Here is a 57,671-nt window from a genome sequence, read left to right as displayed (position 1 = left end):
ATACGTGTTATTTTGCAATTGTTTTTGTTCCATTGTCACAAACATCACCTACTTTTCCATTTAACAGAAGCAACTCTGCGGGTCTAATCTTGAATTGTGCCATTTGTCACTTGAATTGTCTTGGCTTTCTTCAGCGTATCGTGCTCAATCCCTTCAACGCTCGTTGTTGTTACGAAAGTTTGCACCTTTCCCTGAATCGTGTTTAAGAGGTGAGATTGACGGTAATCATCCAACTCTGACAAGACATCGTCAAGCAGTAGAATCGGATACTCGTTCACTTCTGAATGAATTAATTCAATTTCGGCCAGTTTTAGGGAAAGTGCAGTTGTTCGTTGTTGTCCTTGCGAACCAAAGACTTGAACGTTTTTGTCATTAACGAAGAATTGCAAATCGTCACGATGAGGACCAATCAAGGTAGTGCCACGGAAGATTTCACGCTGCTTAATAGAATGAAAATTTTCATAGTATACTTCTTTTATTTTCGACAAATCTGTTGATTCTGATACATTTATGCTAGGTTGGTATATAATTCGCAAATCCTCTAGTCCTCTACTGATGCCACGGTGGATGGGGGCGGCCCAATCCTGCAGCAAACGCAGGAACTCAAATCGCTTTTTCAGAATCTTTGCTCCATGCTCGATTAACTGGAGAGTAAATACATCTAGCATTGCCTCGTTCTTGCTTCCCTCACGTTGCAAAATCTTTAACAGATGATTCCGTTGTGTCAGCACCTTTTGGTATTGACTTAACTCGTAAAGATAGACCGGTGCAATTTGTCCGAGTTCCATGTCTAGAAAGCGTCTCCGAACCTGAGGACTACCTTTTACCAAATGCAGGTCCTCTGGAGCAAACATCACAACATTCATCTCACCGATATACTGACTAAGCTTTTGTTGCTCTAGATGATTCAATTTTGCTTTCTTACCCTTTTTGGAAACCATCAATTCTAGAGAAAGTGTGTTATTTCTCTTTCGTAGTGTTCCTTTTATTTTACCATACTCTGTATCCCAACGGATAAGTTCACGATCATTTGAAGTACGGTGCGACTTGGCCATTGCAAGGACATAAATAGCTTCCATAAGGTTGGTTTTTCCCTGCGCATTTTCTCCAATAATAACATTTACTTTATCTTCAAAAGAAATGTCGAGCATTTCATAGTTCCGGTAATTTTTTAATGTTAACTCCTCAATATACAAAGGGTGTTCCCCCTTTTATCCCTTCACTTGAAATGAGCCGAAAGCAGGAATATTTACGACATCTCCTGAGAAGAGCTTTCTACCTCTCCGATTGTCTTCTTCGCCATTTACATGCACTTCGTACTCCTGAAGAAACCACTTTGCAGCTCCACCAGTGTCAATCAAGTCAGCTAACTTCAGAAATTGTCCTAAAGTGATGTATTCTGTCGAAATTGAGACGATTTTCATAAGGATCACTCACTTCCTAAAAGTGTTCATTCTTTCATTGTACTAAATAATTGAGTGTTAGCAAAGCGGAATGATAAAAATAAGAACAGCAGCAGGCATAATTCATTCTTTAATACTCGAATTATCTGCTGGGAATCTGTACGTTCTTAAAGTATAAAGAAAACTCGCTGACTGGTGAGCCTTGCTCTTGAGCGAAGATAGAGGCGTAGTTGCACTTACACTATATTCCTAAAACTTCCGACTACGTCAAATTCACTTCTAGCGGGAAATTTATACTTTCTTACAGTGCAAAAAAGGCGACCTGAAAGCAGAATACACTCTCCCTTTCAGATCACCCTCTACTACATTGAAATAAGCTGTAAGACTGCTGAATTCACCAGACCCCTTACTATAAGGGGCCCCCCATCTGACTCTCAATAGGTTCGAACAGGCAAAATAAGTTGGATAATTGAATCGTCGTTAGCAGTACGAATTAAAAATGGGCGCATCGCACCAGTAAAACTAATTTTAATCTCCGAGCTGTCTAATGCCTTTAAAGCATCCATCATATATTTTGCACTAAACGAGATTTTTAAATCTTCCCCCTCTATTTGCTCACACTGTACTTCTTCAACAACTTTTCCGATTTCTGGGGAATTAGAAGAAATCTCAATCATTCTTTGTTCCAAAGTAGAAAATCTCACAACATTGTTACGACCATCTCTAGCTAATAAAGATGCGCGGTCGATAGCTTGTAAAAATTCTTTCGTATTAACAAAAATATCGGTTTTGCTTTCTGTTGGAATAAGCCTTGAAGTATCAGGGTAACTCCCTTCTAATAGCCTAGAGAAGAAAAGCAGATGTTTTGTACGGAATAAAACTTGATAATCTGTGATTACAATATCTACTGCTTCTTCAGATTCATCTAAAATTTTGCTTAATTCGTTTAGGCTTTTTCCTGGAATAACAACGTTTGCCTTAAACTCCTCTGGAACGTTTCTTCCAGAAACCTTTGCCTTGCGCAAGGCAAGTCTATGACTATCTGTTGCAATGCAAACAAGTTCACTGTTATATACCTTCCAGTTTACACCTGTCAATATCGGTCGTGTTTCCGATGTTGACACAGCAAATACAGTTTGACGGATCATATGCTTCAGAAGATCTGTCGGAATTTGAAATACATGATGCTCCTCAATTTGAGGTAAAAGTGGATATTCCTCTGGGTCCAAGCCATTTAGGTTGAATTCAGATTTTCCAGATTTTATTTTTGTCATAAAATGACTTTCAACTTCAATTTCAACTGTTTCTCTCGGTAATTTTTTTACAATCTCACTGAAATATTTTGCTTGTAAAACAATGCTTCCTGCTTGATGAACTTCTACAATTTCTTTTCCATTCTCTTCAATGGGAATGAAGGACTCAATAGAAATATCAGAATCACTTCCTGTTAAGGAAACCCCTTCTTCATTTACCGAAATTTTAATTCCAGTGAGAATAGGGATTGTAGTTCGTAAAGATACAGCCTTCATAACTTCTTGTACACCTTTTACAAGATAATCCTTTTGAATAGAAAAACGCATGGGAAATCCCTCCTGTAATTCAGTATTAATTTTTATTTTATTTACTAAAGATAAAAAAATAGTAGTAATAGTAGTAGTACCTGTGGATATGTGGATAAGTATCCCCAACGAAGGAAAAACAGCCTATCAACATGTGGATAGACTGTGCGTAAAAACAAAAAAGTTATACACATTATTCCTAATGATTTTTTAAGATCTCTTGAATTTCCTCTAGCTGTCTCTGCAGTTGTGCATCTGTTTTTGATAGTTTAGATATTTTCTCATGTGCATGAATAACAGTAGTATGGTCACGTCCGCCAAATTCCTCACCAATTTTCGGTAGTGAAGAATCTGTGAGTTCCCTTGAAAGATACATTGCAATTTGGCGCGGGAAAGCAACAGATTTTGTACGCTTTTTTGCTTTAAAATCTTCTAATTTCACTTGAAATAATTGTCCTACTGCCTTTTGAATTTCATGGATGGAAATAATCCTTGGTTTTGCATTCGGGATAATATGTTTCAAAGCCTCTGCGGCTAAATCAGCATTCATATCTTTATTGATGAGCGATGAATAAGCGACAACCCGGATAAGTGCTCCCTCTAACTCCCTGATATTGGAGTCGATTTGATTAGCAATATATAGCATCACTTCATTTGGGATATCAAGTCCTTCTGCCTTTGCTTTTTTGCGTAAAATAGCGATTCTTGTTTCCAAATCAGGCGGTGTGATATCCGTAATAAGCCCCCATTCAAAACGTGAGCGTAAACGATCCTCAAGTGTCGGAATTTCTTTTGGAGGCCGGTCACTAGAGATCACAATCTGTTTGCTTTCTTCATGCAAAGCATTAAAAGTATGGAAAAATTCTTCCTGGGTTTGTTCTTTTCCAGCTAAGAATTGAATATCGTCTATGAGAAGAACATCGACATTTCTATATTTATTACGAAAGTCGACAGCTTTGTTATCACGAATGGAATTAATAAATTCATTTGTGAACTTTTCGGAAGAAAGGTATACAACCTTTGCATTTGGATTATGCTCAATAACATAATGACCGATTGCATGCATCAAGTGTGTTTTACCAAGCCCTACGCCTCCATATATAAAAAGAGGATTATAGGCCTTCGCAGGGGCTTCAGCCACAGCAAGGGATGCTGCATGGGCAAAGCGGTTTCCAGAACCAATGACAAATGTATCGAATGTATATTTTGGGTTTAGCATGCTTTGCGGAAAATGGTTTGGTTCATCCTGCAGCATCTTTGCTTTATGTGCGGGAGCATATTCAAATTCCTCTTCAGCTTGGCTTTGAGGAATAATAAAACGGATATCAAGCTCTTCCCCAGTTACATGATACACAGTTTCTGAAATCAAGTCAGAATAATGGGATTCCAACCAATCTCGTGCAAATTCATTTGGAGCAGTAATCGTGAATAAATGCTTTTTTAAGGAATAAGCCTTTGTGGATTTTAACCAAGTCTCAAAACTCGGCTTGCTTACCTTCTTCTCCAGCTCTTTTAAGGTCCGATTCCAAAGATCAGAGATGTTTTCCAATGTTGTCCCTCCTTTTGGACAGGGTAATTGCACAAAGATGTAGTTTGCACAACTTTTGTATAACACGAAAATACAAGAATGCATATTTATACAAAGCTATTTAAAAGCTTAGAGTGTGCGCGGAGATAAGACGGGCTGTTTTCTACAAAACAGAAGGATGTGGATAAAAAGTTATACACATGCTTAAAAGATGTCCACAAGTTATACACAGACTGTGGATATCATTAATAAAAAGAAAAGTTATTCTAATTGAAAACAAAAATATAATATCAAAAATAAGCAGCAATAGCAATGAATTTTATAAAGTTATCCACAAAATCAATACGTTGTGGAATAAATTTTTCCACAACACGATATACTGTGTAAAACTATAAAGATAGATTGTGGATAGAAAAAACGAACAAAAAAATTATCCACAATGCAATAGAAATAATGTGAAAAAACCTGTGAATTAGGGAAAATATGCATATAAGATGAAAATTTCAAGAAGCATTGACATTTCCACTAAGGATTAACTATAATTTATAGGACTGTCTGTAACAGTTATTCCTCAGGGAGGTGTTATAAAATGAAAAGAACGTTTCAACCAAATAAGCGTAAGCGCAGCAAAGTACATGGTTTCCGTGCGCGTATGAGCACTGCAAACGGCCGCAAAGTTCTAGCTGCTCGTCGTCGTAAAGGAAGAAAAGTATTATCTGCGTAGGCCACTGATCGTTCAGTGGTCTTTTTTCTAGCAGTGTAAAGGTTCCGCTTACGATATACAGGAGTGTTTAAGTAAATGAAAAAAATGAATCGTATAAAGAAGAATAAGGAATTTCAAACTGTTTTTCAGAAGGGGCAATCTAATGCGAACCGACAGTTTGTTTTATATCAGCTGGACAAGCCAGATCAGGAGTACTTTCGTATCGGTCTTTCTGTTAGCAAGAAGATTGGAAATGCGGTAGTACGAAATCGGATTAAGCGGATGATTCGTCAGGTGTTTACAGAATTAAAAGAGAAGATAGATTCTGGAAAAGATTTTGTTATAATAGCAAGGAAGCCCTGTGCAGAAATGACATATGAGGAGTTTAAGAAAAGTCTACTTCATGTTTTGAATCGTTCCGGCATTCGAATTCAGAACACCGAAACGAAAATTAAGTAACTATAGATGTACATACTAGAAGGAGGAAAAGGCTGTGAAAAAGAAAATATGGTTCTTGCTGATGGTAATCTTACTTATAGCGGTTATCAGTGGCTGTTCCCAAGTCAATGAGCCGATTACGAAGGAAAGCACAGGAATTTGGAACCAATACGTCGTATATCCGCTCTCTTGGTTAATTACCTATGTTGCTAATTTGGCTGGGGCGAATTATGGTGTAGCTATTATTGTTGTTACGCTTATCATTCGATCTGCGTTGTTGCCTCTTATGATTAAGCAAACAAGAAGCACAAAAGCGATGCAGGCGTTGCAGCCCGAGATGACAAAGTTACGCGAAAAACATAGCTCGAAGGATCAAGCAACGCAACAAAAGCTTCAACAAGAGATGATGCAGCTGTATCAAAAGCATGGTGTAAACCCGATTGGAGGCTGTTTGCCAATTTTTGTGCAAATGCCAATCTTGATCGGTTTTTATCATGCGATTATGCGAACTACTGAAATTAAGCAACATAGCTTTTTATGGTTTGACCTTGGGCATCCAGATCCAATTTATTTATTGCCGCTGCTTGCCGGTGTGACAACATTCATCCAGCAGAAAATTTCAATGGTAGGGATGCCGGCAAATCCACAGATGTCTATGATGCTTTGGTTAATGCCTATTATGATTATTGTCTTTGCTATTAATTTCCCAGCAGCACTTTCTCTTTACTGGGTAGTGGGAAATATCTTTAGTATTGCTCAAACATATTTTATTAAAGGACCTGAAATCAAGAAGGCGAAAACAGGAGGAGCAAGCAAGTGAACGGTATTACTGCTAAAGGACAAACAGTCGAAGAGGCAGTTCAATCAGCACTGGTGCAGCTAGGAGTTTCTCGTGATCAGGTGGAAATTCGTATTTTAGATAAGGGCAGAAAAGGATTCCTGGGATTTCTCGGTTCTAGGCCTGCTATAGTTGAAGTGACTGTAAACAAGGCTTTGGATCTTATTGAAGAAGCTGTAGCTGTGAAAAGTGATCCGATTGAAGAAGTTGTAAGCGCACAAAAGGATCCAATCGAAGAGGCCGTAAGCTATGTAAAAGGTATCATTCGAGAGATGAACCTTGACGTTACTGTGGAAAAGTCAGTGAAGGGGAGAGAAGTCAAACTTACACTTTCAGGAGAGCAGGTAGCACTTCTTATCGGAAAAAGAGGCAGTACATTAAATGCAATTCAGTATTTAACGCAGCTTGTAGTAAATAGAAGTACGAAACAATATATAAATATCATGATTGACGCTGAGAACTATCGGGAGAAGAGGAGAGGGACACTTGAATCTCTTGCGCAGCGCTTAGCAAAGCAAGTATTTAATACGAAGAAAAAGGTTATTTTAGAGCCAATGCCTTCTTTTGAAAGAAAAGTAATTCATCAGGCGCTCTCTCATCACCCTCATGTAATTACAACATCAGAAGGAGCAGAACCGCATCGGCATGTGGTGATTTCTCCTAAGTAGATAGGTATAAAGAAACCGGCAGCTCAATAGAGATTGCCGGTTTTCCTATTGTATTTTGCTATATACGCTAGCATGTATAGCAGGAATAAATTTTAACCAAAATATTCCTATCATAAGAAAAGTGGACCAGAGTCTGCCATTTTGGGCCTTGGGAGTTAGACATCGCCCCGAAAAGTTATATTTTCTTATCTTATAAAGAAAACTCGCCGATTGGCGAGCCACGCCCTTGGGCGAAGACAGAGGCGTAGTTGCACCTATACTGTGTACCTAAAATTTCCGGCCATGTCGAATTTACTTCCAGCTGGAAATTTATATTTTCTCACAGTGTAAAGAAAACTCGCCGATTGGCGAGCCATGCCCTTGGGCGAAGACAGGGGCGTAGTTGCACTTATACTGTGTACCTAAAATTTCCGGCCACGTCGAATTTACTTCCAGCTGGAAATTTATATTTTCTTCACAGTGTAAAGAAAACTCGCCAATTGGCGAGCCATTAGGTGAAGACAGAGGTGTAATTGTACCTATACTGTATTCCTAAAATTTCTGGCTCCGCAGAATTTGCTTCTAGCTGGAAATTTGCCCTTTCCTACAGTGTGAACAAGCTATATCTCTTTATAGAAAGAATAGACCGTCATTCTTTTTAAGCCCTATGTATTATGGTATGCTAAGAGTTTGATGAAGTAAAGTATCCTATGTTTAATATACAAATAAAAGATAAGTGAGGTGGATGGACATGGAATTTGATACAATCGCAGCTATCTCTACTGCGCTTGGAGAAGGAGCTATTGCGATTGTCCGGGTGAGCGGAGAAGATGCAGTGGAGAAGGTAAACCGGATTTTTAAAGGAAAAGATTTAACAAAAGTGCCGTCACATACAATCCATTATGGAAACATAATTGTCCCGGATACAAATCAGGTTATAGAGGAAGTAATGGTTTCTGTAATGAGAGCGCCGAGGACATTCACACGTGAGGACATTGTTGAAGTGAACTGTCATGGGGGTCTGGTGTCAGTTAATAAGGTGCTGCAGCTGATTTTAACACAAGGAGTGCGTTTAGCAGAGCCTGGTGAATTTACGAAGCGGGCCTTCTTAAATGGACGTATCGATTTATCCCAAGCAGAAGCAGTCATGGATCTAATCCGAGCAAAAACAGATCGTGCGATGAATGTTGCTATTGGTCAAATGGAGGGCCGGTTATCCAAGCTTATTAAGCGTTTGCGACAGGAATTGATTGAAACATTAGCTCATGTAGAGGTAAATATTGATTATCCAGAGTACGATGATGTAGAAGAAATGACACATTCTGTTCTTATAGAGAAGGCAGAACGAGTTAGGGATGAAATTCGTAAGCTTTTGCAAACCTCAAAGCAAGGGAAAATCCTGCGGGAAGGAATTGCGACTGTTATTATTGGACGTCCTAATGTTGGAAAGTCTTCCCTTCTAAATAGTCTTGTTCAAGAGAAGAAAGCAATTGTTACAGATATTGCAGGAACAACGAGGGATGTTATTGAAGAATATGTTAACGTGCGCGGTGTACCGCTTCGTCTTATCGATACCGCTGGTATTCGAGAAACAAAGGACGTTGTAGAGCAAATTGGTGTTGAGCGTTCAAAGGAAATGCTGCAGCGTGCTGATCTTGTTTTATTGGTATTAAATTATAATGAACGTCTAACAGCAGCAGATAAAGAACTATTTGAAGCAGTCCAAGAAAAGGATACAATCGTCATTGTAAATAAAACCGATTTACCGCAGAAAATCGATTTGGATGAAGTGAAGATTTTAGCGGGCAATGCAAAAATAATCACAACCTCTCTTATTGAAGAGCAAGGTGTGGATGAGTTAGAACGAGCAATTGCCGAGTTGTTTTTTGAAGGATCCCTCGAAGCGGGAGATATCACATATGTATCTAATGCTCGGCATATTGGGTTATTAGCACAGGCGGAGCGAACGATTGCAGATGCGATTGAAGCTGTTCATAATGGTATGCCCATTGATATGGTGCAAATTGATTTAACGAGAACCTGGGAGATACTTGGTGAAGTAACAGGAGAAACTATACATGAAAGCTTGCTCGATCAATTATTCTCTCAGTTTTGTCTTGGAAAGTAATGCAATGAAGGAGGAATGAAGTATGGGATACAAGGCCGGTTCTTATGATGTAATCGTAATCGGCGCAGGCCACGCAGGTTGTGAAGCTGGCTTAGCTGCTGCTCGTATGGGAGCAAAAACGTTGATGTTAACAATCAACTTAGATATGGTGGCATTTATGCCATGTAATCCTTCTGTCGGTGGCCCGGCAAAGGGGATTGTTGTACGTGAGCTAGATGCATTAGGCGGGGAAATGGGTCGGAATATTGATAAAACACATATTCAAATGCGTATGCTAAATACCGGAAAAGGACCCGCTGTCCGTGCCTTGCGTGCACAAGCGGATAAGTTCGCCTATCAACATGAGATGAAAAAAACGATGGAAAATACACCTAATCTTTCCTTGCAGCAGGGCATGGTTGAACGGCTAATCGTGGAGGAAGGTATATGCACAGGTGTTATTACAAAGACAGGTGCAGAGTATGAAGCAAAGACTGTTGTTATTACGACAGGAACATTTTTGCGCGGGGAGATTATTATCGGTAATTTGAAATACTCAAGCGGGCCGAATAATCAGCAGCCATCAGTCAAGCTTTCAGAGCATTTAGAGGAATTGGGCCTTGAGTTGGTACGCTTTAAAACGGGAACTCCGCCACGTGTACACAGCGAGACAATTGATTACAGCAAAACTGAAATTCAACCTGGAGACGAAACGCCTCGAGCGTTTTCCTTTGAGACAACAAAGTTTATTTTAGACCAAATTCCATGCTGGTTAACGTATACGAGCGAAGAAACACATCGCCTTATTGATGCGAACCTACATCGCTCAGCGATGTATTCAGGTATGATTAAAGGTACAGGGCCACGCTATTGCCCGTCCATTGAAGATAAGGTAGTACGCTTCCACGATAAGCCAAGGCATCAAATTTTCCTAGAGCCAGAAGGACGGCATACACAAGAGGTTTATGTACAAGGATTATCCACAAGTTTACCAGAGGATGTACAGCGTGAAATTTTGCGTACAATACCTGGACTTGAAAATGTAGAGATGATGCGGACTGGTTATGCTATTGAATATGATGCAATTGTACCAACTCAGCTTTGGCCGACATTAGAAACAAAAAATATTAAAAGTTTATATACAGCAGGACAGATTAACGGAACATCTGGCTATGAGGAAGCAGCAGGACAAGGATTGATGGCTGGAATTAATGCGGCTTGTAGAGCTTTGGGAAAACAAGAAGTTATACTAGATCGTTCAGAGGCTTACATTGGTGTATTAATTGATGATTTAGTAACAAAGGGAACGAATGAGCCATATCGCTTATTAACTTCACGTGCTGAATATCGTTTATTGCTCCGTCATGATAATGCTGATTTGCGCCTTACAGAAATTGGGTATAAAATTGGTCTTATTCCAGAGGAGCGTTATGCCCGTTTTCAAACGAAAAAAGAACAAATTGAGCGTGAAAAGGACCGCCTTGCAGGTTTAATCATTAAGCCGCGTGCTGAAGTACAGGAACTCATTCGCAATGCTGGGGGGAGTGAGCTAAAGGACGGTATTCGTGCAAGTGATCTGTTGAGAAGAACAGAGATGACATATGAGCATATCCGTACCATTTCTCCAAGTGAGGATTTCATCCCGGCTGAAGTAGCGGAACAGGTTGAAATTCAAATTAAATATGAGGGCTACATCGAAAAGTCCATTCAACAAGTAGAGAGAATGAAAAAAATGGAAAACAAGAAGATTCCGGTTGATATTGACTATGACGCAATTACGGGCTTGGCATCAGAAGCTCGTCAAAAGCTTAAGCAGGTGCGTCCGCTTTCTGTTGGGCAGGCCTCCCGTATTTCCGGCGTAAACCCTGCAGACGTTTCTATTTTACTTGTATATCTTGAGCAAGGAAAAATCGCAAGAGTATCGAACCAATAAAGAGTTAGGGGATATTACTGTATGAATGCGCAACAGTTTCAAAATATGCTTCAGGAGAAAGGGATTTCTCTCTCTCCTGAACAAATGCAACAATTCGAAAGATATTATGAGCTGCTCATAGAGTGGAATGAGAAAATGAATCTAACAGCTATTGTAGAAAAAGAGGAAGTATATTTAAAGCACTTTTTTGACTCTATTACAGCAGCCTTTTATCATGACTTTTCCAAGCCGCTTTCTCTTTGTGACGTCGGTGCTGGAGCTGGGTTTCCAAGTATTCCCTTGAAAATCTGCTTTCCGGAGCTGAAGGTTACAATTGTAGACTCTCTGCAAAAAAGAATTACTTTTTTAAATCAGTTAGCAACAGATTTAAACCTAAAGAATGTAGCTTTTTATCATGACCGTGCGGAGACATTTGGACGAAGAGAAGAGATTCGTGAATCATTTGATATTGTGACGGCACGTGCCGTTGCTCGGCTTTCCGTCTTGAGTGAGTTATGTCTTCCTTTAGTAAAGGTTGGCGGCGCCTTTATTGCTATGAAGGGAGCTGCTGCAAAAGAGGAGCTTGAGAGCGGAAAACATGCTGTGCAAGTGTTAGGTGGGGAAGTAAAGCAAATTTCGACCTTCCAACTACCAGTAGAAGAAAGTGAACGTAATATTCTCTATATTGAAAAGAAGAGAAAAACTCCAAAGAAGTATCCTCGTAAACCTGGGATGCCGAACAAAGTGCCTATTGAAAAATAAAATGTATTGTGAGTAACATGGGGATATGTACATACTCACAATGGTGTTTCACCTGAAACACTTTATATAGAGAAAGTATCCAATAGGAGTTAAGGGTGGTGGAGTACAATGAAGAATACGTTCTCCCGTCTATTTGGATTTGGAGAGAGGGACACAGAAATAACCCTGCATGAGGAAGCGCGCGAAGAGATAAAGCAAATTCCTATTGCAGATATTATTCCAAACCGCTATCAACCACGCACTGTTTTTGATGATAGAAGAATTGAGGAACTTGCTCTTACTATTCGAACACATGGTATCATTCAACCTATTGTCGTTCGTGCGTATGGTATGGGACAATATGAGATTATTGCCGGGGAAAGAAGATTTCGAGCCGTTACAAAGCTGGGATGGGAGACTATTCCGGCTGTTGTAAAAAATATGAGTGATACAGAAACCGCTTCGGTTGCTTTAATTGAAAACCTGCAGCGAGAAGAGTTAACAGCTATTGAAGAGGCCTTTGCTTATCAAAAATTATTAGAGCTGCATAATTTAACGCAGGAAGCTCTTGCGCAACGTCTTGGGAGAGGACAATCAACTGTTGCAAACAAGCTTCGGCTGTTAAAGCTCCCAGAGGAAGTAAAACAATCCCTATTAGAGAAAAGAATTACAGAACGTCATGCGCGTGCTATCATTCCACTAAAAAATGAAGAACAGCAGTTAAAGGTATTACAAGAAATCGAGGAAAAACAGCTAAATGTAAAGCAAACTGAGGAGCGGGTTGAAAGGCTTTTAGAAATGACTGCCCCTAAAGCTAAGGCGAAGCAGAAACGAAAGGCTTTTAGTCGTGATACGCGCATTGCAATGAACACAATTCGTCAATCATTAGAAATGGTGTCGAACAGTGGATTACAGGTAAATGCTGAAGAAAAGGAATTTGAGGAGTATTATCAGATTACAATTACAATTCCAAAGAAGTAATAGAATTAAGTAGCTAAAAGACTTTTCCTATCCAACGGAGAAGTCTTTTTTACACTGAAAATATAACCTTTTGAGGATCCCTGGCCGATCGGCAAGTTTTCTTTACACTGTAGGAAAGTATAAATTTCTAGCCAGAAGTGAACTTGACGTAGCGAGAAATTTTAAGAATACAGTATAAGTAGGGCTACGCCTCTGTCTTCGCCTCCCGGCTTGCCAATCAGCGAGTTTTCTTTAGATATTTTATAATCTAAAAAGCAGGAGATTACGAATGAGATTTTGAAGTTAAATACAGAAATAAAAATGAAAGCAGGCTCGTTCGTGTTACAATAAGAATGGTGTCTGCTAACAGAACGGACAGAAAGTTGAAAGTAGGTGACAACATGGGAACTATCATTTCAATTGCGAATCAAAAAGGGGGAGTTGGAAAAACAACAACTTCCGTGAATTTAGGTGCCGGTTTAGCTTGTTTAGGGAAAAAGGTTCTTCTTGTTGACATTGATGCACAAGGGAATGCAACTACGGGAGTTGGCATAGATAAAGCAGCTATAGAACAATGCGTATATAATGTGCTTGTAGAGGACCAGGATATTCGAGCTATTATAAAGCCGACTACAGTAAAAGATCTGGATGTTCTTCCAGCAACTATTCAATTGGCAGGAGCAGAAATTGAACTTGTACCGACAATATCAAGGGAGATTCGTCTGAAACGTGCCCTTCAGCCTGTTCGAGATGAGTATGATTACATCATTATTGACTGTCCTCCTTCTCTCGGACTACTGACAATTAATGCATTAACAGCTTCTGATTCAGTTATCATCCCTGTCCAATGTGAATATTACGCTATGGAAGGACTCAGCCAACTTTTAAATACTGTTCGGCTTGTACAAAAGCATTTAAACAAAGAGCTTGCCATTCAAGGAGTCCTTTTAACAATGCTTGATGCTAGAACAAATCTTGGTCTTCAAGTAATCGATGAGGTGAAGAAATATTTTAGGGATAAGGTGTACCGCTCTGTTATTCCGAGAAATGTTCGTTTAAGTGAGGCACCAAGTCATGGCAAACCAATTATGTTATATGATGCTAAGTCAAGAGGTTCAGAAGTGTACTTAGATTTAGCAAAGGAAGTGATTACAGGTGGCTAAAGGCCTTGGAAAGGGAATTCAAGCTTTATTTCCGGATTTGGATGTCACGGAAGAAGAAGCTGTGAAGGAAATTGCAATTAACCAGCTGCGGCCCAATCCATACCAACCGAGAAAACACTTTCAGGAAGAAGCGATTCATGAATTAAAAGAATCTATTCTTGAATATGGCATTATACAGCCTATTATTGTGAGGAAGAGTATTAAAGGTTATGAAATTGTAGCAGGAGAACGAAGATTCCGGGCTGCGAAAGAAGCAAACTTAGAAACTGTACCTGTTGTGATAAGAGGTTTGACAGACCAGCAAATGATGGAATTGGCGTTGCTGGAAAATCTACAGCGGGAAGATCTAACACCGATGGAAGAAGCGTCTGCCTATCAGCTGTTAATGGATGAATTAAAACTCACTCAGGATCAGTTGGCAAAACGTCTTGGAAAAAGTAGACCGCATATTTCTAATCATATACGCCTCCTCTCCCTTCCTGAGGATATTCAACAGCTGATCTCAAATGGAACTCTTTCTATGGGACATGGAAGAACTTTGTTAGGCTTAAAAGATAAAACGAAAATAGCAACTGTTGTAAAGCAGATTGAAAAAGAGGGCCTTAATGTAAGGCAATTAGAGCAGCTTATTCAACGGATAAATCAAGATGTTTCACGTGAAACAAAAGAGGATAAAAAGGAGAAAAATATCTTTTTTCAAGAACAGGAATCCTTCCTTCGTGATCATTTTGGAACAGCTGTTAAAATTAGCAAAGGCAGCAAAAAAGGTAAAATAGAAATTGATTTCTTTAGTGAAGAAGACTTACAGCGTATTCTGGACCTTCTTGCTGGAGAAAATAAGAAATAAACCATCCTCATAGATGGTTTATTTTTTTGGATACTGTCAGATACCGATCTGTTTTTTGAATGCCCGCAGCAATAACATCAGCCATTTTCATTACTAGATTTAACCTTGTGTTCTGTAATACAAAAAACTCCATGAATCCTTGAATATTCACAACACCATGGATGTGTATGTTTCCAACAGGAGGAAGCTTTTTATTCATTGCTGCACCAGGCCTACTTGGGCCTTGGCCAACAGAAATTGCGCCAATGCTTTGAGCTTTGCCAAGACATGCATCGAGTGCAATTACAAAAGGTTGTACATATTGTTTTTTGATAGATAGGAGAGTTTCTTCTAGGTTCAGGGCATGAACAGGGTCCTCTAAGGTCCCGAATACATTGAAATTCTCTAAGCTTCGTTCAGAGAGTTTGGAACCAACGAGCGGACCAAGGGAATCTCCTGTAGAACGATCTGTTCCGATACAAACAAGAACAATAGGATTTGTTATTTTTTCTGTAAGATGGACGGACAATAAACGACTTAAGCGATCTCCAGCTGCTGTTTCATGGTAGAAAACAGATTGTGGTCCCTTATCAAAGAAAGGATTTTTCTTCAGCGTTTCTAAATTCACAAGCATCCACCCTTTATTGTAATGTTATCAGTATATAAAAAATAATTCCAATTTATACCTGTTTGTATAAAAAATAAAGAACCTGTCATCAGAATGTTTTAGAAGCAAATCAGGAATTCTGTTACAATAAGGAGTGGATTCGATAACCGAAATAAGAGAAAGGCAGGTTAAAATGACTGAGCTCGATAATTTGTATGTAAAATTTACAGCCTATCTTCTAGATCCTACTTTATGGCAAAGAACTGGAATTTCAATTCTTAAAATTATCTTTATTATTGCGGCAGCGAGTGTGGTAATTCGCGCTGGGCGGGCAATTATTCAAAAAGCCTTTAAAATCAAAACAAGGAACCCGCTCCAAATGTCGGAACGTCGACTGGCCACGATTGCTAAATTATTGGAAAATGTTCTTACTTATGCAGTGTTTTTTGTTGTGATTGTTATGATTCTTGGAGTACTCGGTATTGATACAAAAGGATTAATTGCGGGAGCTGGTGTCGTTGGGCTGGCCGTTGGATTTGGTGCACAAAACTTAGTTCGTGATGTAATTACCGGCTTTTTTATTTTATTAGAGGATCAGTTTTCAGTAGGTGACTATGTTCGAGTAGGCAATTTTGAAGGAACTATCCAAGAAATTGGATTGCGTACAACGAAAATCAAAAATTGGACGGGTGAATTACATATTCTTCCAAATGGGAATATTAAGGAAGTAACAAATTTCTCTTTAAATAATAGTGTAGCATTTGTTGATATAAGCATTTCCTACGAGAGCGATATTCATCATGCAGAACGAGTAATAGAAGACTTATTAGATGAGCTTCCTATGCGCTATGAGCAAATGGTGAAACGTCCGGAGTTATTGGGAGTTCAGCAGATAGGGAATTCAGAAGTCACGCTTCGTGTCACTTGTGAAACACAGCCGATGCAGCATTTTGCTGTTTCAAGAGCATTACGTAAGGAAATTAAGCTGCGGCTTGATGAAAATGGAATCGAAATTCCATACCCGCGTATGGTTCTATATAGTCGTCAAGGGAATGAAACAAAGCAGGCGAACTGATATTAAGCAAGAGGAGTTTAGAGATTATGGAGCAGAAGCAATATGATTTAAATGATGTTGTGGAAATGAAAAAGCCTCATCCATGTGGAGTAAACCGCTGGAAAATTATTCGAATGGGAATGGATATTCGGGTTAAGTGTGAAGGCTGCTCTCATTCTGTTTTAATTCCGCGGCGGGAATTTGATCGGAAACTAAAGAAGGTACTTGTTAGACAAGAAGATAGTGAAGCTTGAGCAGCCGCCTTGTGCGGCTGTTTCTATGCTTGTCATTTCATGTATTACTATCTATAATGATGAAAGATTACTTATGGGAGTGAAAGCAATGGGATTAACAGCTGGGATCGTTGGCTTACCAAACGTAGGGAAGTCAACGCTGTTTAATGCAATTACGCAAGCAGGTGCAGAATCCGCCAATTATCCATTCTGTACAATTGACCCGAACGTAGGGATTGTAGAAGTACCGGATCACCGTTTGAATAAGCTTACCGAGCTTGTACAGCCGAAGAAAACAGTTCCGACTGTGTTTGAGTTCACTGATATTGCTGGTATTGTAAAGGGTGCGAGTAAGGGAGAAGGATTAGGGAATAAGTTTTTATCTCATATTCGTCAAGTGGATGCAATTTGCCAAGTTGTTCGCTGCTTTGAAGATGAAAATATTACGCATGTATCTGGTAAAGTAGATCCAATTGCGGATATTGAGACGATTAACTTGGAATTAATTTTGGCAGACTTGGAATCAGTAGAAAAAAGAATTGACCGTGTTGCTAAGCTGGCTAAGCAAAAGGATAAGGAAGCAGCATATGAGCATGATATTTTAGTTCGTTTGAAGGACGCATTTGAAAAAGATCAGCCTGCTCGTACAGTAGAATTTACAGAAGAAGAAATGAAGGTTGTCAGAGCTCTTCATCTTTTAACAATTAAGCCGATGCTATATGTAGCAAATGTCGGAGAAGATGATATTATCGATCCTTCAGGTAATGAGTATGTACAAATGGTTAAAGAATTTGCTGCGAAGGATAATGCAGAAGTTATTGTTGTTTGTGCAAAAATTGAAGCTGAAATCTCAGAATTGGATGATGAAGAGAAAAAGGCCTTCTTAGAAGAATTAGGGATTGAAGAATCTGGGTTGGATCAATTAATTCGAGCAGCTTACCATTTGCTTGGTCTTGCCACGTATTTTACGGCAGGTGTACAAGAGGTTCGTGCATGGACGTTCCGTAAAGGAATGAAGGCACCTCAATGTGCAGGGATTATTCATACTGATTTTGAAAGAGGCTTTATCCGAGCAGAAACAGTATCTTATGATGATTTGCTTCAGAATGGCTCAATGACTGCTGCTCGTGAGGCTGGAAAAGTACGTTTAGAAGGAAAAGAGTATATTATGAAGGACGGAGATGTGGTACACTTCCGTTTTAATGTATAAGAATGCTTTTTAATGAAATGGCATGTTCTTTGCTTTTGGCATAAGACATGCTGTTTTATTTTGCACTTTTAAGGAAGTATAAATTTCTAGCTAGAAGACAATTCGACGTAGCGAGAAATTTTAGGGATAAAGTATAAGTAGGGCTACGCCTCTGTCTTCGCTCAAAGGCAAGGCTCGCCAATCAGCGAGTAAAAAATTAAGTAGTAACAGACGAGCCTTAACCTTCCTGTCCTTAGAGGGAAGCTAGACTCGTTTCACTTTTCTTTTTCAGCTAGTTGATTCCCCTAACCTACTATGATATAATCTAAACTTGTGAGTAATTACAAAAATTGCTCCTTGCCCATTAGTGGGCCGTTTAGTCCAAAAGGAGGTGACATTAGGATGAAAAAGTATGAGATTATGTACATCATCCGCCCGAACATGGAAGAGGAAGCTCAAAAAGCATTAGTTGAGCGTTTCGCCAATGTTTTAACAACAAACGGTGCGGAAATTGCAAACGTAAAAGAGTGGGGAAAACGCCGCTTAGCTTACGAAATCAACGACTTCCGCGAGGGCGTATACATGCTATCTAAAGTAAACGCACCTGCAGCTGCAGTTCAAGAATTCGAGCGTTTAGCGAAAATTAGCGAAGATATCATTCGCCACATCGTTGTGCGTGAAGAAGAATAAGATATATTTTTGAGGGAGAGTGGTTCGGATGATGAATCGCGTAGTACTCGTCGGTCGTTTAACTAAAGATCCGGAATTGCGTTACACGCCAAATGGCATCGCGGTAGCTACTTTTACGCTGGCTGTGAATCGCGCATTTTCAAATCAGCAGGGCGAACGCGAAGCTGATTTTATTAACTGTGTTGTATGGCGCAAACCAGCAGAGAATGTAGCAAACTTTTTGAAAAAGGGCAGCCTTGCCGGTGTGGATGGCCGTCTTCAATCTCGCAGCTATGAGGGACAAGATGGGAAGCGTGTGTATGTAACAGAAGTTGTTGCAGATAGCGTACAGTTCTTAGAGACAAGGTCAGGCGCAGCGAATGGGGAACAGCGTGGTTCGTTCAATCAGCAGCCACAATCCTTTGGCAATTACGGAAATCAAGGACCGCAAAATCCATCGTACGGAGGCGGCGCTCCAGCTGGAAACCAAGGGAAATCTAATTTCCAGAGAAATGATGACCCGTTTGCCAATGTAGGTCAACCGATTGATATTTCGGACGATGATTTACCATTTTAATATATAGATCGGCTTACTATAACAAAAGAATGGAGGGAATTTGAAATGGCTGGTGGACGTAAAGGCGGACGTGCAAAACGTCGTAAAGTGTGCTACTTCACTGCAAATGGCATCACTAAAATTGATTACAAAGATCTTGATCTTTTAAAACGTTTCGTATCTGAGCGTGGTAAGATTTTACCTCGTCGTGTAACAGGTACTAGCGCAAGATACCAACGCAAACTTACAGTTGCGATTAAACGTGCTCGTCAAATGGCACTTTTACCATACGTTGCAGAATAAGAACGTTAAAAAATGCACAGTAAAGGGCATCCTCTACTGTGCATTTTGTTGTTTTATTAACTTCTTTCTTGTTTAATCTATGAAAGAAAACGGTTAAAATAGAGAAGGAATAAGTAAATGAAGCGAGGAAAACGCATGAAAAATACGAGGTTTATCACAGAAGGGGCAGTTTTATTAGCAGTCTACATTATTTTGCTGCTGGCATCCCTTTATATACCAATACTGAATTTTTTCATTTCATTAGCATTACCGCTCCCGTTTATCTTATTTTCGATACGTTATGATGTGAAGCGTAGTCTCATTCTGGTGGCAGTAGCTTCCTTAGTGACAATGATTGTCAGCTCACCACTTACTATCACAAATACTGTGATGTTTGGGACAGCTGGAATTGTGTTTGGAAGTATGTATAAAAGGAACAGAAAGCCTTTAGAAATTTTGCTTGCAGGAACTCTTATTTACATAGTAAATATCGTTGTGTTATATATTGTGAGTATACAACTGCTGCATTATAACTTTATAACTGAATTAAAGGACGTATTTAATCAGTCCATTCAACAGGCTGAACAAATTACAAAAGCAACCGGTGCTCAAGTGAATGAAGAGCAGATGAAACAATTAAAGCAAACGCTAGGGCTAATTGGTTACCTGTTACCGATGTTAGTTGTTGCAAGTGGATTAATGATGGCTTGGTTCACTCAGTTGATTGCGGCTCCAGTTTTAAAGCGCTTAAGAAATCCTGTACAGCCTTGGCCGCCATTTCGTGATATTCAATTTCCTAAAAGTGTTCTTTGGTATTATGTTCTTTTTCTCATTATAACTATGTTTTATAAGGCAGAGGAAGGAACATACTTATATATTGCTTTATTAAATTTGAACTTTCTGCTTCAATGGATTATGGCAGCACAAGGTTTCTCATTTATAGCCTTCTGGTCTCATAGCAAGGGCTATCCTAAGGCATTCCCAATTATACTTTTTGTTGTTTCTTTATTAATGTCCATTTTATTTTCTCTCGTAAGTTTCTTAGGTATAATAGATTTAGGTTTTAGACTTCGGAATAGGCTAGAAAAACGTGTATAGCACAAAATGCTCTTATACAAGGAGTGGGGTTTAAAAGAGGCATGTTTACAAGGCTCTTTCAGATGTATAGTTCGTCAAGTTTTTTATAGGAGTTGAACGTATGCCTGAATTTTATAAGAAACAAAAGTTTCTTTATCCTATTTATGCCCTAACGCTCTTAACTCTCTTGTTAGTTACAGTTCTCGTATATTACAACTGGATATTTGGTGTGGCTGCCTCCTTCCTTTTTTGCTTGATTGTATTGGTTTTAATCAAGTTTGAATTGGCATTTCGGAAAAATCTAGAACAATATACGTCTGATATGATTACAAGAGTTAAGAAAGTAAGTGACGAAGCATTGAATCAAATGCCGATTGGGATTCTGCTATACAACAAGGAGTATGGAATTGACTGGGCAAACCCTTATTTAACTTCCTGCTTTGGTCATCAATCCCTGGCTGGATGGCATTTGTATGACTTGTCAGAGGCGTTGTTGTTACTTGTGAAGCAAGAAATGACTGCTGATGTTATTACATTAAATAAGCGGAAGTTTCGTGTGTTTGTGCGGCGCGAGGAAAAGCTTATTTATTTTTTCGATGTAACAGAGCAGACGCACATTGAAAAAATGTATGAGGATCAAAGAACAGTGTTAGCTGTCATTTACTTGGATAATTATGATGAAGTAACACAAGGACTTGATGATCAGCAAAGAACAAATATTACCAGTCATGTTACTGCAATTTTAAATAGTTGGGCACTGAAATATGGTATGTATTTAAAGCGTGTTTCCTCTGAGCGCTTTTTCGTTGTATTGAATGAAAGTATTTTGCTGCAGGTGGAGAAGAGTAAATTTGATATTTTGGACCAAGTGCGTGAGGAAACAGCGAAACGCAATATTCCACTTACATTAAGTATTGGTGTCGGTTCAGGAGCCCTTGAGCTTCCAGAATTAGGCGTAATGGCACAATCTGGACTTGATCTTGCATTAGGCCGCGGAGGCGACCAGGTGGCTGTTAAACAGGCGACAGGAAAGGTGAAATTTTACGGTGGTAAAACCAACCCGATAGAGAAGCGAACAAGGGTTAGGGCACGTGTGATTTCCCATGCCTTAAAGGATCTTGTACTTGAAAGCAATAATATTATCATTATGGGTCATAAATTACCTGACATGGATGCTCTAGGAGCTGCGATCGGTATTTTAAAGGTTGCGGAACTGAATGAACGCGAAGGATATATTGTTTTAGATGAACAAGGCCTTGATAAGGGTGTGAAGCGGCTCATTGAAGAGCTTAAGAAGCAGCCTGAGCTTTGGGCTCGGTTCATTAGCCCAGAACAAGCGCTTGAGCTTGCTACGGATGAATCGCTCCTCGTTATTGTAGATACACATAAGCCGTCTATGGTGATTGAGCCACAATTATTAAGTACAATTGAAAATGTTGTAGTAATTGACCATCATCGCCGGGGAGAGGATTTTATTGAAGATCCACTTCTTGTGTATATGGAGCCATATGCCTCCTCAACTGCTGAGCTTGTTACAGAGTTATTGGAATATCAACCAAAGCGCCTGAAAATGAGCATGCTTGAGGCGACCGCATTGTTGGCTGGTATTATTGTAGATACCAAAAGCTTTACCTTCCGCACAGGTTCTCGTACATTTGATGCAGCTTCCTATCTTCGTTCTCATGGAGCGGATACTGTTTTAGTTCAGAAGCTCCTGAAAGAGGATATGAACCAGTATTTAAAGATTGCCAAAACACTTCAAAATGCGTACATTTATAAAAACGGCATTGCCATCGCTACAGCGGAGGAAGGGCAGCTTCATGACCAAGTATTGATTGCCCAGGCTGCAGATACGCTTTTAACGATGACAGGCGTAGTAGCCTCTTTTGTAATTGCCAAACGAACAGAACAAATGATAGGCATGAGTGGGCGTTCACTTGGAGAAATTAATGTCCAAATTATTTTAGAGGCCCTCGGCGGAGGTGGACACTTAACGAATGCTGCTACACAAATGCATCATACATCCATTACAGAAGCAGAAAATCAGCTTAAAGCTGTTATAGATGAATATCTTCAGGGAGGGACAAAGGAATGAAGGTTATCTTTTTAAAAGACGTAAAAGGCAAAGGAAAAAAAGGTGAGGTTAAAAATGTAGCAGATGGCTACGCTCAAAACTTCCTTTTAAAGCAGGGATTAGCAGTTGAAGCTACAAATGCAAATGTGAGCACATTGGATGCAAAGAAGCGTAAGGAAGAAAAGGAAGCAGAGCAGGAGCTTGAAAATAGCAAAAAATTGAAAGAAACCTTAGAAACATTGACAGTCAACTTAAAAGCAAAGTCTGGAGAAGGCGGTCGATTGTTCGGTTCCATTACGAGCAAGCAAATTGCCGAGGAGTTGCAAAAGGCGCATGGTTTCAAGGTTGATAAACGTAAATTTGAGTTGCATGATGCGATTCGTACGTTAGGGCATACAAATGTCCCAGTAAAGCTTCACCCGCAAGTAACAGCAACATTAAAGGTACATGTAACTGAGCAGTAAGGCGCAGCTTTATATCGCTGTAGGAAAGGATAAATTTCCAGCTAGAGGTCATTTGGTACAGTTGGGAATTTTAGGGATATAGTGTAAGGACAACTACGTCTCTGTCTTCGCCTAACGGCTTGCTAATCGACGAGTTTTCTTTAAAGGAGGATGGATAACTATGAGTGATTTATTTGCTGATCGTACCCCTCCGCAAAATATAGAAGCTGAACAGGCTGTTTTAGGAGCTGTGTTTTTAGAACCAGAGTCGTTAACACCGGCTTCGGAAATGCTAAGACCAGAGGATTTCTATCGTGCAGCCCACCAAAAAATATTTGAAATGATGTTGGCTCTCTCCAATAAGGGGGAGCCAATTGATTTGGTGACAGTAACCGCCGAGCTTGCAGATCAAAACCTGCTGGAGGAAGTCGGCGGTGTTTCTTATTTAGCGGACTTGGCAAATGCTGTTCCTACAGCGGCGAATGTTGAGTATTACGCAAGGATTATAGAAGAGAAATCAATCTTGCGCCGCCTTATCCGAACAGCTACAACCATTGCAACAGATGGCTACACACGTGAAGATGATGTAGAAGGTTTATTAAATGAATCAGAACGGAAAATCTTAGAGGTATCCCAGCGCAAAAATACAAAAGGGTTCCAAAATATAAAGGATGTTCTCGTTGCGGCATATGATAAGATTGAAACGCTGCATAATCGTAAAGGTGATATTACAGGTATTCCGACAGGGTTTATCGAGCTAGATAAAATGACAGCTGGGTTTCAGCGGAATGATTTAATCATCGTCGCTGCCCGTCCTTCTGTAGGTAAAACAGCATTTGCTTTGAATATTGCGCAAAATGTAGCGACGAAAACGGATGAAAATGTAGCTATCTTTAGTTTAGAGATGGGATCTGATCAGCTTGTTATGCGTATGCTTTGCGCAGAAGGAAATATTGATGCACAGCGTTTACGTACAGGGGCATTAACGGCTGAGGATTGGGCAAAGCTCACAATGGCAATGGGAAGCTTAGCAAATGGCGGGATTTATATTGATGATACGCCAGGAATTCGTGTAAGTGAAATTCGTGCAAAATGCCGCCGTTTGAAACAGGAAAATGGTCTAGGCATGATTTTGATAGATTATCTCCAACTTATCCAGGGAAGCGGAAAGTCTGGTGAAAATCGTCAACAGGAAGTGTCGGAAATTTCCAGATCCCTTAAGGCACTCGCAAGGGAACTGCAGGTTCCTGTTATTGCCTTATCACAGCTATCACGTGGAGTAGAATCGCGTCAGGACAAACGTCCGATGATGTCTGACATTCGGGAATCTGGAAGTATCGAGCAGGATGCTGATATTGTTGCCTTCTTATATCGTGAAGACTATTATGAGCGTGAGACAGAAAATAAAAATACTATTGAAATTATTATTGCGAAGCAGCGTAATGGTCCTGTTGGCACAGTGCAGCTTGCCTTTGTAAAAGAATATAATAAGTTTGTGAATTTAGACCGACGATATGATGAAGGTGCAGCACCGCCAGCATAAAAAAAAGAACACATCGCATGATAAGGATGTGTTCTTTTTTTGCCCTGTAAGAAAGTGTTATTTTTAACTGGAAGCCGATTCGATGCAGTAGGAAACTTTAGGAATACAGCCTAAGGGCAACTGCACCTCTGTTTTCTTCTAACGGCTCGCCAGTCAGCAAATTTTCTTTAAAATAACAAGGTATCTTACGAACGAAGGTTAATGTCAAAAATTAAAATGTTCGTTTTTTCGTTGACTTCTTTCATCATTTTGGTAAAATGATATTGTTTGAGTTCGTTTTAAAATTGTGGAGGTGCTTTGAATGTCTTCAGTAGTAGTGGTAGGAACGCAATGGGGAGACGAAGGAAAAGGGAAAATTACCGATTTTCTCTCTCAGCATGCAGAGGTAGTTGCACGTTACCAAGGTGGAAATAATGCAGGTCATACAATCGTGTTTGATGGAGAGCGTTATAAACTTCATTTAATTCCATCTGGTATTTTTTATAAAGAAAAAATTTGTGTAATCGGAAACGGTATGGTAGTAGATCCGAAGGCATTGGTAGAAGAGCTTGCATATTTACACGGTCACGAAGTGAGTACGGACAATCTGCGCATCAGCAACCGTGCCCATGTAATTCTGCCATATCACTTGAAGCAGGATGAGCTTGAAGAAGAGCGTAAGGGAGATAATAAAATCGGAACGACAAAAAAAGGGATCGGACCGGCTTATATGGATAAAGCTGCGCGGATTGGGATTCGTATCGCAGATCTTCTGGACCGCGAAGAATTTTATACAAAGCTAGAGCGCAATTTAGCTGAAAAGAATCGCTTATTCGAAAAAATGTACGATGCAGAAGGGTTCAAAATTGAAGACATTTTTGAAGAGTATTTTGAGTATGGTCAGCAAATTAAAAAATATGTTTGTGATACATCAGTTGTATTGAACGATGCACTTGATGAAGGTCGTCGCGTATTATTTGAAGGAGCACAAGGCGTTATGCTTGATATCGACCAAGGTACGTATCCGTTCGTTACATCCTCCAACCCAGCTGCAGGCGGTGTAACAATTGGATCTGGTGTAGGTCCTTCTAAAATTAAGCGTGTAGTAGGTGTGTGTAAGGCATATACAACACGTGTAGGTGATGGTCCATTCCCAACTGAGCTGCACGATGAAATTGGAAACCAAATTCGTGAGGTGGGCCGTGAGTACGGTACAACAACAGGCCGCCCGCGCCGCGTAGGTTGGTTTGACAGTGTAGTTGTTCGCCATGCACGCCGTGTAAGCGGAATTACAGATTTATCCCTAAATTCGATTGACGTATTAACAGGAATTCCAACACTAAAAATTTGTGTTGCTTATAAGTATAAAGGCGAAGTGGTTCATGAATTCCCAGCCAGCTTAAAGATTCTTGGCGAATGTGAGCCTGTCTACGAAGAGCTGCCAGGTTGGACAGAAGACATTACAGGTGTAAAAACATTAAATGAACTTCCAGAAAATGCGAGACATTATGTAGAGCGTGTATCTCAATTAACAGGAATTCCTTTATCTGTATTTTCTGTAGGTCCAGACCGCAGCCAAACAAATGTAATTCGAAACGTGTACGGAGTATAAGGATTACAGAAAAACATTGAATATTGTCGAAAAATGTTGTATATTTAGTCAGGGAAAGAACCCCACTCTTCTGGGTTCTTTCCTTTTGACACTTATAAAAAGGGATACATTTCTAACTAGAAGTGAATTCGACATGGCAGGAAATTTTAGAAACAAAGTGTAAGTGCAACTACGCCTCTGTTTTCGCAAAAATTTGGGGCCTGACAATCAGCCAGTTTAAAAAATGAAAAAACACTTGATTTCTATTTAAGAAATATGATAAGATATATCTTGTCGTTAAAAAATTAGTATCTTTTCACAATAAGAGCCATTAGCTCAGTCGGTAGAGCATCTGACTTTTAATCAGAGGGTCGAAGGTTCGAGTCCTTCATGGCTCACCATTTTAATGTGGCCCGTTGGTCAAGCGGTTAAGACACCGCCCTTTCACGGCGGTAACACGGGTTCGAATCCCGTACGGGTCACTTTTTTAATATGTATTCATGGTTCCGTGGTGTAGCGGTTAACATGCCTGCCTGTCACGCAGGAGATCGCGGGTTCGATCCCCGTCGGGACCGCCATTCTTGTTTCACCGTATTACGGTTTTACATAGATATTTTGGCTCGGTAGCTCAGTCGGTAGAGCAGAGGACTGAAAATCCTCGTGTCGGCGGTTCGATTCCGTCCCGAGCCACTTCAAGGACATTAAGTAGATAAAGCTTGATGTCCTTTCATTTTTTGCTCTTTAAGAATGTGTAAGTTTCCAGCTAGAAGTGAATTCTACGTAGCAGGAAATTTTAGAAGCAAAGTGTAAGTGCAACTATGTCTCTGTCCTCGCCCAAGAGTGGGGCTCGCCAGTCGATGGGTTTTCCTTAGAAGGTATGGAACATTTGACAAGGTATATTCATGTACATGAATTTCTAGAGGAAATGATGTGTTTGCTCCCTTTGGGATGAAGCTACTTCAGTTTTACAAACAAAGATAATTCTTTTACAATAGATAATAGATGAGCCTCTAGCAGTAATAGCTAGAGGCTTTTGTGTAAAAATAGCGTCTGGGAGGGATAAAGCAATATGATGGGAAAAAAGATTTTAGTAGTGGATGATGAAAAACCAATTGCTGATATTTTAAAGTTCAATCTGGAAAAAGAAGGATTTGAAATCGTGTTAGCTCATGATGGAGAAGAGGCAATTGAAAAGGTACAGTCTGAACAACCAGATATGATATTGTTGGACATTATGCTTCCCGGAAAGGATGGATTAGAAGTTTGCCGTGAAGTACGAAAGAACTTCGAAATGCCAATTATCATGTTGACTGCGAAAAATTCTGAAATTGATAAAGTGCTTGGTTTAGAACTGGGAGCAGATGATTATGTGACTAAGCCGTTTAGCACACGGGAATTACTGGCACGTGTCAAAGCCAATCTTCGACGCCACCAACAAGGCGGTGGAAACGAGAAGGAAGAAAATATAGAGGTTACAGTTGGACCAATTGTAATTAATTCAAATGCATACAGTGTGATGAAGCGAGAGGAAAATATTGAACTGACACACAGGGAATTTGAGCTGCTTCATTACTTAGCAAAGCATCTAGGACAAGTTATGACGCGTGAACACCTGTTGCAAACCGTATGGGGATATGATTATTTTGGTGACGTGCGTACAGTGGATGTCACGGTACGTCGTTTGCGTGAAAAGGTTGAGGATAATCCAAGTCATCCTACTTTAATTGTGACAAGAAGAGGAGTCGGCTATTATCTCCGTGACCCGGAACAGGAGTAATTCATGAAAAAAGTTGGATTTTTTCAATCAATTCATTTGAAATTTGTTTTAATTTATATGCTTCTCATCCTGCTTGCTACACAAGTTATTGGTGTGTACTTTGTAAATGAATTAGAGCAGAAGCTTTTAACAAATTTTCAAGATTCATTAGCGAAGCGTACGGACCTGTTGGCATATAATGTGCAGCAAGAGCTAGTAAAGAAACGTGAAAAGACGGATACAACGACAACGGACATAAAAAGTTTGCTGCAGGATTTTGCTTCTAGTTCAAGGGATGACATTCGGGAAGTTCAGGTAATTAATGAAAGTAGTATTGTACTTGCTACATCAGATCAATACAATCAAGGGATTGTTGGAAAGAAAACGACAGATATCCTTGTCAAACGAACTCTCTTATCGGGTGCGTCTGATAAAAAGATGGAGATCCAACCTTCTGATGGAAAGCGCATGCAAATTACCACAGTTCCGGTAAAAGAAAATGGAAAAACAGTTGCTGTTATTTACACAATGGCTTCTATGGAAGATGTATATGGACAGATGCGGCAAATCAATCAAATTTTTGCAACAGGAACGGTGATTGCGCTTCTAGTAACCGCAGTGCTAGGTATTCTTCTTGCCCAAACCATTACCCGTCCTATTTCTGAGATGCGAAGGCAAGCTGTAGAAATGGCAAAGGGAAACTACTCACGTAAGGTAAAGGTGTACGGCTACGACGAAATTGGACAGCTTGCATTGGCTTTTAACAATCTTTCTAAAAAACTGCGGCAAGCACGGGCTTCAACAGAAAGTGAACGACGCAAATTAATATCTGTGTTGTCGCATATGACTGATGGAGTAATTGCTACAGATAGAAAAGGATATATCATCCTGCTGAACGATCCAGCTGAGAAGTTATTGAATGTTTCACGTGAAACAGCGCTTGATCAGCCGATTACTAAGATACTCGGCATTGAAGAGGAATATACACTTGATAATCTATATGAGGAACCAGACTCTGTTATTTTAGATTATAGTACAAGAGATGAGCATTATATTCTACGGGCAAGTTTTTCAGTAATTCAAAAGGAAACTGGAAAATCAAATGGCCTGATTGCAGTTTTATATGATGTAACTGAACAGGAACGAATTGATCGTGAGCGAAGAGAATTTGTTGCAAATGTCTCACATGAGCTTCGCACGCCGCTAACTACGATGAGGAGCTATTTGGAAGCTCTAAGTGAAGGAGCTTGGCAAAACGCTGAAATTGCTCCAAGGTTTCTTTCTGTCGCGCAGGATGAGACTGAGCGTATGATTCGGCTAGTAAATGACCTGTTGCGCCTTTCTAAAATGGATAGCACAGAATATCATCTTATGAAGGAATGGGTAGATTTTACCGAATTTTTCAACCGTATTATTGAACGATTTGAGATGTCAAAGGAGCAAAATGCCACCTTTAAACGGGCATTCTCCAAAAAGACACGATTTATTGAAATTGATGAGGATAAGATTACGCAGGTTTTGTATAACATCATTTCAAATGCTTTAAAGTATTCTCCAGAGGGGGGCACGGTTACATATCGTCTTCGTGATAGAGGAGAAGCGCTTGAAGTGAGTATAAGTGACCAGGGAATGGGAATTCCAAAAGATAATGTGAATAAAATATTTGATCGCTTTTATCGTGTGGATAAAGCGAGGTCCCGACAGCTTGGGGGTACTGGACTTGGCTTAGCAATTGCAAAGGAAATGGTACAGGCGCATGGCGGAGCAATCTGGGCAAAGAGTGAGGAAGGGAAAGGAACGACCATTTACTTCACTCTTCCGATGGAACGGGATCAAGAGGATGATTGGGAATGAGCATGGAGAACTTTAAGACCATTTTGCTTTTAAATTTAGTGGTGATCAGTATCTTTCTGACATATAACCTGTGGACGTACCAGCCTGATTCAAGTATGGTACAGAACGAGAAATATATTCAGGATGTTCCCTCTGTGACAAAAAAGGATTTATCAGCAATTATTTTTCCATCTCAAATGATTGTGCATAAGGGGCTTGAGCATTATGCGAGCGAGCAAATTCTTCGTATTAATCCGGCTTATAAAATTTTGGAGCAAGGGGAATTTGACAACTTTAAGGATGTTTCTTATAAAATACCTAAAAGTCAATTTCTCTCTTTTGTACACGCCAAAAATAGAGTAGAATTTGTCTTCCCAGCGGAGATTCCGTTTGAAGTGTTCAAAAACCTTTTTTCCATTCAAGAAAAGGATATGGAGCCACAAACTTTTGATCGATTGCTCATTAACTTATATCCAAATGAAAATAGCAAGGATGAGGTGCAAGCCTTTTTTGTTTCTTATGAGAGCCGGAAGATTTACAGCGCGACCTTAAAGGGAATTGCAGTGAAGGATTTAGTTAATACAAGCAATGAGTTTGCTGGACAAGCAGATGAATATTTTATGTATGCTATAGATGAAACGCGAGCGATATTTCTGCCAGAAGATAATGTGAATATGAAGCAAATGTTTTATGTAACAAGTGACCTTGACGAAGAAATGTTTCAAAACATTTTGTTCACGGATCCGCGCTATGTGAAACAAGATAAAACAAGCTCATGGGAAATGTATACGGATGGGACCCGTCTTCTTCGCATTTTTAATACTACGCAAATGCTTGAATATGAGAATTCATCTGTTTCCCAGAAGGAAGTTCTAACAGGTGCGCCGCTTGTTCAACAGAGTATTGACTTTATTAATAATCATGGTGGCTGGACAGACTCCTATCGCTTATACAATGTGATACCTGGGAAGGGGGAGACTGTATTTCGTCTGCATGCTGATAATAGTTTTCCTGTTTTCAATACAGACGGCATGTCTTCTTTAAAGCTCGGCTGGGGATTGAACGAGATTCGTTCCTTTAAGCGTCCTCTATTTTGGTTATTTGTAAAAAAAGAGGAAGATACGATAGTAGAGCTGCCTTCAGGAAGAACTATTCTTTCCTTTATACAACAAAATGCAAAAGATAGTATGAAGGAGATTAAAAATATTGCAGTTGGATATGAGCTAGAGCCTGATGTAGGGCTGAATGGAGAAAAGGTTATTGGAGTGAAGCTTAATCCTATTTGGTATATCTCCTATGGTGATTCCTATAAGAAGATAGAATGGGATGCAGAGAAAGGGGGAGAACTCGTTGGATTGGAATAAGATCAAAACCATTTTTATTATCACATTCCTAATCCTAGATATCTTCCTCTTTTTTCAATTTATTCAAAAACGCAACAATAGCCAACTAGAAATAATGGTGGAAGAAAATATTGAAGAACAGCTTGCGGCAAATAAAATTACGCATGTGGATTTGCCAAAGGAGCCTGCTCAGGCTGCTTATATTACAGGAAAGAGCAGGGAATTTCACGAGGAAGAAACCCGTTCTTTAAAAGGACAAACAGTTGTCCTGTTAGATTCGAAAACTATCCATAGTAGCCTTAAGGATCCTATTGCAATTCCAAAAACTGATAAAGGTTATTTTTTCGAAGAGTTCCTGCGCGACTCTGTTTTGGATGGAACAAAGTATAAATACTGGAAGCTTGATGAGAAGGAGAAAAAGATTTATTTTTTTCAGCAATTCAAAGGAAAGAACATTTTTCATAACCAGTATGCAGCAATTGTTGCTGATATAAATGAAAAAAATGAGATTGTGTCCTATACACAAACAATGTTGACAGATGTAAAAGAAATGGGTGGAGAGAGTAAGGCTCAGGAGATTATTACAGCAACAAAAGCTTTAAAGACCTTGTATTTAAAGGGAGAGATTGAATCAGGAAGCCGTGTAACAAAGGTAGAATTAGGATATTATACAGTCGTTATTCCTTCATCCTCCGGGTTTCAGGTTATTGCCCCAACATGGCATTTTGTGTTGAATGGGAAAGATGACTATTTCGTAAATGCGATTGAAGGACAAATTATTCGAATGGGCAAGGATAACACACAATGGAGTGAAGTGAAATGAGTTTACGTTTCAGTGTACTTGCCAGTGGAAGTACAGGAAATATGCTATATGCAGGAACAGATAAGCAGAAGCTTTTAGTAGATGCCGGGTTGAGCGGAAAGGCAGCAGAGGCTCTCTTTAAACAAGTTGGTGCTGATATACAGGAAGTTGCCGGAATTCTAGTGACGCATGAACATAGTGACCATATTAAAGGGCTTGGTGTGCTGGCACGAAAATATAAATTGCCAATTTACGCAAATGAAAAAACATGGAAGGCAATGGAGCATCTTATTGGTGAAGTACCGACTGAACAGAAATTTGTCTTTCCTGTTGGTGCTGTTCAATCATTTGGAGACATAGACGTAGAATCCTTTGGCGTATCGCATGATGCAGCTGAGCCAATGTTCTATGTATTTCATCATGCTGGCAAAAAGCTGGTCCTTATTACAGACACAGGATATGTAAGTGATCGGATGAAAGGCATTATTAAAGGAGCAGATGCTTTTATATTTGAAAGTAATCATGATGTAGAAATGCTTCGAATGGGTCGTTACCCGTGGAGTGTAAAGAGGCGCATCCTGAGTGATGTAGGTCATGTTTCTAATGAGGATGCAGCTCTAGCAATGGCGGAAGTGATTACAGATAATACAAAGCATATATATTTAGCTCACCTAAGCCAGGATAATAACATGAAAGAGCTGGCTCGGCTGTCTGTTTCTCAGGTGCTTGAAGGAAAAGGATTTGAGATTGGGAGGGCTCTCCAGCTGCATGACACAGATCCTAAAAATCCAACGAAAATTCAATACGTATAATTCTCTCTTTTAGCGAACAATAAGAGGGAATCATGGATGTTTTCGGAAGGATAGGTGAGCAAATATGTCTTTTTTTGATGAACATGAATATGAAAGCAAGGAACGAAGAAGAGGAAAGACAGGACGTTTTAGCAGAAATGTTGTCATTTCAGGTGTAGCGGGCACGCTTGTAGGTGCTACCTTGTTTGCTTTTGCGGTCCCAACCTTTTCAAGGCTCAATCCGCCTCGAAACGAGGGACAAGTACAAGTAAAAACAAGTGAAGTGAAGTCCTACACAGCTCCGCTCACACAAAACGTCGCATCGAGTACAGAAGATATTCGTTCCGGCTTTGTCAGTGCTGTGGATAAAGCATCAGAAGCTGTTGTTGGAGTAATTAACATTCAACGAGATAGTTTTTCAGAGGAAGATGCTGAAGCAGGAACCGGTTCAGGTGTCATTTATAAAAAAGCGAATGGAAAGGCATATGTGGTCACAAACCATCATGTTGTAGAAGGTGCGAACCGAATTGAAATCAGTCTAAGCGATGGTAAAAAAGTACCAGCAGATATCTTAGGGAGTGATGTTGTCACGGATTTGGCTGTGCTGCAAATGGATGAGAAATATGCAGCAAAGGTCATTGAGATTGGAGACTCTACTAAGGTGCAGCGCGGTGAACCTGCTATTGCGATTGGAAATCCACTAGGCTTAGAATTTTCCGGTACGGTTACACAAGGTATTATTTCAGCAACTGAACGTATCTTGCCTGTGGATCTGGATAATGATGGCCATTATGATTGGCAGGTTGAGGTACTGCAAACTGATGCTGCAATCAATCCTGGAAACAGCGGCGGTGCGCTTGTAAATGTAGATGGAAAGCTGATCGGCATTAACTCAATGAAAATTGCTACGGAGGCAGTTGAAGGCATCGGCCTTGCTATTCCGATTTCAAGGGCGGTTCCTATTATTCAAGAACTTGAAAAGACAGGTAAGGTAAAACGTCCATACCTAGGTGTGGAGCTTCGTTCACTTAATGAGATTCCTACTTATTACTGGGAAAAAACATTACAGCTGCCGACCAATGTAACATCGGGGGTATGTGTGCTAGATGTGAAAAGTCCATCTCCTGCCTCAAGAGAAGGAATGCATGAATATGATGTTATTGTTGAAGTTGATGGTAAACCAGTACATGATATCATTGAATTTCGTACAATCCTGTATAGTAAGAAAATAAATGATACAATGAAGATTGTCTTCTATCGAGGTAGTGAACAAAAAACGGCAACAGTAAAGCTTGCTGAAGAAAATTATTAAAACAGGGGAGGTCTCTCTCTCCTGTTTTCTCGCACTTTAAGAAAGTATAAATTTCTAGCAGGAAGACAGTTCGACGTAGTTAGGAATTTTAGGAATAAAGTATAAGTGCAACTACGCCTCTGTCTTCGCCCAAGGGCATGGCTCGCCAATCGGCGAGTTTTCTTTATGTGTTTTAAGGAGTATGAGTATAGCTCCTAGAGCTCTATCTGCTTTTTTCTATGATTATATCCTGTGGATAAGTGAGGTGAGAAAATGGACATTGCATGCTGTCAGGAACATGTAGAGCTAGCGCTAGATATTATTGTAGATGAGTTCGAGGTAGCACCAGTTATCCACAATGTTATCAACAGCGGAGATGAAAAAAAGCCCTGTGAATATTGTCAACATGATGCGAAATATATTGTTTCAAGCGAAATTGAGTAAGAGAACCTGTGGATGAATTATGTGGATATGTTGATAACTTTTGTGGATAAGATATGTGTAAGGTAGGGGTTTTTGTGAATATCTCAATTATATCAATCGGTAAATTAAAGGAAAAATATTTAAAACAAGGAATTGACGAGTACCTAAAGCGCCTATCCTCCTATGCCAAGGTAGAAATTATGGAGTTGTCAGATGAAAAAGCTCCCGAAAATTTAAGTGACGCAGAGATGCTGATGGTTAAAGAAAAGGAAGGAATCCGTATTCTTGAAAAAATCAGTGAGGATACACATGTTATTGCTTTAGCTATTGAAGGAAAAATGAAATCATCCGAGGAATTAGCTAAGGATTTAGATCGTCTTGCTACATACGGAAAGAGTAAAATTGCATTTATTATTGGCGGTTCATTAGGTCTAAGCAAGGATGTAATGAACCGTGCAAATGATACATTATCTTTTTCAAAGATGACGTTTCCCCATCAGCTGATGAGGCTGATTTTGCTGGAGCAGGTGTACCGGGCATTTCGGATTAACCGGAATGAACCGTATCATAAGTAAATGAGGTTTTTGTGAATAAAAGGTACCTCTATTTTAGAGATACCTTTTAGTACATTATTAGTCTGATACAGTGAATTGTGAAGGCCATTTGCAGAGATTAACCAATCTTTGTAGCCGAAATCATGCGGCTTGAATTTTTTCGTTTCTTTTTTCTTTTTTCAAAGCAGCTCTTTGACCCGGTGCCTTTATAAACAGAGCAATGATTACTGAGATTATACTCAACACTGCAATGAATGTGAAAGTAGAAGCAAAGCCGCCAAGTGCTGCGGCAATAAATGATCCAGACAATGCACCAATCCCAAACCCTTGATAAACAATCCCATAGTTTTTACTTTGGTTTTTTAAGCCAAAGAAATCAGCAACAATTGCTGGGAAGATGGTTATATTTCCACCGAAACAGAAAGCAATTCCTGCAACACACGCAAAGAACAATCCATAATTTAGTTTGACAAAGCTTAAAACAGATACTGCTATTGCGGTCATCAACAAAGCGCCCGCTACCACTTTTAAACGGCCAACTCTATCAGATAATGCTCCAAGGATAATGCGGCCAATTGTATTGAAAATTGCTACTAATGCTACGGCATTGGCAGCTGTTGTCACATCCAAACCAGCTAAACTTACACCGATATCTTTTACAATTCCGATTAGATATAAACCGCTCATACATGCAGTAAAAAACATAATAAACAATAAGTAAGCTTCCTTGGTTTTAAGCATTTCTTTGACTGTATAGTCATTAGCCTGTACCCCTTTAACGGACTGGGACTGACTTGTTACCTGTGCCTCGCGAACTAAGAATGAACCGCCTATAACCAGAATCATCACGATTATGCCCCAGTATAAAAACGTATGAGATACGCCAACGTTTTGAATTAGTGCTCCGTTAATGTATTTGAACAGCAAACTGCCTGTTCCATAAGCACCGACAGAAATTCCGGAAATAAGCCCTTTTTTCTCCGGAAACCACTTAATAAGATTTGACAATGATGTGATGTAAGCAGAACCATCGGCAAATCCAACCACAACACCAGCCATGATGTAAAGCATCCATAATGCTGAGACTTGTGAGCTAATGATTAATCCTGCGCCTAAAACAATGCCTGCAGTTACGATTAAGCGGCGAATGCCCCAGTGATCCTGGAGTTTGCCGGCAAATAATGTTGAAAAAGCTAAAGCAAAGCTTGTTATTGAAAAAGTAATGGCTACCGAGTTCAATTGCCAGCCAAAGTGGTCAACCAATGGTTGGTTAAATAAGCTCCATGTGTAAATAGAGCCTAACCCCATTTGAACAATAATAGTTCCCAGAACAATCAACCAGCGATTACTTGTTTGTGAATTCATGTTAAATCTTCCCTTCTAACTTACGAGACCAATGTAGGCCTCTTGGTAGATTGCGTTTATAAGAAGATCATAACATTAAAAAAAGTTATGGAACCGCATTCAGAACCAAATGCTTAAAGAATGGAATGAATTGCAGTTAAAATCGCATAATTTGTCGGAACTCTTTTACTTTGCTTCGGCTTACAGGAATCTCAGCATTAAAGGATTTAAGATTAATCACATAGGTTTGGTTAAACCAAGGGACAATTTCACTGATCTTGGATAAATTCACAGTATAAGAGCGATGGCAGCGAAAAAAAAGATTCTGGGGCAAAGTAGAATGGAACTCTGATATGCTCATTGGCATCGTATATTCTTCATGCAATGTATAGACCAGTGTTACCTTTTCGCTCGCCATCGCGTAATAAATATCATTCACATCTGTGACAATTATTTTATCGTTTTTTCGTAAGTTTACTCGGACATCGGTTCCCAGGCCTTTGATTGAGTCACCTTTTTGGAAAGATAACTCCTTTTCTTTATCTGTTTGATTTAGATCACGTAAAAAAGTAGCTTCGAGCTTATGCAACATGGCAGCAATCCGCTTCTCATCATAGGGCTTGAGAATGTAATCAAAGGCCTCAAGTGCAAATGCCTGAGCTGCATGCTCTTTGTATGCTGTTGTAAAAATAATATAGGGTTTTTTTGCAAACTTACTTATGTTTCCAGCCAGCAGCATCCCATCAAGGGATGGAATGTTGATATCAAGAAAAATAGCATCTGTATCATTTTCTTGTAAAAATTTTAGGACATCTAATCCATCTTCAAAGCAATTAGTTACTTGAATGCTACTATGTGTCTCAATCAAATATTTTAATTCTTCTTGTGCGGGAAATTCATCCTCAACAATGATCGCTTTCATCTTTTCTCCTCTCAATATCGAAATAAACTTCAGTACCCGGAGATAACCTTTTGATGATTAGTCCTTTGCCATAAATCAATCTTACACGCTGATGTACATTATATAATCCAATTTGCTTTGCAGGAACATCATCACGGTACAAATTCTCTATCACTTCATCTGATATCCCAGCTCCCGTGTCCTTCACGCTAACCCGGACCTTATCACCTAGGTCATTCACAGCAATTGTGACAGTACCAGGACCCTTTGTTTTTAGTATGCCATGAATAATTGCATTTTCGACCAGCGGCTGAATAAGCAGACTTGGAAGTTTTAATTTTACCTTTTCAATATCATATTCCACCTGAAGTTTAGAGCCAAAACGAGCCTTTTCAATTTCAACATAATCATGTACCTGTTGTAATTCGTCATGAATATCGATAAATTCATCGCTTAGCTCCAGATTGTACCGCATATAGCTTGATAAAGTAATAATCAACTCGCGGGCCTTTTCTGGATTGCGCCGAGTTGTTGACGCAATGGCATTCAGGGCATTGAAAAGAAAATGCGGGTTAATTTTTGTTTGCAGTGCCTTTAGTTCTGCTTTGTTGGCCGCCTCCTTAATCTGTTCGACACGGGATATCTCCATTAGGGTGGAAATAATTTGTGATAAACCAATTGCCATCGTTTGCAAAGGATAGGTCATTTTAGAGGCTTTGCGATAATAAATTTTGAGAGTTCCCGTGACTTCCCCTCGCTCTTCAAACGGCATGATGAGCAGGGACTGAATTTCAGGAGTTGGTTGATCAGACACACGATTTCTAATTGTGATTTCACCGCTGCGGATCGCTGCTTTCGTTAGATCGCTGATGATTTCTTGTCCGATGTTATACCGTTCCTCACCAAAGCCGACATAAGCGAGAACAATTTTTGTATCGGTTATGGCCACTGCATCGGCATTAATTTGATCCTTGATGATTATGCAAATTTTTTTCAACGATTCTGTATTGATCGAACGAAAATAAGGCAATGTTTTATTGGCAATGTCCAAGGCTAACTTTGCTTGTTTAGCAGCAATCATTTCCTTCTCATCCTCCACACTCATTACCAATAAAACAATCAAGCCGACATTGACTTCGCCTACAATCATTGGAAAGCCAATTTTTGATACAATATCCAGGCCAAGTTTAAAGGGTTCTGCCATAGCAAGTATCAATAGCATGGTAAGGACTTCGCAGCTCATACCTGCGGCAATCCCGTAAATCCAACGCTGTGATTTTTTTACTTTAATGTTAATAAGCCCGGATGCTATCCCGGCAATAATGCTTGTTATCAGGCATGGAACAGATGTTACTCCATCGATATCAATTAAATAACGATGCACACCTGAAACAATTCCGGTAATGATCCCTACCCAAGGCCCGAATAATATGCCCCCGGACATGACAGCGATAATTCTTACATTGACTAAAGAACCTTCTACTTTGATTCCGGAATAGGTTCCAAAAACGGCAAATAAACAAAAGATAAGAGTAATGATAATTCTCTCCGAAAGCGTGTGCTGTTCTCTATGGAGAGATTCTTTAAACCTGGGAACCCTTGTTAAAAAAAACAAGCAAATTAATAGTAGTGCCGCCCGTTCAAAAATATGGATTAGCATTTCTAATGATGGATTCATCTTAAGTTCCTTTCCAAGTGATTATATTTCGCCTATTTTTAGTATAGTACTATACTAAAAATAAGAAAGCATATGTTTCTGCTTAAAATAAAGCGGCAGGGGACATTACTGCAACGAAAAAAAATGAACTTGAACTTCACAATGAGGTAATTGGATGGGATACCGGTAGTAAGAAAAATACCAGCAAGGAAGAAACAATATGAGCTTAATTCCCTACCCATTGTTTTATCAAATAAAGATTTGAATAGAACTCTCATTAGATACGTTACGGTGAACCGATCATAAGTAAATGAGTTTTTTACCTTTAGCCATTTGTTTTTAGTATTTGGCTATTGTTTAAAAGGAATGAATGAAGACGAAAGCAAAAAAACGAAAAGGATACCGAGTTTCATTAAACGATATCCTTTTCGTATCAATCGGTTGTTATAGAGCAATTGGCAATACTACTATTATTTCGGTACCTTCTTTAGGTGAACTTTCTACCTGTATATGACCTTTATGCATTTCAATAATTTTCTTTACAATTGAAAGTCCTAATCCACTGCCGCCATTGGATCGGCTCCTTGCTGGATCAGCCTTATAGAATCGCTCAAAAATATGCATTTGAACTTCTTTCGTCATCCCAATTCCCGTGTCTTTAATGATCACCGCTATCCTACCCGTTTCTTGTTTTTCTAATTTCACTGTAATTTTCCCATTCATCGGTGTAAATTTAATACTATTATGGATTAAATTAATCCAGACTTGATCCATCAAGTCCTCGTCAGCATTAATAGTCAGCTTATTTAGAGAAACTTCCATTTCAAGGTCCTTATTTCTCCATTGTGGTTCAATCGAAAGGATTACTCTCCGTAATTGCTGGTCTAGACGATATGTTTTTGGCTCAAATGGTGGATGGTCGGACTCTAATGAGGTCAGCTTTAACAGATTTTCGCTTAGTTTTGAAAGACGCATGCTTTCGACTTCAATAATATGCAGGTACTGTGAATGTTCCTCCTTAGATAAATTTTCATTTTTTAAGGCATGAGCAAAACCGGAAATGGATGTTAAAGGTGATTGAATTTCATGGGAAACATTGGAGATGAACTCTTGGCGCATTTGTTCCATCTCTCCGAGCTCTTTTGCCATATGGCTAATACTTTCTGCTATTTCATTAAAAGGATGATTTCGATTTCCAAACTCTTCCTTGTAGAAAGAAAGATCAATATTAAAGTTCCCTTGATCCATCTTTTTTATCGCATCAATCATGGGACGTAAAAAGAGGCTCTGCTTTTCCTGAAAAAATCTAATTTTAGAAATGCCATATATGATTAGGCCAAACAGGAAAAATCCAAAAAATGAATTGATAATCTGCCCCATATATGAGGATAAACTATTTCTTGAAAAAACATCTAGAAACCACGGAGTGATGAAAAAAGCGGCCGTCCAGCATATAAACAACAGGAGTAAAATGGCTGCAACCTCACCGCTTTTTTTTAAGAACTTGATGATTTTCATTTTTTTGCCTCTAAACGATAACCAAGACCGCGAATCGTAGTAATTTTAAAAGAGCAGTTCCCATCTGAGAAACGCTGCCGAAGACGTTTAATGTGAACGTCGACAGTTCGCTCGTCCCCTTCATAATCATAACCCCAAATATCTTCAATTAACTGTTCCCTTGAAAAGGTTTTGCCAGGATATGCTGCAAACTTATACAAAAGTTCAAATTCCTTAAGCGGTAAGGTCATTTCATTCGTGCCATTAAACACTTGATAGGTAGAGCGATCAAGTTCCACATTTCCGATATTCACCTTATTTGAAAGGATGATCTGGTAACGTTTGAGTAATGCCTTTATTCTTGCAATCAATTCGGCTGGATGAAATGGTTTAACCAAATAGTCGTCAGCTCCAAGATCAAAGCCTTTTACTTTTTGGGCTGTTTCGCCCCTTGCCGTCAGCATCAAGATAGGGAGAGAATCAGAATAATAGGCTCTAATTGCCTCGCAAAGGTCCCAGCCATCCATGTTTGGCATCATGATATCAAGAATAATGAGATCGACTTTCTCAATATCAAGCAAGGTTAATGCCTCCTTCCCATCCTGCGCCTCGAGAATGGAGAAACCTTCCTCGGATAAGATGACATGAACTAATTTACGAATATGAGGGTCATCATCTACCATTAAAATCTTTGTCATGACATTCAATCCTTTTTCAGAGTGATAATTGTTTTCCATTTTTAAGAAATATTCAAGTGTTTTTAGTATACTCCTCCTTTATGAACTTAATATGAACAAGAAAGTGGAGAGCCATAGATTTGGAAGTTCATATTCAGTTCATAAATGCCTGTTAAGATGTAGCCAGTTATGGAGGAGGGATGGAAATGAAACATATACATGGAACAATTCCTGACAACGGTGATTGGGCTGTTGAAGCCCACGGACTCATTAAAAATTTTGGCGATAATCGTGCGGTTGATGGTGTAAATTTGAATGTACGGGCTGGTACCATCTATGGCCTACTTGGTCCCAATGGGGCAGGCAAAACCACTACGATTAGAATGCTGGTGACTTTACTGCGACCTGATGCAGGTTCGGCTCGCATCTTCGGGTATGACGTAGTAAAGGAGTCTCAGATCGTGCGTCAATTGATTGGGGTTACGGGTCAGTATGCCTCGGTTGATGAGTCACTAAGCGCTACCGAGAATTTAATCATTTTCTCCCGCTTGCTAGGGCTAGGGAGGGCAGAGTCCAAGCGGAAGGCAGCGGAGCTGTTGGAGGAATTTGGGCTAACAGAAGCAGCTCACCGTCCGTTGAAGAATTTTTCCGGTGGTATGCGACGCCGTCTGGATTTGGCAGCCAGTCTCATAGCACAGCCACCACTCATCTTTTTAGACGAACCGACTACAGGGCTTGATCCCCGCACACGTAATCAAATGTGGGACACCATTCGCCGATTGGTAAAGACAGGATCAACCGTCCTGTTAACAACACAGTACTTACAAGAAGCAGATGAACTGGCTGACAGGATTGCAGTGATCGATCGAGGCATCGTTGTTGCAGAGGGCACTGTAGATGAACTGAAGTCATCTGTTGGCAACTCATCTTTGCACCTGAGAATCCAAAATCCACTGGATATTGAGGCGGCTCGTCACATCGTTGAAAAGGTGCTTCAGGCCAAGTCAAACGTGTCGTCAGAAGGTGGGAAGATTATTGCACCGATGGCAGATGCGGACCGAGTCACGGATCTGTTTATTGCTTTTCGTGAGGCTGGAATCCACCTGGCAGAGTTGAGTATACAGAAACCGACACTTGATGAGGTCTTTTTGACCATTACAGGCCATAGTGCGAAGGAAGACACAACTAGTGTGCCTGAACAATGGGACGTAGTAGAGGAGGTAAGAAGATGAAAAATACATCATATCCGTCATTTGCCAATCGCCAACTGAAAAACAACACGGGCTTTGGTCAGACGGTACGGAATTCATTTACAATGGCCTATCGAGGTTTACTGAGGATACGGCGCACACCTGAGCAACTGTTCGACGTCACGCTCCAGCCAATTATCTTCACCCTAATGTTTACCTATATCTTTGGTGGGGCCATCTCAGGGAACGTAAAGAGCTATTTACCAGTCATCATTCCCGGCATCCTTGTTCAGACTGTAATAACGACTTCCATTGTCACGGGAGTCCAACTGCGTGAGGATATGGATAAGGGAGTATTCGACCGGTTTAAATCACTTCCTATTGCACGAATTGCTCCTTTGGCGGGCGCTCTTTTGGCGGACACTATCCGGTACACCATAGCTACCGTGCTTACCTTTACCATGGGGTATATCATGGGTTATCAGCCAGATGGAGGGCTGGGGAATGTTATCATTGCAGGAGTGCTGGTCATTGTATGTTCCTGGGCAATTAGCTGGATCTTTGCTTTCTTCGGTGTAATTGCACGAACGGCTTCTAGCGTACAAGGGATATCGATGCTTGCGCTGTTCCCACTCACGTTCCTTTCCAATGCTTTCGTTCCAGTTGATACGATGCCTAACTGGCTCCAATGGTTCGTAAAATTGAACCCGCTCTCACATCTAATTACTGCCGTTCGTGACCTTGTCAACAATGGAAATGCTGGATGGGATTGTGCGGTCTCCCTTATCGGTGCTGCAGCCATAGTGGCGATTTTTGCACCAATTACGGTCCGTGCTTATATGCGTCGAACCTAATAATTAACGATAGATTAATAGGGCCCTTAATAGGGATTTCTATTTACGTTTTAGGAAGGTATAAATTTCTGGATAGAAGTGAATTCGACATACTCGGAAATTTTGTATAACTATCTATTGCCTAAATTAAAATTGTTATCTTAATTGATCCGACATTAAAATGGCCCATTGCCTATAAAAAGGATTTTCCCTGTCAAATGGGAGGAGAATAGAAAACAAATTTGTGGTTAAGAGGACTCAAGCATCTTTATAACTGCTTAAGCTTTTTAGTTTTTGGTACTCGCTAAAAAAATACAGGGGTCCCAGTTAAAGAAAGTTTCACGTGAAACATTTTTCCTCACACTTTAAAGGAGTATAAATTTCTAGCTAAAAGACAATTCGACATAGTGAGAAATTTTAGGAATACAGTATAAGGGCGACTACGCCTTTGTCTTCATCCAAGGGCAGGGCTCGCCAGTCGGCAAGTTTTCTTTATTATAGGATATACAAATAAGACTTTATATTAGAGATTAATTAATTTGAAAGTTGCTTACCTTTCTTTTTAGTTATATTGAATTGCGGATGCCCAATCGTGAAGATATACTCATAAAATTAAGTAATTAATAATTTTGCACTCTTGTAATACTTGCAAGAGTGCTTTTGTGCGCACATTTTTTTTAAAATGGTCAAGTATCTTATATGCTGTCCTAGGATATTGAATATCCTATATTAACAGTAACAGAATAAAATATTTTCTTAAGGGGGAATCTATCTTGTTTTATCAACGAACTTACAATGATATAAACGGATACAAAAAAAATCTAAAGTCTCTGATCGGTTCGACAGTGCAATGTAACTTTGGAGGACCAGAGAGGGGAAAAGGAACACTTCTTAGGGTAGGCTTGGACTATTGTGTATTGCAATGTGATGAACAAGTATACTATTATCCATTGCATCATATTAAAGGCTATACATTTATCCGGGAAGCTGATGACTTAGAAGGAAATGAAAATGAAAGAGATAACAAGAATAAAAATAACTGCAACAACAAAAATTCAAAATATCCAGTTATTGTACCAGGCAGACGTTTCGTTGATGTTATTGACCGCTTAAAAGGGCGGAAAGTTCAATTCAACAAAGGACCAAGCAAGGTAAAGGGAATTGTGGTTGGACGTGATACAAACCATATTATACTTGAGGTTAACGATGAAGTGTTACATGTCTCTATATTCCACATTCAAAATATGTGCTGTGACCATCGCAAATCGAGTAATAACCAACAAGATCAAGACAATTCTCAAAATGACCAAAGTGATAGCAATAATAAAAACAGCAGCCAAACCGACAGTGAAGATAGTAGCCAAAACAGTAGTGAAGATAGTAGCCAAAACAGTAGCAGTAGCAATAAAGAATCAACCGAAATAAGAGAAGCTGTAGTTGGACGTGACGAGGAACCTGCTATGATTGAGGTTAACGATGAAATGTGGTATAGCTCTTTAACCTACAAACAAAGTGTGTACGAGTGGGACAGCTATTACTATAATACCAATAACAATAAACGCTAGTGATTCTTCACATTCTATCACCATGAATCCACACAGAGTATAGCTTGCAACACCGTATAACTGCAAGTGCCTTGACCTAAGGTTTGTACAAGCAATCAAATACTACATGACTGTGATACAAACATAATGAATAATTACTCTACATTCTACCCTCCTACTTACAAACCATTTTATATTCCCTTTCAATATGTGAAACAGGATTATTCTCTATCCTCTAAATATAATTCCGTATGACCTAACAAAAGAAAAGGAATAAAAGAAGGATATAAAATAAATTAGTGGCTAAAAGGCCTCAAGCATTTTTATAACTGCTTAAGTTTTTTAGTCTTTGGCACTTGCTAAAAAATACAAAAGCCTCATCTAAAGAAAGTTTCACGTGAAACTTTCTTTCCTCACACCTTAAAAAAGTATAAATTTTCAGGTAGAAGTGAATTCGATGTAGTCGGAAATTTTAGGAATACAGTGTAAGTGCAACTACGCCTCTGTCCTCGCCCAAGAATAGGGCTCGCCAATCGGCGAGTTTTCTTTACACTGTAAGAACATATAAATTTCCAGGTAGAAGTGAATTCGATGTAGTTAGAAATTTTAGGAATACAGTGTAAGTGCAACTACGCCTCTGTCTTCGCCCAAGAACAGGGCTTGCCAATCGGCGAGTTTTCTTTACAACTGTAAGAACATATAAACTTCCAGGTAGAAGTGAATTCGATGTAGTCAGAAATTTTAGGAATACAGTGTAAGTGCAACTACGCCTCTGTCTTCGCCCAAGAACAGGGCTCGCCAATCGGCGAGTTTTCTTTACACTGTAAGAACATATAAATTTCCAGGTAGAAGTGAATTCGATGTAGTCAGAAATTTTAGGAATACAGTGTAAGTGCAACTACGCCTCTGTCTTCGCCCAAGAACAGGGCTCGCCAATCGGCGAGTTTTCTTTAAAATACTAAGAAAATCTTAAGATTTACATAAAGGATTTGCTAAGATTTGTTTGATATCATACCCTTAGAATGAATACTAAAGAGGTGATACATTATGTTTAGATTCATATATAGGGGTGAACCTTCATGAACATATTGGTTTGTGATGATGACAAGGCAATTGTAGATGCCATAGGAATCTACTTAGAAAATGAAGGCTATACGATATTCAAAGCCTCTAACGGGATAGAGGCCATAGAAGTAATCGGAGAAAATGAAATACATCTTATTATCATGGATATTATGATGCCTAAGATGGATGGAATAAGCGCGACCACGAAAATTAGAAGGGATTATAAAATCCCTTTAATCATGCTCTCTGCCAGATCTGAGGATACGGATAAAATATTGGGATTAAATTTAGGAGCAGATGATTATATTACTAAGCCATTTAATCCTTTAGAGCTCATTGCGAGGGTTAAATCACAGCTGAGAAGATATACAATGTTTGGAAGCCTTGAAGCCAAGAGTCATGAATATAGAACTGGGGGACTCATCATAAATGATGAAAGTAAAACGATAACCGTTGATGGGGACGAGGTCCATCTCACACCAGTGCAATATAAGATCTTAAAGCTTCTGACTGCAAACGCCGGAAAAGTATTTTCTATAGAGGAGATCTATGAAAAGGTATGGAATGAAACATCCTTTAGCCCGGAGAATACAGTAGCAGTTCATATAAGAAAAATTAGGGAAAAAATCGAAATAAATCCGAAGGAGCCAAAATATTTGAAGGTGGTGTGGGGAGTTGGATATAAAGTCGAAAAGTTATAGCCACTTCATTATAACGAAAGTGGTTGTTTTTATTCTTGTGGTTCTATGTTTTACAGGTGCCATTAAAAAACTTGTAGAGATAGAAGTATTAAACGGTGGTGATTTTGGTATTGTTTTTGAGGACAACTACTTCCTGAGTGGGGCATATGTACGGGAAAGTGAAAATATCATCAGGGATCTCACAAGACTAATAGGGGAATATAAGAATGAGGAACATATTTTAAGCGGCGGGACTGTTAGTGAGGATGAATTAAGAAATGAGGAAGAAAATCTATACTCAGATTATATGTCCAATTCGAGAAGCTATAATCCTGAATTAGGTGAAGGGGCAAACTATGAAAAGTTTAAGGGAGAATATGCAGACAAGATATCCCAGGCGAGGGATACGCTAATAAAGAATGATCTAAGAGAATATCATTCTTTATTGCAGAATTTAGAAGAATATAAAGAGCCATTGTATTATATCAGTGATGGAGTAAATGTGTATGCAAATAGCCCAAAGATAGAAAAGGATCAGTTAAAAACCTATCCTGCTTATATGATATTTGAGGAATACAAAAGTGAGATTTTCCCAAAAGAGGTTAAAGATAATAAAAATTTGTATCGGATCACAGAAAGCATCAACGGATTGGACCCGAAAAACAAGGTTGTTTATGTTGCTTTTACCGAAGAATTTATAAATCACAAAATAAAAGAATGGAATGAAAATAAGGAAAAGGTCACAACAAGCTTCTATACATTAGCAGGGTTTTTAATAGGGCTTATCTTATCTTTTCTGTATTTAGTACTTATTGCAGGAAGAAAATCATTTAAGGATCAAGGGGTATACCTAAATGCAATTGATAGGTTATATAACGATGTTAATGTAGTGCTGTGCATAGGCCTTATAGCGCTTTGGATTGCATTAGTAGAGGGTGTGTTTGATCAGATTGATAAACTGATTATTCCAATTACCATTCCTATTGCTGCGGCCGGACTCATGCTGGTTCTATCACTTGTGAAGCATTTTAAGAATAAAACATTTATAAAACATACATTAATTTATCGTATGCTTTATAAGCTGTTTAAATTTGTTGGAGATGTATATAATAGCGGAAGCGTTGGCGTGAAGACGGTATTACTCGTAATCGGATATCCTATATTAGTTGCTTTAACGTTTTTTATGTTTCCAGTCACCCTTGGCGTAGCTGCTTGGTTTGCCCTAAAAAAAATCAGGACATTTAATACGATCAAGGAAGGTGTGGAGAGAGTAAAGGATGGAGATATTCATCATAGTATAAATGTTAATGGAACAGGCGAATTTGCAGGCCTTGCTGCGGATATAAATAGCATCACTGATGGCTTGAAAAAGGCCGTTAATAACGAACTAAAAAGCGAGCGGATGAAAACGGAGCTGATTACCAATGTATCACATGATATAAGAACACCTTTGACCTCTATTATCACCTATGTTGACTTATTAAAAAAGGAAAAGGATCCTTCAAAGGTAGAAGAATATATCGAGGTACTGGATCAAAAATCTAAAAGGCTAAAAATCCTAACAGATGACTTATTTGAGGCAGCAAAGGCCTCCAGCGGGAATATACCAATACATCTTGAGCAGATCGATATCATATCTTTAATTACTCAGGGACTAGGGGAAGTTAATGACAAAATTGAAGCCTTAGATTTAGACTTTAAGCTAAATTACCCTAAGGATAAGGTATATATTATGGCCGATGGAAAATTATTGTGGAGATCTATAGAAAACCTGTTATCTAATATATTCAAATATACCCTAAAACAATCAAGGGTCTATATAGATATTGAAGATTTAGGGAATGAAGTACTTCTCACCTTCAAAAATATTTCAGCCTATGAGCTGAATATCTCAGCAGACGAATTAATGGAGCGTTTTAAAAGAGGCGATGAATCGAGGTTAAGTCAAGGCAGCGGATTAGGGTTATCTATTGCGAAAAGCCTGATTGATATACAAAGAGGAAAATTTTCTATACAAATAGATGGAGATTTATTTAAAGCCATGATTTCTTTACCCAAGTATAAAAATCTTAATGAGTAATTGGTACTGACTTTAAAAAAGGCTTGACTGTCTTTAATGTTGTGATATGGTTAATGTCAGAATGAAAAATAAATAGCAAGCATCTCTATCCACTAGGGGAGCCCATTGAAGGGCTGAGATCAAAGTGACCTTTGAGACCCTAGAACCTGATCTGGGTAACACCAGCGTAGGAAAGTGGGAGTGACGGACCATTGTATTTTCATTTTGGTTATTAAAATGAATTCCAAACCACTTTCTTTACGCATGTAAAAAAGTGGTTTTTTTATTTTACACTGTAAGAAAGTATAAATTTCTAGCTGGAAGATAAGTCGACGTAGTCAGAAATTTTAGGAATACAGTATAAGTAGGGCTATGCCTCTGTCTTCGCCCAAGGACAGGGCTCGCCAATCGGCGAGTTTTCTTTACACTGTAAGAAAGTATAAATTTCCAGCTAGAAGGTCATTCGGCGTAGTCGGAAATTTTAGGAATACAGTGTAAGTGCAACTACGCCTCTGTCTTCGCCCAAAGGCAGGGCTCGCCAATCGGCGAGTTTTCTTTAAAGGGTTTTATGTTGCATTTTCATCTATTTAACACCTTAGGAGGGATTAACATGTCATTTTCTCAGTTGTTGCGCAAAGAAGCAAATTCTATTTGGGAAGCGAGTTTTCATCATCCGTTTGTGACAAAGTTAGGAGAAGGAAGTTTAGATTTAAGGTGCTTCCGTTATTATGTTCTGCAAGATTCCTATTATTTAAGCCATTTTGCTAAAGTGCAGGCATTAGGGGCAGCGAAAGCAGTTGATCTACAAACGACGGGACGCATGGCACATCATGCACAAAATACATATCAGGCGGAGCTTTCTTTACATCGGAATTTTTCTGAAAAGTTAGGGATTACGGAAAAAGACAAAGATACCTTTGTTCCTGCACCGACTGCTTATGCGTATACATCTCACTTGTATCGTGCCGCATATGAAGGTCACTTAGGGGATATTATCGCAGCAATCTTGCCGTGCTATTGGCTTTATTATGAAATTGGCGAGCATTTGAAGGAATCGAAGCCGGAGGAGCCTATTTATCAAGAATGGATTGCCGCTTATGGTTCTGACTGGTTCCGTACTTTAGTAGAAGAACAAATCGCCAGACTAGATGCCATTGCTGAAACTGTGACAGAATCGGACAAAGAACGAATGAAACAACATTTTATTATTAGCAGTCAATATGAATACTCGTTTTGGGAGATGGCTTATACATTGGAAGATTGGCCAGTGAATGAAAAGGAGAAACAACGTGGTTTCAATGAGGGCTTATCCATATAACAAAGGACAGCTTCCCTTGCGACGTGCATATCGATTTCCATGCTTTGAATTATTTTCTCCGTTCCAATGCGAGTGTTTTCTAATTTAAGGAAAAACAAAAAGAAGTAATGTCTTTATTCAGCTGGGTAAAGGATATTACTTCTTTTTACATTTACTGCAAATAAATCATTTTGACCTATAGCATCTTATAGTTTCCTTGTACATGATTATAAATATTTCCGATTGATGTTGTTGAAAAATTTTAGAGGGAAAGAATGAGGGCTTGTGTTAATATAGATTGATGGTAGGATAGGTGGTTTGTCCGCTTTAGTGTGTTTATTTATATATTTTAATGGATCGTGTACAGTTTGATTGAACAATGTCTTACAGGATAAAATTAACTATAACAGATAGGAGCATTGAATACATGTCCAATTTACCAAATTGCCCAAAATGTAATTCAGAATATACTTATGAAGACGGAAGCCTTTTTGTTTGCCCAGAATGTGCTCATGAATGGAGTTTAGAATTAGAGGCTGAAGCTAATGAGGATACAAAAGTCATCAAAGATGCGAATGGAAATATCTTAAATGATGGTGATTCTGTAACAGTAATCAAAGATCTGAAAGTAAAAGGAACTTCATTAGTCGTAAAAATAGGTACAAAAGTAAAGAATATACGTTTGATTGATGGAGATCATGATATTGATTGTAAAATTGATGGTTTTGGCGCGATGAAATTAAAATCTGAATTCGTGAAGAAGATATAGATATAATTATAGTGCAGCAGAACTGCAGAAGTTTCTCGTATTTATTAATTTAAGAACTGTTTTGCTCAGGACAATATGATTAAATTAAATTTTTGGGAAGTGTGTTTATAGTATGAATACGCCAGATGAATCTACAAGAGCTCATGTTAATTTGGAAGAACCGGATCAATCCTCCCTTTCTCTAGACATTCATTCAATTTTATCTAGTTTAGATGAAATGGGGGAATCACGTTTGCCACAACGTGCTTATCTAGCGACACGCCATGCCATACGACAACTTCAGCTCCCCCCAGGAAAAACAGTATTGGAGAGGGAAATGGCTGAAATCTTGGGCATGAGCAGAACGCCTGTTCGCGAGGCCCTCGTACGTTTAGAGATGGAGGGATGGGTACGTCTTATACCGCGTCGTGGGTTTGTTGTGGCACCCATTGTTGCGGATGATCTCCAACAAATTTATGAGGTAGTGGAAGCGCTTGATGGTATTGCTGGCAGCCTAGCTACCAAGCGCGCCACCTCTGAAGAATTAGATCAACTCGATCGTTTAATTGAGGAACAAGAAAAAGCACTAGAATTAGGAGATCTACTGGCATGGACTACTCTTGATGAGCAATTTCATCAATTCATTGTCGACTTGGCCCAAAACCCACGACTAAGAGGGATTATGGATAGTCAATCTGATCAACTATATCGTGCCAGATTATATACAATTAAGCTTCGACCTAGACCAACACAATCTATCATGGATCACAAGGCCATTGTTACTGTTATGCGAACAGGTGAACCGGAAGCTGCACGTATCATGTTACAATCCCATCGTTATAGAGCGCGCAAAGAAATTTTAGAGGTTATCCGATCTCTAGAAGTGAACCATAATAGAGAGTCTCTTTCTTAGGTAAGATAATACATCTTTTATAAAAGAAAAGGGCTGTAGAGATTTCTTAGAAATCTCTACAGCCCTTTTTGTGCTATGCTATTTTGTTGAAAATATTACTAACCAGATAGGAACAATAAGTAAGCTCTGTCCCCCGGCCAGCACTCCAGCTCAAAGACAAGATAAGTGCCAAAAAGATTTAAAACAGGATATTATTTAATATCAGAAATTCTATTTAAATAAATTTAATTTCTTGCTCGTTCTATCAATTGTAGTAATTCACCATTAGGTCCATAAAATAAAATCATAAGACCGCCTTCAAGTGTTGAGTTTGGTTGATTCGATAAAAATTTAATTCCCTTTTTTTCATAATAGCTAATGGCTTGATTAATATCCTCTACTGCAAAAGCAAGGTGGTTAACGATCCCACTTTTGTTATACTCACCTATAGGATCAATATCTCGAATGAACTCAATTTCCATGCTAGGCTGATCCTCCAGATATAAAAATGCCATCTCTCTTGTGTTAGAGGATCCTCGAAGGCGAACTTTAAATCCAAACATGTCTGAGTAGTATTGAATAGCATGATCCATATTGGCAACAATGATAGCGGTATGTTCCATTTTTTTAATCATTTAGCTTCCTACTTTCATCATAAATAACAAATTTACATAAGAGTTTTCGCGCCAATACTGAGTTTCCCTTATTGCTGGAAAATATGAAAGAAAGACTAACCAATACAATAGGCCAGCCTTTCTTATCCTCTGGAATTTTCATTATGCCTGCACTTTTAATAGAGGTTGTTCTTCCTCTTTTAATTCGGGGGGTAATTCGATCCGCTCTATTTTGTTCACAACGAAGATGTAACATAATGCTCCGACCAACAGGACTCCACCAATAAAAAATAATGCTGCATTAAAGGAATGCGTTGCACTCAAAATATATCCAACAATGATAGGAACCACGATACCGGCTATGTTACCTGACGTATTAAAGATTCCACCACTCAAACCAATGATTTCTTTTGGAGACATATCGCCAACTAGAGTCCAAGTTGCACCAGCCATCCCTTTAGCGAAAAAGGCGACTGACATGATAAGCATAATGAGTGCTGCTGATGATGTATAATTGGCTAGGACGATAATACTTGAAAGCAAGAATCCGATGATAATCGGAGTTTTACGTGCTGTGGTGAGGGATTTCCCACGCTTTAACAGAAAATCGGATAGGTATCCGCCAACAAGCCCTCCAATAAAGGCCCCGGCATAAGGGAGCGACGCCATAAAGCCAACCTTAAGCATGGACATATGTTTTTCTTGTACAAGGTACGTAGGGAACCAGGTAAGGAAGAACCAAAGCATCGTATTCAGGCAAAATTGCGCAATATAGATTCCAATCATTTGTCGGTTGGTCAACAGCAGTTTGGCATGAGCCCATCTGATTTTAATTGGTTTATCCCCTGTATTCGCCAAGCCGCCGCCTGCATTAATATAGTCAATTTCAGCTTGGTTCGCTCTCGGATGCTTGTTTGGTTCTTGAACGAACTTAAACCAAAAGAGCCCCACCACAATTCCAGCAAACCCTGCCACATAGAAAACCATCTGCCATCCATGAGTCTGCAAAAGCCAAGCCATTACCGGAGTGAACAGTGCGACTCCAAAATATTGAGCAGAATTATAGATGGATACTGCCTTACCACGCTCATGCTGAGGAAACCACATAGCGGTCAATCTACTGTTACCCGGAAACGACGGTGCTTCTGCGATCCCTACAATGAATCTTAATACGAATAACATCACTAAACCGTCAACCCATCCTTGAAAGAATGTAAACAATGACCAGATGATTAAGCCTATACCATAAACTATGCGCGCACCAAATCGGTCCAGCATCCATCCCCCTGGGATTTGCATAAAGGCATAGGCCCAGTTGAATGCAGAAAAGGCGATTCCAATTGACACTGCATCCAAATGAAGGTCTTTGGTCATTACAGGGGCAACAACACTAAGTGCTGAACGGTCAATATAGTTGATCGCGGTAGTGATAAACAAAATGGTTAAAATTAAATAACGTACATTGGTTTTTTTAGTAACCGTTTTTGAATCTTGCGTAAGAGCATTCATAAACTTCCCCCCTAAAATTTCTCCCTAAAAGATACCAACTCAAACGTATTATCGATTATTATTCTTGGTTACACTGGTTATTTTCCCTCTTTTGCAAGTGCGGGCACTATCAAAAGCATAACAAATAATCTGTTCACAAATCTAAATTCAGTAAAGGTCACGGATTAGATGAAAACTTCTTATCCTGATCTAGATTCGGAAACTTCCCACCATCAAACCTTAAATATTCTACTTTAATCCTTTTGTATATTAAAATTTAATTAACAAATCTATAATTGGATATTTTACCTAGACGATCTATTAGGCAGCCTCCCCTTATACCACCTCTTTATCTATTACCATCTCACGGGATAGTTGCTATACGAAAGATACGTTTATTAGACATTTTTGTTAACCTCCCTGTATTGAATATGTGTTTATTTTTTTATGAAAACCCTTACAACGATTATCACTTAATGTATACATTAATGTCAATGCTTTTATTTTGAATTTATCTAGTTGTATATAAAATCAGACACCGAATATAAGATTAAATCAATAAATAAAAGGAATTATCTGATAATGATCATTTTGAAAAATAAATTAGATTTCACTTCAATGCATACGTTAATGCATGTGATTGGGTCGGCATTATGTGAATGCCCAAAAGGGGTTGAATAGATCTCTCAAATCAACATTTATTAATGAACTACATCTCTGAGAGATATGACATCAATAATTGGATATTGAGGTCTTGCCCATTCATTCCAGACAAAATCAATCTTTTCAAAATAGGTGAATCCCCACTTGCGGATCCAATAGTACAAACAATTTGAATTTTTCTTATCTTCATCACCTATTTCTATCCTTTGTTGATTCATGCTCTTTTAGAATTCATTACTTTAATTTCGTGATAGTGTATACATTAAATTAAAAAACGTTATTAAAGATTATGTTCGTTTTAAATTTAAAGAATATAGGATGCATCTGATGAAAACGCCTTAAATAAAAGGTTTCATACAATGTGTAGCCAAATTATTTATTCCTCGATCAGTTTTTTAGAATGGCAATCATATTAAATTTTAACATAGGCTATTGACGTTAACGTATACATTGAGTAATAATGGACGTACAAGCTATTCACATCATTACTTAACTAACCGATTAAGGAACTAAACTAAAAAATAAATAATAAGGAGAGTTATTATGGAGAAATTGGTGGAAATCAAGAAAATAGAGAAAATACAGCAGATAGAAAAGATGACTGAGCAGATGTCAAAGTTTATATCCCTTGTCAGCTACAAGCTCCCTGACGATGTGGAAAATAAACTGAAAGAGCTGAGTGAAGGGGAAAATAATCCTCTTGCAAAAATCATCTACAAAACCATGTTTGATAACCAGAAGTTGGCTTATGAGTTAAAAAGACCTTCATGTCAGGACACAGGAGTTCTTCAGTTTTTTGTAAAGTGTGGACAGAACTTCCCTTTGATTGGGCAGTTAGATAGCATTTTAAAGAATAGCGTATATAAGTCAACCAAGGAAACCCCTTTGCGACACAATTCTGTAGAGACATTCGATGAATACAATACAGGAAAGAACATCGGCAACGGTTCACCTAGTATCTTCTGGGAGATTGAAGAAGACAGTGACAAAGTAGAAATCTATACTTATATGGCAGGGGGCGGATGTACCCTTCCTGGAGTGGCAACAGTTCTTATGCCCGGTGAAGGCTATGAAGGTGTGGTAAAGTTTGTACTTGATCGTATGACAAGTTATGGAATCAATGCCTGTCCTCCCCTTTTAGTCGGTGTTGGTGTCGGTACTTCTGTTGAAACAGCAGCCTTAAACTCAAAACTAGCCCTTATGAGACCTGTGGGGAGTCATAACGAAAATGAAAACGCTGCCAAGATGGAAAAGCTTCTTGAGGACGGAATCAACGCTATTGGGCTTGGACCTCAGGGGCTTAAGGGATCTAAATCTGTCATGGGTGTAAATGTTGTGAATACGGCAAGACATCCTTCTACTATTGGAGTTGCAGTGAATACAGGATGCTGGTCCCATCGAAGAGGAAAGATCACCTTTGACAGCAATTTGAACTATGAAATTAGCACTCATGAGGGGGTTACACTATGAGTAAGAAGGTACTAACAACACCGATAAAAGATGAAGATCTTAAAGATATACGAATTGGAGACATCATCTACCTAACCGGTACACTGGTTACTTGCAGGGATGTTGCTCACAGAAGACTCATTGAAGAAAAAATCCCATTACCTGTAGATCTTAAGGGTAAAGCCATTTTCCACGCTGGCCCTATTGTTAGAGATCTTGGAAATGAAAAATACGAGATAGTTTCTATTGGTCCCACAACCAGCATGAGAATGGAAAAGTTTGAAAAGGAATTTATCGAAGAAACAGGTGTTAAACTTATTGTTGGAAAAGGTGGAATGGGGAAGAACACTGAAGAAGGATGCAAGACCCATAAAGCATTGCATCTCGTCTTTCCAGCCGGAAATGCTGTTTATGCGGCAACAAAGGTTGAGCAAATTAGAGAAGTACACTGGAAAGACCTTGGAATGCCTGAATCTCTTTGGGTATGTGAAGTGAATGAGTTCGGTCCCCTTATTGTTTCCATTGATGCAGAAGGAAATAACATCTATGAAGAAAATAAGGTGGAGTTCAATAAAAAGAAGGAAGAACAATATGAGTTAATTAGCGAGCAAGTAAAATTCATCAAGTAAGTGTTTCGATAACATCGTATCTTGTAAATATGATACAAAGGGTGTTTGATGTCTTATTTCATCTAGTGAACATCTTTATGAAATTCTTACCTATTGGTGCATTTGTAATGATAGTTTTTCCAAAATGAAAAGTGAATTTGACGAAGCCCAATTCATAGAATAAAGTCTAGCACTTACAAAAATTCTTGAATAGATCAAGACAGAAATCCTAGTCTTAAGAAAATGGTTCAAACATAGATCCGTATTTGGCATATCTTTACTATGGTTCATACGGATCTGGAATTTGTTGGAGGATCTGCGATTATTTAATCTATAGTTGGAGTTGGTGCGGTAATGCCGGTACTACAAAAAACACAAACGATAGTTCGTTATCAGAATCATAACGGTAAAGTGTATTACGGAATTGTTGAGGATGACGAAATTTTACAATTATCCAGTACTTTTACTGAAATTGCAAACAATGAACTAAAATACGATGGTGTAACAGTTAAATATAGTGATGTAAAAATTTTGGAGCCTGTAGCACCTTCGAAAGTGGTTAATTTTGGATGGACATATGCTGAACACGCAAAAGAGACTGGCGGGAAGGCTAATCTCAAAGAACCGTTTTTGTTTTTAAAACCGGCATCATCCTTGATTCCAAATCAGGGGGAAATCATTCTTCCATCAAGCGATTTAACCAGTCAGGTAGAAATGGAGGGAGAAGTGGCGCTCGTTATTGGGAAGCGCGGCAAAAATATAAAAGAAGAAGAAGCTTTAGATTATGTGTTTGGCTGTACGATATTTAATGATGTGACTGCAAGAGATCTTACAAAAGCTGATCCCCAGTTTACGCGCGGCAAGGGCTTTGATACTTTTGGCCCATTGGGTCCGTGTATTGTGAAGGGCATAGATCCAACTAATTTGCGAATTGTTACAACATTAAACGGCAAAGTCGTACAAGAGGGTAATACCAACCAGATGTCACTTTCCATTCCTTTCCTCATCAGTTGGATTTCACAGGTTATGACACTGGAGCCAGGTGATGTGTTAGCTACTGGTTCACCTTCTGGTAGTTGTCCAATGAGGTCAGGCGACTTTGTATCTGTGGAAGTAGAGAATATCGGTAGGTTATGTAATTATGTAAAATAACAGATGTATTTTTTCTAAACTATCTGTTAATGTTGGTTATTTCTTTATTTTTATTACTCAAATTTGAGGTTAGCCAAATTCCTGGTTAACCTTTTCTATTGTGCTGTATGTAAAAGCCATGATTGCTCGTAATGCAGGACGAATAGCGAGTATAAGGACTTTTAGAATACCATTATCCAATGGGAGAAGGAGGTAACATCGTAAAAAGGATTGATACTGGGGTTGACATCATAACTAAGGATAATGCTAAAGAGAGATTAAACTTCTTAAAAGATGTACTGGAATTAAAAAAGAACTGAGCACAGGGATACCCCCGTACTCAGTTTTTTTTACACCATAAGGTACAAAATTCCATATGGAGGCCTGATTCGATATAGCAGGACATTTTAGGAATAAAA

Annotated in this window: 53 protein-coding genes, 4 tRNA genes and 1 riboswitch (1 of these 58 running past the window's edge); of the genes, 44 read left to right on the top strand and 13 right to left on the bottom strand. The window is 39.1% G+C overall.

The annotated features are described in order from the left end of the window. From gyrB to dnaA, 5 genes are all read right to left on the bottom strand, one after another. Positions 1–33 carry the beginning of a DNA topoisomerase (ATP-hydrolyzing) subunit B gene (gene gyrB / locus AAHB12_RS21650; RefSeq protein ID WP_342047016.1) on the bottom strand. The gene continues 1,890 nt to the left of window position 1, outside the view, so 33 of the gene's 1,923 nt are visible here — the first part of the coding sequence; the start codon lies at positions 31–33; its stop codon lies beyond the left edge, outside the window. 50 nt (positions 34–83) lie between these two features. Then, entirely contained in the window at positions 84–1,196 is a 1,113-nt protein-coding gene (gene recF, locus AAHB12_RS21645; RefSeq protein ID WP_342047014.1) for a DNA replication/repair protein RecF, read from the bottom strand. 15 nt (positions 1,197–1,211) lie between these two features. Further along, positions 1,212–1,424 carry a S4 domain-containing protein YaaA gene (yaaA, locus tag AAHB12_RS21640; RefSeq protein WP_129728616.1) on the bottom strand — a complete coding sequence of 71 codons (213 nt, stop codon included), beginning with the start codon at positions 1,422–1,424 and terminating at the stop codon, positions 1,212–1,214. A gap of 413 nt (positions 1,425–1,837) precedes the next feature. Beyond that, a complete protein-coding gene (gene dnaN, locus AAHB12_RS21635) occupies positions 1,838–2,983 on the bottom strand; it encodes a DNA polymerase III subunit beta (RefSeq protein ID WP_129728617.1) in 1,146 nt (381 codons plus the stop codon). Between the two features lie 178 nt (positions 2,984–3,161). Further along, positions 3,162–4,511 carry a chromosomal replication initiator protein DnaA gene (gene dnaA / locus AAHB12_RS21630; RefSeq protein ID WP_129728618.1) on the bottom strand — a complete coding sequence of 450 codons (1,350 nt, stop codon included), beginning with the start codon at positions 4,509–4,511 and terminating at the stop codon, positions 3,162–3,164. Between the two features lie 568 nt (positions 4,512–5,079). On the opposite strand from dnaA, the gene rpmH reads away from it, so the two are divergent. The 10 genes from rpmH (at position 5,080) to AAHB12_RS21580 (ending at position 14,846) form a co-directional block, all read left to right on the top strand. Beyond that, positions 5,080–5,214: a 50S ribosomal protein L34 gene (rpmH, locus tag AAHB12_RS21625; protein WP_129728619.1), complete on the top strand. Its 135-nt coding sequence runs from the start codon at positions 5,080–5,082 to the stop codon at positions 5,212–5,214. Between the two features lie 75 nt (positions 5,215–5,289). Next, positions 5,290–5,652, top strand: a complete 363-nt coding sequence (rnpA, locus tag AAHB12_RS21620) for a ribonuclease P protein component (RefSeq protein WP_129728620.1) — start codon at positions 5,290–5,292, stop codon at positions 5,650–5,652. Between the two features lie 34 nt (positions 5,653–5,686). Next, positions 5,687–6,451, top strand: a complete 765-nt coding sequence (gene spoIIIJ / locus AAHB12_RS21615) for a YidC family membrane integrase SpoIIIJ (RefSeq protein WP_342047011.1) — start codon at positions 5,687–5,689, stop codon at positions 6,449–6,451. Next, positions 6,448–7,137, top strand: a complete 690-nt coding sequence (jag, locus tag AAHB12_RS21610) for an RNA-binding cell elongation regulator Jag/EloR (protein WP_129728622.1) — start codon at positions 6,448–6,450, stop codon at positions 7,135–7,137. Before spoIIIJ ends, jag begins: the two co-directional genes overlap by 4 nt. 730 nt (positions 7,138–7,867) lie before the next feature. After that, on the top strand, positions 7,868–9,244 hold the full coding sequence (gene mnmE, locus AAHB12_RS21605) for a tRNA uridine-5-carboxymethylaminomethyl(34) synthesis GTPase MnmE (protein ID WP_342047009.1): 1,377 nt from the start codon (positions 7,868–7,870) through the stop codon (positions 9,242–9,244). A 22-nt stretch (positions 9,245–9,266) separates the two neighbouring features. Further along, positions 9,267–11,156, top strand: coding sequence for a tRNA uridine-5-carboxymethylaminomethyl(34) synthesis enzyme MnmG (mnmG, locus tag AAHB12_RS21600; RefSeq protein WP_342047008.1), 1,890 nt, complete (start codon positions 9,267–9,269; stop codon positions 11,154–11,156). Positions 11,157–11,177: 21 nt separating this feature from the next. Further along, complete coding sequence (rsmG, locus tag AAHB12_RS21595) at positions 11,178–11,897, top strand: 16S rRNA (guanine(527)-N(7))-methyltransferase RsmG (protein ID WP_342047006.1); 720 nt, start codon at positions 11,178–11,180, stop codon at positions 11,895–11,897. A gap of 108 nt (positions 11,898–12,005) precedes the next feature. After that, a complete protein-coding gene (noc, locus tag AAHB12_RS21590; RefSeq protein ID WP_342047005.1) occupies positions 12,006–12,857 on the top strand; it encodes a nucleoid occlusion protein in 852 nt (283 codons plus the stop codon). 380 nt (positions 12,858–13,237) lie between these two features. Continuing rightward, positions 13,238–13,999, top strand: a complete 762-nt coding sequence (locus tag AAHB12_RS21585; protein ID WP_342047003.1) for a ParA family protein — start codon at positions 13,238–13,240, stop codon at positions 13,997–13,999. Then, the gene (locus AAHB12_RS21580; protein WP_342047001.1) at positions 13,992–14,846 is read left to right on the top strand and encodes a ParB/RepB/Spo0J family partition protein; all 855 of its coding nucleotides are present in this window, start codon (positions 13,992–13,994) and stop codon (positions 14,844–14,846) included. Before AAHB12_RS21585 ends, AAHB12_RS21580 begins: the two co-directional genes overlap by 8 nt. Positions 14,847–14,853: 7 nt before the next feature. On the opposite strand, the gene yyaC is transcribed toward AAHB12_RS21580, so the two are convergent. Beyond that, positions 14,854–15,459: a spore protease YyaC gene (gene yyaC, locus AAHB12_RS21575; protein WP_446715597.1), complete on the bottom strand. Its 606-nt coding sequence runs from the start codon at positions 15,457–15,459 to the stop codon at positions 14,854–14,856. A 166-nt stretch (positions 15,460–15,625) separates the two neighbouring features. Between yyaC and AAHB12_RS21570 the strand changes: the two genes are divergently transcribed. The 23 genes from AAHB12_RS21570 to rlmH all read left to right on the top strand — a co-directional run bounded on the left by AAHB12_RS21570 (position 15,626) and on the right by rlmH (position 34,936). Continuing rightward, positions 15,626–16,507, top strand: coding sequence for a mechanosensitive ion channel family protein (locus AAHB12_RS21570; protein WP_129728630.1), 882 nt, complete (start codon positions 15,626–15,628; stop codon positions 16,505–16,507). 26 nt (positions 16,508–16,533) lie between these two features. Continuing rightward, positions 16,534–16,740 carry a DUF951 domain-containing protein gene (locus tag AAHB12_RS21565; RefSeq protein WP_129728631.1) on the top strand — a complete coding sequence of 69 codons (207 nt, stop codon included), beginning with the start codon at positions 16,534–16,536 and terminating at the stop codon, positions 16,738–16,740. Positions 16,741–16,828: 88 nt separating this feature from the next. Further along, positions 16,829–17,929 carry a redox-regulated ATPase YchF gene (ychF, locus tag AAHB12_RS21560; RefSeq protein WP_129728713.1) on the top strand — a complete coding sequence of 367 codons (1,101 nt, stop codon included), beginning with the start codon at positions 16,829–16,831 and terminating at the stop codon, positions 17,927–17,929. A 381-nt stretch (positions 17,930–18,310) separates the two neighbouring features. After that, positions 18,311–18,598 (top strand): 30S ribosomal protein S6, encoded by a 288-nt coding sequence (gene rpsF, locus AAHB12_RS21555; protein WP_129728632.1) that lies wholly within the window; start codon positions 18,311–18,313, stop codon positions 18,596–18,598. Between the two features lie 28 nt (positions 18,599–18,626). Further along, a complete protein-coding gene (ssb, locus tag AAHB12_RS21550; protein ID WP_129728633.1) occupies positions 18,627–19,154 on the top strand; it encodes a single-stranded DNA-binding protein in 528 nt (175 codons plus the stop codon). A gap of 45 nt (positions 19,155–19,199) precedes the next feature. Beyond that, positions 19,200–19,436 carry a 30S ribosomal protein S18 gene (rpsR, locus tag AAHB12_RS21545; protein WP_129728634.1) on the top strand — a complete coding sequence of 79 codons (237 nt, stop codon included), beginning with the start codon at positions 19,200–19,202 and terminating at the stop codon, positions 19,434–19,436. 117 nt (positions 19,437–19,553) lie between these two features. Next, entirely contained in the window at positions 19,554–20,513 is a 960-nt protein-coding gene (locus AAHB12_RS21540) for a YybS family protein (RefSeq protein WP_342046998.1), read from the top strand. A 100-nt stretch (positions 20,514–20,613) separates the two neighbouring features. Further along, positions 20,614–22,587 carry a DHH family phosphoesterase gene (locus tag AAHB12_RS21535; protein ID WP_342046996.1) on the top strand — a complete coding sequence of 658 codons (1,974 nt, stop codon included), beginning with the start codon at positions 20,614–20,616 and terminating at the stop codon, positions 22,585–22,587. Continuing rightward, complete coding sequence (rplI, locus tag AAHB12_RS21530; protein ID WP_129728637.1) at positions 22,584–23,030, top strand: 50S ribosomal protein L9; 447 nt, start codon at positions 22,584–22,586, stop codon at positions 23,028–23,030. The genes AAHB12_RS21535 and rplI overlap by 4 nt, the downstream gene beginning before the upstream one ends. A gap of 160 nt (positions 23,031–23,190) precedes the next feature. Further along, positions 23,191–24,552: a replicative DNA helicase gene (gene dnaB / locus AAHB12_RS21525; RefSeq protein WP_342046995.1), complete on the top strand. Its 1,362-nt coding sequence runs from the start codon at positions 23,191–23,193 to the stop codon at positions 24,550–24,552. Between the two features lie 301 nt (positions 24,553–24,853). Further along, positions 24,854–26,143 carry an adenylosuccinate synthase gene (locus AAHB12_RS21520; protein WP_342046993.1) on the top strand — a complete coding sequence of 430 codons (1,290 nt, stop codon included), beginning with the start codon at positions 24,854–24,856 and terminating at the stop codon, positions 26,141–26,143. 304 nt (positions 26,144–26,447) lie between these two features. After that, a tRNA-Lys gene (locus AAHB12_RS21515) sits at positions 26,448–26,523 on the top strand. Positions 26,524–26,532: 9 nt separating this feature from the next. Further along, positions 26,533–26,604: transfer RNA gene (locus AAHB12_RS21510), tRNA-Glu, on the top strand. 20 nt (positions 26,605–26,624) lie between these two features. Continuing rightward, a tRNA-Asp gene (locus AAHB12_RS21505) sits at positions 26,625–26,700 on the top strand. A 39-nt stretch (positions 26,701–26,739) separates the two neighbouring features. After that, positions 26,740–26,812, top strand: a tRNA-Phe gene (locus AAHB12_RS21500). A 382-nt stretch (positions 26,813–27,194) separates the two neighbouring features. Beyond that, positions 27,195–27,899, top strand: a complete 705-nt coding sequence (yycF, locus tag AAHB12_RS21495) for a response regulator YycF (RefSeq protein ID WP_342047019.1) — start codon at positions 27,195–27,197, stop codon at positions 27,897–27,899. Between the two features lie 3 nt (positions 27,900–27,902). Further along, positions 27,903–29,732 (top strand): cell wall metabolism sensor histidine kinase WalK, encoded by a 1,830-nt coding sequence (gene walK / locus AAHB12_RS21490; RefSeq protein WP_342046992.1) that lies wholly within the window; start codon positions 27,903–27,905, stop codon positions 29,730–29,732. After that, a complete protein-coding gene (locus AAHB12_RS21485) occupies positions 29,729–31,075 on the top strand; it encodes a YycH family regulatory protein (RefSeq protein WP_342046989.1) in 1,347 nt (448 codons plus the stop codon). The genes walK and AAHB12_RS21485 overlap by 4 nt, the downstream gene beginning before the upstream one ends. After that, positions 31,062–31,877 (top strand): two-component system regulatory protein YycI, encoded by an 816-nt coding sequence (locus AAHB12_RS21480; protein ID WP_342046988.1) that lies wholly within the window; start codon positions 31,062–31,064, stop codon positions 31,875–31,877. The genes AAHB12_RS21485 and AAHB12_RS21480 overlap by 14 nt, the downstream gene beginning before the upstream one ends. Then, positions 31,874–32,668: an MBL fold metallo-hydrolase gene (locus AAHB12_RS21475; RefSeq protein ID WP_129728644.1), complete on the top strand. Its 795-nt coding sequence runs from the start codon at positions 31,874–31,876 to the stop codon at positions 32,666–32,668. The genes AAHB12_RS21480 and AAHB12_RS21475 overlap by 4 nt, the downstream gene beginning before the upstream one ends. A 64-nt stretch (positions 32,669–32,732) precedes the next feature. Then, positions 32,733–33,959, top strand: a complete 1,227-nt coding sequence (locus AAHB12_RS21470) for a S1C family serine protease (protein WP_129728645.1) — start codon at positions 32,733–32,735, stop codon at positions 33,957–33,959. A gap of 252 nt (positions 33,960–34,211) precedes the next feature. Beyond that, a complete protein-coding gene (locus AAHB12_RS21465; RefSeq protein ID WP_129728646.1) occupies positions 34,212–34,382 on the top strand; it encodes a CxxH/CxxC protein in 171 nt (56 codons plus the stop codon). A 74-nt stretch (positions 34,383–34,456) separates the two neighbouring features. Further along, positions 34,457–34,936 (top strand): 23S rRNA (pseudouridine(1915)-N(3))-methyltransferase RlmH, encoded by a 480-nt coding sequence (gene rlmH, locus AAHB12_RS21460; protein WP_129728647.1) that lies wholly within the window; start codon positions 34,457–34,459, stop codon positions 34,934–34,936. Positions 34,937–35,056: 120 nt separating this feature from the next. Here rlmH and AAHB12_RS21455 read toward each other — a convergent pair whose 3' ends face one another. The 5 genes from AAHB12_RS21455 to AAHB12_RS21435 all read right to left on the bottom strand — a co-directional run bounded on the left by AAHB12_RS21455 (position 35,057) and on the right by AAHB12_RS21435 (position 41,012). Next, on the bottom strand, positions 35,057–36,280 hold the full coding sequence (locus AAHB12_RS21455) for an L-lactate MFS transporter (protein ID WP_342046987.1): 1,224 nt from the start codon (positions 36,278–36,280) through the stop codon (positions 35,057–35,059). 136 nt (positions 36,281–36,416) lie between these two features. Continuing rightward, entirely contained in the window at positions 36,417–37,181 is a 765-nt protein-coding gene (locus tag AAHB12_RS21450; protein WP_129728649.1) for a LytR/AlgR family response regulator transcription factor, read from the bottom strand. After that, positions 37,162–38,838, bottom strand: a complete 1,677-nt coding sequence (locus AAHB12_RS21445; RefSeq protein ID WP_129728650.1) for a sensor histidine kinase — start codon at positions 38,836–38,838, stop codon at positions 37,162–37,164. The genes AAHB12_RS21450 and AAHB12_RS21445 overlap by 20 nt, the downstream gene beginning before the upstream one ends. Before the next feature lie 423 nt (positions 38,839–39,261). Then, the gene (locus tag AAHB12_RS21440; protein WP_342046985.1) at positions 39,262–40,335 is read right to left on the bottom strand and encodes a sensor histidine kinase; all 1,074 of its coding nucleotides are present in this window, start codon (positions 40,333–40,335) and stop codon (positions 39,262–39,264) included. Further along, positions 40,332–41,012, bottom strand: a complete 681-nt coding sequence (locus tag AAHB12_RS21435) for a response regulator transcription factor (RefSeq protein WP_342046984.1) — start codon at positions 41,010–41,012, stop codon at positions 40,332–40,334. Before AAHB12_RS21435 ends, AAHB12_RS21440 begins: the two co-directional genes overlap by 4 nt. Positions 41,013–41,197: 185 nt before the next feature. On the opposite strand from AAHB12_RS21435, the gene AAHB12_RS21430 reads away from it, so the two are divergent. From AAHB12_RS21430 to AAHB12_RS21395, 8 genes are all read left to right on the top strand, one after another. Further along, positions 41,198–42,223 (top strand): ATP-binding cassette domain-containing protein, encoded by a 1,026-nt coding sequence (locus AAHB12_RS21430; protein WP_342046982.1) that lies wholly within the window; start codon positions 41,198–41,200, stop codon positions 42,221–42,223. Further along, positions 42,220–43,035 (top strand): ABC transporter permease, encoded by an 816-nt coding sequence (locus AAHB12_RS21425; protein WP_342046979.1) that lies wholly within the window; start codon positions 42,220–42,222, stop codon positions 43,033–43,035. Before AAHB12_RS21430 ends, AAHB12_RS21425 begins: the two co-directional genes overlap by 4 nt. A 752-nt stretch (positions 43,036–43,787) precedes the next feature. Beyond that, positions 43,788–44,579: a hypothetical protein gene (locus AAHB12_RS21420; RefSeq protein WP_342046978.1), complete on the top strand. Its 792-nt coding sequence runs from the start codon at positions 43,788–43,790 to the stop codon at positions 44,577–44,579. A gap of 1,058 nt (positions 44,580–45,637) precedes the next feature. After that, positions 45,638–46,324 carry a response regulator transcription factor gene (locus tag AAHB12_RS21415; protein WP_129728655.1) on the top strand — a complete coding sequence of 229 codons (687 nt, stop codon included), beginning with the start codon at positions 45,638–45,640 and terminating at the stop codon, positions 46,322–46,324. Further along, positions 46,299–48,383: a sensor histidine kinase gene (locus tag AAHB12_RS21410; protein WP_342046977.1), complete on the top strand. Its 2,085-nt coding sequence runs from the start codon at positions 46,299–46,301 to the stop codon at positions 48,381–48,383. Before AAHB12_RS21415 ends, AAHB12_RS21410 begins: the two co-directional genes overlap by 26 nt. A gap of 84 nt (positions 48,384–48,467) precedes the next feature. Then, positions 48,468–48,573, top strand: a riboswitch (TPP riboswitch). A gap of 399 nt (positions 48,574–48,972) precedes the next feature. Continuing rightward, positions 48,973–49,680 (top strand): thiaminase II, encoded by a 708-nt coding sequence (gene tenA, locus AAHB12_RS21405; RefSeq protein WP_342046976.1) that lies wholly within the window; start codon positions 48,973–48,975, stop codon positions 49,678–49,680. Between the two features lie 406 nt (positions 49,681–50,086). Then, positions 50,087–50,428 (top strand): zinc ribbon domain-containing protein YjdM, encoded by a 342-nt coding sequence (locus AAHB12_RS21400; protein ID WP_129728658.1) that lies wholly within the window; start codon positions 50,087–50,089, stop codon positions 50,426–50,428. A 112-nt stretch (positions 50,429–50,540) separates the two neighbouring features. Further along, the gene (locus AAHB12_RS21395; RefSeq protein ID WP_342046975.1) at positions 50,541–51,320 is read left to right on the top strand and encodes a GntR family transcriptional regulator; all 780 of its coding nucleotides are present in this window, start codon (positions 50,541–50,543) and stop codon (positions 51,318–51,320) included. A gap of 224 nt (positions 51,321–51,544) precedes the next feature. Here AAHB12_RS21395 and AAHB12_RS21390 read toward each other — a convergent pair whose 3' ends face one another. Continuing rightward, positions 51,545–51,934, bottom strand: a complete 390-nt coding sequence (locus AAHB12_RS21390) for a VOC family protein (protein ID WP_342046974.1) — start codon at positions 51,932–51,934, stop codon at positions 51,545–51,547. A gap of 141 nt (positions 51,935–52,075) precedes the next feature. Then, a complete protein-coding gene (locus AAHB12_RS21385; protein ID WP_342046973.1) occupies positions 52,076–53,422 on the bottom strand; it encodes an MFS transporter in 1,347 nt (448 codons plus the stop codon). Between the two features lie 1,185 nt (positions 53,423–54,607). Between AAHB12_RS21385 and ttdA the strand changes: the two genes are divergently transcribed. The 3 genes from ttdA to AAHB12_RS21370 all read left to right on the top strand — a co-directional run bounded on the left by ttdA (position 54,608) and on the right by AAHB12_RS21370 (position 57,273). Beyond that, positions 54,608–55,534, top strand: coding sequence for a L(+)-tartrate dehydratase subunit alpha (ttdA, locus tag AAHB12_RS21380; RefSeq protein ID WP_246040262.1), 927 nt, complete (start codon positions 54,608–54,610; stop codon positions 55,532–55,534). Beyond that, positions 55,531–56,142, top strand: a complete 612-nt coding sequence (gene ttdB, locus AAHB12_RS21375; RefSeq protein ID WP_342046972.1) for a L(+)-tartrate dehydratase subunit beta — start codon at positions 55,531–55,533, stop codon at positions 56,140–56,142. The genes ttdA and ttdB overlap by 4 nt, the downstream gene beginning before the upstream one ends. 333 nt (positions 56,143–56,475) lie before the next feature. Next, a complete protein-coding gene (locus AAHB12_RS21370; protein ID WP_342046971.1) occupies positions 56,476–57,273 on the top strand; it encodes a fumarylacetoacetate hydrolase family protein in 798 nt (265 codons plus the stop codon). Positions 57,274–57,671 lie beyond the last annotated feature (398 nt).

It is taken from the genome of Bacillus sp. OTU530 (genome assembly GCF_038440375.1).
The sequence above is the reverse complement of the archived record's forward strand: the minus strand, read 5'-3'. Positions and strand labels throughout refer to the sequence as shown.

Excerpts from the sequence above, each read along its gene's own strand:
- rpsR (WP_129728634.1), top strand. The coding sequence starts at position 19,200 with ATGGCTGGTGGACGTAAAGGCGGACGTGCAAAACGTCGTAAAGTGTGC.
- AAHB12_RS21435 (WP_342046984.1), bottom strand. The coding sequence starts at position 41,012 with ATGACAAAGATTTTAATGGTAGATGATGACCCTCATATTCGTAAATTA.
- tenA (WP_342046976.1), top strand. The coding sequence starts at position 48,973 with ATGTCATTTTCTCAGTTGTTGCGCAAAGAAGCAAATTCTATTTGGGAA.
- AAHB12_RS21445 (WP_129728650.1), bottom strand. The coding sequence starts at position 38,838 with ATGAATCCATCATTAGAAATGCTAATCCATATTTTTGAACGGGCGGCA.
- ychF (WP_129728713.1), top strand. The coding sequence starts at position 16,829 with ATGGGATTAACAGCTGGGATCGTTGGCTTACCAAACGTAGGGAAGTCA.
- AAHB12_RS21585 (WP_342047003.1), top strand. The coding sequence starts at position 13,238 with ATGGGAACTATCATTTCAATTGCGAATCAAAAAGGGGGAGTTGGAAAA.
- mnmE (WP_342047009.1), top strand. The coding sequence starts at position 7,868 with ATGGAATTTGATACAATCGCAGCTATCTCTACTGCGCTTGGAGAAGGA.
- AAHB12_RS21390 (WP_342046974.1), bottom strand. The coding sequence starts at position 51,934 with ATGATTAAAAAAATGGAACATACCGCTATCATTGTTGCCAATATGGAT.
- AAHB12_RS21395 (WP_342046975.1), top strand. The coding sequence starts at position 50,541 with ATGAATACGCCAGATGAATCTACAAGAGCTCATGTTAATTTGGAAGAA.
- walK (WP_342046992.1), top strand. The coding sequence starts at position 27,903 with ATGAAAAAAGTTGGATTTTTTCAATCAATTCATTTGAAATTTGTTTTA.
- AAHB12_RS21400 (WP_129728658.1), top strand. The coding sequence starts at position 50,087 with ATGTCCAATTTACCAAATTGCCCAAAATGTAATTCAGAATATACTTAT.
- noc (WP_342047005.1), top strand. The coding sequence starts at position 12,006 with ATGAAGAATACGTTCTCCCGTCTATTTGGATTTGGAGAGAGGGACACA.
- AAHB12_RS21385 (WP_342046973.1), bottom strand. The coding sequence starts at position 53,422 with ATGAATGCTCTTACGCAAGATTCAAAAACGGTTACTAAAAAAACCAAT.
- rsmG (WP_342047006.1), top strand. The coding sequence starts at position 11,178 with ATGAATGCGCAACAGTTTCAAAATATGCTTCAGGAGAAAGGGATTTCT.
- AAHB12_RS21440 (WP_342046985.1), bottom strand. The coding sequence starts at position 40,335 with ATGAAAATCATCAAGTTCTTAAAAAAAAGCGGTGAGGTTGCAGCCATT.
- AAHB12_RS21450 (WP_129728649.1), bottom strand. The coding sequence starts at position 37,181 with ATGAAAGCGATCATTGTTGAGGATGAATTTCCCGCACAAGAAGAATTA.
- rplI (WP_129728637.1), top strand. The coding sequence starts at position 22,584 with ATGAAGGTTATCTTTTTAAAAGACGTAAAAGGCAAAGGAAAAAAAGGT.
- AAHB12_RS21565 (WP_129728631.1), top strand. The coding sequence starts at position 16,534 with ATGGAGCAGAAGCAATATGATTTAAATGATGTTGTGGAAATGAAAAAG.
- AAHB12_RS21425 (WP_342046979.1), top strand. The coding sequence starts at position 42,220 with ATGAAAAATACATCATATCCGTCATTTGCCAATCGCCAACTGAAAAAC.
- dnaN (WP_129728617.1), bottom strand. The coding sequence starts at position 2,983 with ATGCGTTTTTCTATTCAAAAGGATTATCTTGTAAAAGGTGTACAAGAA.
- dnaB (WP_342046995.1), top strand. The coding sequence starts at position 23,191 with ATGAGTGATTTATTTGCTGATCGTACCCCTCCGCAAAATATAGAAGCT.
- ttdA (WP_246040262.1), top strand. The coding sequence starts at position 54,608 with ATGGAGAAATTGGTGGAAATCAAGAAAATAGAGAAAATACAGCAGATA.
- AAHB12_RS21485 (WP_342046989.1), top strand. The coding sequence starts at position 29,729 with ATGAGCATGGAGAACTTTAAGACCATTTTGCTTTTAAATTTAGTGGTG.
- ssb (WP_129728633.1), top strand. The coding sequence starts at position 18,627 with ATGATGAATCGCGTAGTACTCGTCGGTCGTTTAACTAAAGATCCGGAA.
- AAHB12_RS21520 (WP_342046993.1), top strand. The coding sequence starts at position 24,854 with ATGTCTTCAGTAGTAGTGGTAGGAACGCAATGGGGAGACGAAGGAAAA.
- mnmG (WP_342047008.1), top strand. The coding sequence starts at position 9,267 with ATGGGATACAAGGCCGGTTCTTATGATGTAATCGTAATCGGCGCAGGC.
- rpmH (WP_129728619.1), top strand. The coding sequence starts at position 5,080 with ATGAAAAGAACGTTTCAACCAAATAAGCGTAAGCGCAGCAAAGTACAT.
- yaaA (WP_129728616.1), bottom strand. The coding sequence starts at position 1,424 with ATGAAAATCGTCTCAATTTCGACAGAATACATCACTTTAGGACAATTT.
- AAHB12_RS21415 (WP_129728655.1), top strand. The coding sequence starts at position 45,638 with ATGAACATATTGGTTTGTGATGATGACAAGGCAATTGTAGATGCCATA.
- AAHB12_RS21535 (WP_342046996.1), top strand. The coding sequence starts at position 20,614 with ATGCCTGAATTTTATAAGAAACAAAAGTTTCTTTATCCTATTTATGCC.
- AAHB12_RS21370 (WP_342046971.1), top strand. The coding sequence starts at position 56,476 with ATGCCGGTACTACAAAAAACACAAACGATAGTTCGTTATCAGAATCAT.
- ttdB (WP_342046972.1), top strand. The coding sequence starts at position 55,531 with ATGAGTAAGAAGGTACTAACAACACCGATAAAAGATGAAGATCTTAAA.
- yyaC (WP_446715597.1), bottom strand. The coding sequence starts at position 15,459 with ATGCTTGTGAATTTAGAAACGCTGAAGAAAAATCCTTTCTTTGATAAG.
- rpsF (WP_129728632.1), top strand. The coding sequence starts at position 18,311 with ATGAAAAAGTATGAGATTATGTACATCATCCGCCCGAACATGGAAGAG.
- AAHB12_RS21470 (WP_129728645.1), top strand. The coding sequence starts at position 32,733 with ATGTCTTTTTTTGATGAACATGAATATGAAAGCAAGGAACGAAGAAGA.
- yycF (WP_342047019.1), top strand. The coding sequence starts at position 27,195 with ATGGGAAAAAAGATTTTAGTAGTGGATGATGAAAAACCAATTGCTGAT.
- AAHB12_RS21465 (WP_129728646.1), top strand. The coding sequence starts at position 34,212 with ATGGACATTGCATGCTGTCAGGAACATGTAGAGCTAGCGCTAGATATT.
- AAHB12_RS21540 (WP_342046998.1), top strand. The coding sequence starts at position 19,554 with ATGAAGCGAGGAAAACGCATGAAAAATACGAGGTTTATCACAGAAGGG.
- AAHB12_RS21455 (WP_342046987.1), bottom strand. The coding sequence starts at position 36,280 with ATGAATTCACAAACAAGTAATCGCTGGTTGATTGTTCTGGGAACTATT.
- rnpA (WP_129728620.1), top strand. The coding sequence starts at position 5,290 with ATGAAAAAAATGAATCGTATAAAGAAGAATAAGGAATTTCAAACTGTT.
- AAHB12_RS21430 (WP_342046982.1), top strand. The coding sequence starts at position 41,198 with ATGAAACATATACATGGAACAATTCCTGACAACGGTGATTGGGCTGTT.
- AAHB12_RS21570 (WP_129728630.1), top strand. The coding sequence starts at position 15,626 with ATGACTGAGCTCGATAATTTGTATGTAAAATTTACAGCCTATCTTCTA.
- AAHB12_RS21475 (WP_129728644.1), top strand. The coding sequence starts at position 31,874 with ATGAGTTTACGTTTCAGTGTACTTGCCAGTGGAAGTACAGGAAATATG.